This window comes from Kitasatospora sp. NPDC094015 (genome assembly GCF_040304075.1).
Lineage (GTDB): Bacteria > Actinomycetota > Actinomycetes > Streptomycetales > Streptomycetaceae > Kitasatospora.
The window spans coordinates 1-55,769 of sequence record NZ_JBEOUL010000015.1 but is presented as its reverse complement, the minus strand read 5'-3'; the positions used below and the strand labels follow the sequence as shown (position 1 = coordinate 55,769).

53 protein-coding genes and 1 pseudogene (1 of these 54 running past the window's edge) are annotated in these 55,769 nt (G+C 74.5%); 26 read left to right on the top strand and 28 right to left on the bottom strand.

Annotation, left to right across the window (positions count from 1 at the left end; translation table 11 throughout):
* The 5 genes from ABT014_RS19380 to dnaE form a co-directional block, all read left to right on the top strand.
* Positions 1–860, top strand: the 3' portion of a protein-coding gene (locus ABT014_RS19380) for an NUDIX hydrolase (protein WP_350640200.1). 226 nt of this gene lie to the left of the window's left edge; the window shows 860 of its 1,086 coding nt (coding positions 227–1,086); its start codon lies beyond the left edge, outside the window; it ends in the stop codon at positions 858–860.
* 69 nt (positions 861–929) lie between these two features.
* A complete protein-coding gene (locus ABT014_RS19375; RefSeq protein WP_350640199.1) occupies positions 930–1,313 on the top strand; it encodes a DUF6188 family protein in 384 nt (127 codons plus the stop codon).
* 139 nt (positions 1,314–1,452) lie between these two features.
* Entirely contained in the window at positions 1,453–1,749 is a 297-nt protein-coding gene (locus ABT014_RS19370) for a DUF4193 domain-containing protein (protein ID WP_350640198.1), read from the top strand.
* Between the two features lie 446 nt (positions 1,750–2,195).
* Positions 2,196–3,377 carry a DUF5685 family protein gene (locus ABT014_RS19365; RefSeq protein ID WP_350640197.1) on the top strand — a complete coding sequence of 394 codons (1,182 nt, stop codon included), beginning with the start codon at positions 2,196–2,198 and terminating at the stop codon, positions 3,375–3,377.
* Positions 3,378–3,498: 121 nt separating this feature from the next.
* Positions 3,499–7,053, top strand: coding sequence for a DNA polymerase III subunit alpha (gene dnaE, locus ABT014_RS19360; protein WP_350640196.1), 3,555 nt, complete (start codon positions 3,499–3,501; stop codon positions 7,051–7,053).
* A gap of 108 nt (positions 7,054–7,161) precedes the next feature.
* Here dnaE and ABT014_RS19355 read toward each other — a convergent pair whose 3' ends face one another.
* Complete coding sequence (locus ABT014_RS19355) at positions 7,162–7,560, bottom strand: ArsR/SmtB family transcription factor (RefSeq protein WP_350640195.1); 399 nt, start codon at positions 7,558–7,560, stop codon at positions 7,162–7,164.
* The gene (locus ABT014_RS19350; protein ID WP_350640194.1) at positions 7,560–7,931 is read right to left on the bottom strand and encodes a hypothetical protein; all 372 of its coding nucleotides are present in this window, start codon (positions 7,929–7,931) and stop codon (positions 7,560–7,562) included. The genes ABT014_RS19355 and ABT014_RS19350 overlap by 1 nt, the downstream gene beginning before the upstream one ends.
* 267 nt (positions 7,932–8,198) lie before the next feature.
* On the opposite strand from ABT014_RS19350, the gene ABT014_RS19345 reads away from it, so the two are divergent.
* Positions 8,199–9,299: a hypothetical protein gene (locus tag ABT014_RS19345; RefSeq protein ID WP_350640193.1), complete on the top strand. Its 1,101-nt coding sequence runs from the start codon at positions 8,199–8,201 to the stop codon at positions 9,297–9,299.
* A 60-nt stretch (positions 9,300–9,359) separates the two neighbouring features.
* Here the strand turns inward: ABT014_RS19345 and ABT014_RS19340 are convergent, their stop codons facing one another.
* On the bottom strand, positions 9,360–9,875 hold the full coding sequence (locus ABT014_RS19340; protein ID WP_350640192.1) for a pyridoxamine 5'-phosphate oxidase family protein: 516 nt from the start codon (positions 9,873–9,875) through the stop codon (positions 9,360–9,362).
* A gap of 275 nt (positions 9,876–10,150) precedes the next feature.
* Here ABT014_RS19340 and ABT014_RS19335 point away from each other — a divergent pair, with 275 nt between their 5' ends.
* Positions 10,151–11,341, top strand: coding sequence for a L,D-transpeptidase (locus ABT014_RS19335; protein WP_350640191.1), 1,191 nt, complete (start codon positions 10,151–10,153; stop codon positions 11,339–11,341).
* 99 nt (positions 11,342–11,440) lie between these two features.
* Entirely contained in the window at positions 11,441–11,980 is a 540-nt protein-coding gene (locus tag ABT014_RS19330) for a histidine kinase (RefSeq protein ID WP_350640190.1), read from the top strand.
* 29 nt (positions 11,981–12,009) lie between these two features.
* Here ABT014_RS19330 and ABT014_RS19325 read toward each other — a convergent pair whose 3' ends face one another.
* The 3 genes from ABT014_RS19325 to ABT014_RS19315 all read right to left on the bottom strand — a co-directional run bounded on the left by ABT014_RS19325 (position 12,010) and on the right by ABT014_RS19315 (position 14,849).
* Positions 12,010–12,915 (bottom strand): polysaccharide deacetylase family protein, encoded by a 906-nt coding sequence (locus tag ABT014_RS19325; protein WP_350640189.1) that lies wholly within the window; start codon positions 12,913–12,915, stop codon positions 12,010–12,012.
* A 107-nt stretch (positions 12,916–13,022) separates the two neighbouring features.
* Positions 13,023–13,598: a DM13 domain-containing protein gene (locus ABT014_RS19320; protein ID WP_350640188.1), complete on the bottom strand. Its 576-nt coding sequence runs from the start codon at positions 13,596–13,598 to the stop codon at positions 13,023–13,025.
* Positions 13,599–13,712: 114 nt separating this feature from the next.
* Positions 13,713–14,849 carry a PP2C family protein-serine/threonine phosphatase gene (locus tag ABT014_RS19315; protein WP_350640187.1) on the bottom strand — a complete coding sequence of 379 codons (1,137 nt, stop codon included), beginning with the start codon at positions 14,847–14,849 and terminating at the stop codon, positions 13,713–13,715.
* A gap of 218 nt (positions 14,850–15,067) precedes the next feature.
* On the opposite strand from ABT014_RS19315, the gene ABT014_RS19310 reads away from it, so the two are divergent.
* The 14 genes from ABT014_RS19310 to hypE all read left to right on the top strand — a co-directional run bounded on the left by ABT014_RS19310 (position 15,068) and on the right by hypE (position 28,215).
* On the top strand, positions 15,068–16,159 hold the full coding sequence (locus ABT014_RS19310) for an NADH-quinone oxidoreductase subunit B family protein (protein WP_350640186.1): 1,092 nt from the start codon (positions 15,068–15,070) through the stop codon (positions 16,157–16,159).
* Positions 16,160–16,303: 144 nt separating this feature from the next.
* Complete coding sequence (locus ABT014_RS19305; RefSeq protein ID WP_350640185.1) at positions 16,304–18,088, top strand: nickel-dependent hydrogenase large subunit; 1,785 nt, start codon at positions 16,304–16,306, stop codon at positions 18,086–18,088.
* Complete coding sequence (locus ABT014_RS19300; RefSeq protein ID WP_350640184.1) at positions 18,085–18,630, top strand: NifU-related iron-sulfur-binding protein; 546 nt, start codon at positions 18,085–18,087, stop codon at positions 18,628–18,630. The genes ABT014_RS19305 and ABT014_RS19300 overlap by 4 nt, the downstream gene beginning before the upstream one ends.
* Entirely contained in the window at positions 18,627–19,268 is a 642-nt protein-coding gene (locus tag ABT014_RS19295) for a DUF5947 family protein (protein ID WP_350640183.1), read from the top strand. Before ABT014_RS19300 ends, ABT014_RS19295 begins: the two co-directional genes overlap by 4 nt.
* Entirely contained in the window at positions 19,265–19,924 is a 660-nt protein-coding gene (locus tag ABT014_RS19290; RefSeq protein WP_350640182.1) for a DUF6084 family protein, read from the top strand. The genes ABT014_RS19295 and ABT014_RS19290 overlap by 4 nt, the downstream gene beginning before the upstream one ends.
* On the top strand, positions 19,921–21,318 hold the full coding sequence (locus ABT014_RS19285) for a hypothetical protein (protein WP_350640181.1): 1,398 nt from the start codon (positions 19,921–19,923) through the stop codon (positions 21,316–21,318). Before ABT014_RS19290 ends, ABT014_RS19285 begins: the two co-directional genes overlap by 4 nt.
* Positions 21,315–21,842, top strand: a complete 528-nt coding sequence (locus tag ABT014_RS19280) for a hydrogenase maturation protease (RefSeq protein WP_350640180.1) — start codon at positions 21,315–21,317, stop codon at positions 21,840–21,842. The genes ABT014_RS19285 and ABT014_RS19280 overlap by 4 nt, the downstream gene beginning before the upstream one ends.
* Positions 21,843–21,862: 20 nt before the next feature.
* Positions 21,863–21,967, top strand: a complete 105-nt coding sequence (locus ABT014_RS34590; RefSeq protein WP_502895029.1) for a DUF6893 family small protein — start codon at positions 21,863–21,865, stop codon at positions 21,965–21,967.
* Between the two features lie 168 nt (positions 21,968–22,135).
* Complete coding sequence (locus ABT014_RS19275) at positions 22,136–22,519, top strand: hydrogenase maturation nickel metallochaperone HypA/HybF (protein WP_350640179.1); 384 nt, start codon at positions 22,136–22,138, stop codon at positions 22,517–22,519.
* Between the two features lie 4 nt (positions 22,520–22,523).
* The gene (hypB, locus tag ABT014_RS19270) at positions 22,524–23,327 is read left to right on the top strand and encodes a hydrogenase nickel incorporation protein HypB (RefSeq protein WP_350640178.1); all 804 of its coding nucleotides are present in this window, start codon (positions 22,524–22,526) and stop codon (positions 23,325–23,327) included.
* Positions 23,324–25,672 (top strand): carbamoyltransferase HypF, encoded by a 2,349-nt coding sequence (gene hypF, locus ABT014_RS19265; RefSeq protein ID WP_350640177.1) that lies wholly within the window; start codon positions 23,324–23,326, stop codon positions 25,670–25,672. Before hypB ends, hypF begins: the two co-directional genes overlap by 4 nt.
* Before the next feature lie 32 nt (positions 25,673–25,704).
* A complete protein-coding gene (locus tag ABT014_RS19260) occupies positions 25,705–25,995 on the top strand; it encodes a HypC/HybG/HupF family hydrogenase formation chaperone (RefSeq protein ID WP_350640176.1) in 291 nt (96 codons plus the stop codon).
* Entirely contained in the window at positions 25,992–27,137 is a 1,146-nt protein-coding gene (gene hypD / locus ABT014_RS19255; protein ID WP_350640175.1) for a hydrogenase formation protein HypD, read from the top strand. The genes ABT014_RS19260 and hypD overlap by 4 nt, the downstream gene beginning before the upstream one ends.
* On the top strand, positions 27,130–28,215 hold the full coding sequence (hypE, locus tag ABT014_RS19250; protein ID WP_350640174.1) for a hydrogenase expression/formation protein HypE: 1,086 nt from the start codon (positions 27,130–27,132) through the stop codon (positions 28,213–28,215). The genes hypD and hypE overlap by 8 nt, the downstream gene beginning before the upstream one ends.
* A 70-nt stretch (positions 28,216–28,285) precedes the next feature.
* Here the strand turns inward: hypE and ABT014_RS19245 are convergent, their stop codons facing one another.
* The 4 genes and pseudogenes from ABT014_RS19245 to ABT014_RS19230 form a co-directional block, all read right to left on the bottom strand.
* Entirely contained in the window at positions 28,286–29,383 is a 1,098-nt protein-coding gene (locus ABT014_RS19245) for a glycerate kinase (protein WP_350640173.1), read from the bottom strand.
* A complete protein-coding gene (locus ABT014_RS19240) occupies positions 29,380–30,315 on the bottom strand; it encodes a sugar phosphate isomerase/epimerase family protein (RefSeq protein WP_350640172.1) in 936 nt (311 codons plus the stop codon). The genes ABT014_RS19245 and ABT014_RS19240 overlap by 4 nt, the downstream gene beginning before the upstream one ends.
* Positions 30,312–31,460 (bottom strand): dihydrodipicolinate synthase family protein, encoded by a 1,149-nt coding sequence (locus ABT014_RS19235; RefSeq protein ID WP_350640171.1) that lies wholly within the window; start codon positions 31,458–31,460, stop codon positions 30,312–30,314. Before ABT014_RS19235 ends, ABT014_RS19240 begins: the two co-directional genes overlap by 4 nt.
* A 95-nt stretch (positions 31,461–31,555) precedes the next feature.
* A pseudogene (locus ABT014_RS19230) lies at positions 31,556–32,671 on the bottom strand (Gfo/Idh/MocA family protein); the annotation flags it as partial.
* Between the two features lie 233 nt (positions 32,672–32,904).
* Between ABT014_RS19230 and ABT014_RS19225 the strand changes: the two are divergent.
* Both ABT014_RS19225 and ABT014_RS19220 read left to right on the top strand, forming a co-directional pair.
* A complete protein-coding gene (locus tag ABT014_RS19225; protein WP_350640170.1) occupies positions 32,905–33,939 on the top strand; it encodes a LacI family DNA-binding transcriptional regulator in 1,035 nt (344 codons plus the stop codon).
* A gap of 108 nt (positions 33,940–34,047) precedes the next feature.
* On the top strand, positions 34,048–34,809 hold the full coding sequence (locus tag ABT014_RS19220) for a hypothetical protein (RefSeq protein WP_350640169.1): 762 nt from the start codon (positions 34,048–34,050) through the stop codon (positions 34,807–34,809).
* A 355-nt stretch (positions 34,810–35,164) separates the two neighbouring features.
* Here the strand turns inward: ABT014_RS19220 and ABT014_RS19215 are convergent, their stop codons facing one another.
* Positions 35,165–35,404 carry a hypothetical protein gene (locus ABT014_RS19215; RefSeq protein WP_350640168.1) on the bottom strand — a complete coding sequence of 80 codons (240 nt, stop codon included), beginning with the start codon at positions 35,402–35,404 and terminating at the stop codon, positions 35,165–35,167.
* A gap of 65 nt (positions 35,405–35,469) precedes the next feature.
* On the opposite strand from ABT014_RS19215, the gene ABT014_RS19210 reads away from it, so the two are divergent.
* Positions 35,470–36,075 (top strand): sigma-70 family RNA polymerase sigma factor, encoded by a 606-nt coding sequence (locus ABT014_RS19210; protein WP_350640167.1) that lies wholly within the window; start codon positions 35,470–35,472, stop codon positions 36,073–36,075.
* 73 nt (positions 36,076–36,148) lie between these two features.
* Here ABT014_RS19210 and ABT014_RS19205 read toward each other — a convergent pair whose 3' ends face one another.
* The 6 genes from ABT014_RS19205 to ABT014_RS19180 all read right to left on the bottom strand — a co-directional run bounded on the left by ABT014_RS19205 (position 36,149) and on the right by ABT014_RS19180 (position 40,502).
* Positions 36,149–36,529: a hypothetical protein gene (locus ABT014_RS19205; protein WP_350640166.1), complete on the bottom strand. Its 381-nt coding sequence runs from the start codon at positions 36,527–36,529 to the stop codon at positions 36,149–36,151.
* Between the two features lie 81 nt (positions 36,530–36,610).
* The gene (locus tag ABT014_RS19200; protein WP_350640165.1) at positions 36,611–37,132 is read right to left on the bottom strand and encodes an SMI1/KNR4 family protein; all 522 of its coding nucleotides are present in this window, start codon (positions 37,130–37,132) and stop codon (positions 36,611–36,613) included.
* Positions 37,133–37,201: 69 nt separating this feature from the next.
* Entirely contained in the window at positions 37,202–37,942 is a 741-nt protein-coding gene (locus ABT014_RS19195; RefSeq protein WP_350640164.1) for a class I SAM-dependent methyltransferase, read from the bottom strand.
* Between the two features lie 174 nt (positions 37,943–38,116).
* Entirely contained in the window at positions 38,117–38,848 is a 732-nt protein-coding gene (locus tag ABT014_RS19190; protein ID WP_350640163.1) for an alpha/beta fold hydrolase, read from the bottom strand.
* Positions 38,849–38,957: 109 nt separating this feature from the next.
* Entirely contained in the window at positions 38,958–39,602 is a 645-nt protein-coding gene (locus ABT014_RS19185) for a hypothetical protein (RefSeq protein ID WP_350640162.1), read from the bottom strand.
* A 12-nt stretch (positions 39,603–39,614) separates the two neighbouring features.
* Positions 39,615–40,502, bottom strand: coding sequence for an HAD family hydrolase (locus ABT014_RS19180; protein ID WP_350640161.1), 888 nt, complete (start codon positions 40,500–40,502; stop codon positions 39,615–39,617).
* Between the two features lie 135 nt (positions 40,503–40,637).
* Here ABT014_RS19180 and ABT014_RS19175 point away from each other — a divergent pair, with 135 nt between their 5' ends.
* Positions 40,638–41,285 carry an alpha-ketoglutarate-dependent dioxygenase AlkB gene (locus tag ABT014_RS19175; RefSeq protein ID WP_350640160.1) on the top strand — a complete coding sequence of 216 codons (648 nt, stop codon included), beginning with the start codon at positions 40,638–40,640 and terminating at the stop codon, positions 41,283–41,285.
* A 13-nt stretch (positions 41,286–41,298) separates the two neighbouring features.
* Here ABT014_RS19175 and ABT014_RS19170 read toward each other — a convergent pair whose 3' ends face one another.
* From ABT014_RS19170 to ABT014_RS19120, 11 genes are all read right to left on the bottom strand, one after another.
* On the bottom strand, positions 41,299–41,760 hold the full coding sequence (locus ABT014_RS19170; RefSeq protein ID WP_350640159.1) for a DUF5990 family protein: 462 nt from the start codon (positions 41,758–41,760) through the stop codon (positions 41,299–41,301).
* A gap of 29 nt (positions 41,761–41,789) precedes the next feature.
* Positions 41,790–42,842: a 2,3-diaminopropionate biosynthesis protein SbnB gene (sbnB, locus tag ABT014_RS19165; RefSeq protein ID WP_350640158.1), complete on the bottom strand. Its 1,053-nt coding sequence runs from the start codon at positions 42,840–42,842 to the stop codon at positions 41,790–41,792.
* Positions 42,843–42,883: 41 nt separating this feature from the next.
* Complete coding sequence (gene sbnA, locus ABT014_RS19160; RefSeq protein WP_350640157.1) at positions 42,884–43,999, bottom strand: 2,3-diaminopropionate biosynthesis protein SbnA; 1,116 nt, start codon at positions 43,997–43,999, stop codon at positions 42,884–42,886.
* Positions 44,000–44,211: 212 nt separating this feature from the next.
* Positions 44,212–45,630, bottom strand: a complete 1,419-nt coding sequence (locus ABT014_RS19155) for a condensation domain-containing protein (protein ID WP_350640156.1) — start codon at positions 45,628–45,630, stop codon at positions 44,212–44,214.
* Positions 45,627–45,893, bottom strand: a complete 267-nt coding sequence (locus ABT014_RS19150; protein WP_350640155.1) for an acyl carrier protein — start codon at positions 45,891–45,893, stop codon at positions 45,627–45,629. The genes ABT014_RS19155 and ABT014_RS19150 overlap by 4 nt, the downstream gene beginning before the upstream one ends.
* Positions 45,894–45,994: 101 nt before the next feature.
* On the bottom strand, positions 45,995–47,527 hold the full coding sequence (locus ABT014_RS19145) for an acyl-CoA dehydrogenase family protein (RefSeq protein WP_350640154.1): 1,533 nt from the start codon (positions 47,525–47,527) through the stop codon (positions 45,995–45,997).
* Positions 47,524–49,254 (bottom strand): acyl-CoA dehydrogenase family protein, encoded by a 1,731-nt coding sequence (locus ABT014_RS19140; protein WP_350640153.1) that lies wholly within the window; start codon positions 49,252–49,254, stop codon positions 47,524–47,526. Before ABT014_RS19140 ends, ABT014_RS19145 begins: the two co-directional genes overlap by 4 nt.
* Complete coding sequence (locus ABT014_RS19135) at positions 49,251–51,011, bottom strand: fatty acyl-AMP ligase (protein ID WP_350640152.1); 1,761 nt, start codon at positions 51,009–51,011, stop codon at positions 49,251–49,253. The genes ABT014_RS19140 and ABT014_RS19135 overlap by 4 nt, the downstream gene beginning before the upstream one ends.
* An 8-nt stretch (positions 51,012–51,019) precedes the next feature.
* Positions 51,020–52,405: an MFS transporter gene (locus tag ABT014_RS19130; RefSeq protein ID WP_350640151.1), complete on the bottom strand. Its 1,386-nt coding sequence runs from the start codon at positions 52,403–52,405 to the stop codon at positions 51,020–51,022.
* The gene (locus ABT014_RS19125; RefSeq protein ID WP_350640150.1) at positions 52,402–53,379 is read right to left on the bottom strand and encodes an ornithine carbamoyltransferase; all 978 of its coding nucleotides are present in this window, start codon (positions 53,377–53,379) and stop codon (positions 52,402–52,404) included. Before ABT014_RS19125 ends, ABT014_RS19130 begins: the two co-directional genes overlap by 4 nt.
* Before the next feature lie 47 nt (positions 53,380–53,426).
* On the bottom strand, positions 53,427–55,769 hold a 2,343-nt coding region (locus ABT014_RS19120), incomplete at its 5' end, for an alpha/beta fold hydrolase (RefSeq protein ID WP_350640149.1).

Here is a 55,769-nt window from a genome sequence, read left to right as displayed (position 1 = left end):
TCGCCTGCCTGGACTGGTCGGTGGACGGGGACCGGCCGCCGATCGCCGCCTTCCTGTACTGGGCCGACCCGCTGACCGCGGCCGAACTGCGCGGGCTGCGGCTGGAGGAGGGCGAGCTCGGTTGGTCCGGCTTCCTGGCGCCCGGGCGGGCGGCCGCCGCGCTGCCGCCGATGCTGTCGCGCCGGGTGGCGGCCTGCCTGCGGGCGCCGCGCTCGGCCGGACCGCTGGAACTGGCGGTCGGCCACCCGGTCGGCCACAGCCTGGAGCACCTGGCGCCGGCTCCCCCGGTGCGGTACACCGGGGCGGCCGGCCTGCCGCCGCTCGCGGTGGAGCACCCACCGCCCCCGCCGCCGATGGACCGGGCGACCTACCTCGCCACCCGGGCCCGGATCCGCGCCAAGGCGCGGATGCTGTTCACCGACCCGGACGGCCGGGTGCTGCTGGTCCGCCTGCACCCGCGGCCGCACGACCGGCGCCCGTACTGGGTGCTGCCGGGCGGCGGGATCGAGGCCGACCGGGAGCTGCCCCGGCAGGCCGCCCGGCGGGAGATCCGGGAGGAACTCGGCTGGGAGTGCGAACCCGGCCGGCTGCTGGTGCTGGACTGGCTGCCGGGCCGGCCGGGCAGCCGGGCGCAGCTGGTGCACGTCTTCGACGGCGGCACCGTCACCGCGGAGCGGCTGGCCACCGCCCGGCTGCCCGAGGACGAGGTGGCCGAGGCCCGGCTGGTCACCCCGGAGCAGGCCCGCGAGCTGCTCTCCGCCCCCGCCCGGGCCCGGGTGGAGGCCGCCGTGGCGGCCCGGCGGCGGACGGGCGGGCCGGCCGAGCTGGTCCGCGGCGCACCGGCCGGCGAACCCGCCTGACGGCGGGGTGCGGGCAGGGCCCGGGGCGGGGACAATGGAGCGTCCCGACGGCTGAGGAGGTGCGTACCGATGGCAAGAGGTCCGATCGAGTCCGTGCTCTGCGGGCAGCGGGTCGAGGCCGTCGACGGCGGCTACCGGCTGCGGGTGGAACTCACCGAGGGGCTGGCGGTGACGGTGCGCAACGACTTCCGGCTGACCGGCCCGCGCGCGGTCCAGCACTTCTACCCCGGGCTCACCACGGCCCCGGTCGCCGGCCTCACCGGGCTGGTCGGCACGGTGGTCACCGCCGTCCGGGTCAGCCCCGCCGGCACGCTGGAGCTGGACTTCGACAACGGGCGTACCATCGCCGTCCCGCCCGAGCTCGCGCCCGGCGGACCGGCGGAGGCCTGGCGGGTCAGCGGCCCGGCCGGACCGTTGTTCACCTCCGTCCCGGGCGGCTACCTGAGCGTCTGAACAGGGCGGCCGACCCGGGCGGGCCACGGGCCGACCGTCATCCGAACAGGTGCGGGCCGCCTGTCGCGGTACCGCCCACGGCCCGGACAGGACAGGATGTCCGTCGACACTCACCCATCTCGACGGGAAGGCCCCCGTTTTGGCAACCGACTACGACGCCCCGCGCAACAACAACGAGGAATCCGACGACAGCATCGAGGAGCTGAAGAGCCGCCGCAACGACAAGTCCACCGGCTCGGTCGACGCTGACTTCGAGGCCGTCGAAGGCCTGGAACTCCCCGGCGCGGACCTCTCCGGTGAGGAGCTCACCGTCCAGGTGCTGCCGGAGCAGCAGGACGAATTCACCTGCGCCACCTGCTTCATGGTGCACCACCGCAGCCAGCTCGCCGGCAAGGACAGCAAGGGCCGGCCGATCTGCAAGGAGTGCGCCTCCTGACGGACGGGCCGCCCGCCCGGCGCCGCCCTGCCCGGCGGGCACCGGGCGGCACCGGACGCACCGGGCCCACCGGGCCCACCGGGCCATGGTCAGGTCTCCTGGTCATGGCCGGTGGCGGGGTGCGGCCCGGCCGCCCCGGTGGCCGCGGCACCGCCGCCGGCCGGCCCTGGTCGGCACGGTCGGTCCGACCCTAGGGCTTGTCTGACAATTCCCGCCGGGCGCGCGACGCTCCCCCAGCCTTCGGCCGGGAGGTACCCCCAGGCATCCTCCTCCGCCTGGACGCACCGGCGAAACGTCCAAGTACGTCCAGTACGGGGACGCTTCGCCGGCACGCCCAGCCGGGCGCCCACCGCCGCGCGCTCATCCGACGCGAATTGTCAGACAAGCCCTAGGATGGGTGATCGACTGCGGCCGGGGAGGCCGTGGCACGGGGGAGGCGGGGACGCGTGTTCGGAATCATCAGACCCTGCCGGCACCGGCTCCCCGAGCGGCTGCGGACCAGCTGGCTGGCCCACCTGTGCGGCCTCTGCCTGGCCCTGCGCGACGACCACGGCCAGCTCGCCCGGACGGCGACCAACTACGACGGATTGATCATCTCGGCCCTGGTCGAGGCGCAGCGGGTGCCCGTCCCGGGCTCTTCCGGGCGGGCGGCCGGGCGCCGCAAGGCCGGGCCGTGCCCGCTGCGCGGGATGCGCGGCGCCGAGGTCGCGGACGGCGAGGGCGCCCGGCTCGCGGCGGCGGTCTCACTGGCGCTCGCCTCGGTGAAGATGCGCGACCACGTGCTGGACGCGGACGGCGCCTTCGCCCGCCGGCCGGTCGCCGCCGGGGCCCGGGTGGTGGCCCGCCGCTGGGACCGGCAGAGCGCCGGCGGCGGCTCGGCGGTCGGCTTCGACACCGCGGTGCTGCTCGGCGCCGCCGACCGGCAGGGCCGGCTGGAGCGGGAGGCCCGGCCCGGTGGCTCGGTGCTGCTGGTCACCGAGCCGACCGAGAGCGCGACGGCCGCCGCCTTCGCCCACACCGCCGTGCTGGCCGGGCGGCCGGGCAACGGCCCGGCGCTGGCCGAGGCGGGCCGCCTGTTCGGGCGGCTCGCGCACCTGCTGGACGCCGCCGAGGACGAGCAGGCGGACGCCGCCGCCGGCGCCTGGAACCCGCTCACCGCGACCGGCACCGACCGGGACCGGGCGCAGCAGCTCTGCCGGGACGCCGTGCACGGCATCCGACTCGCGCTGCGGGACGTGGAGTTCACCGACCGGGCGCTGGTCCACCTGCTGCTCGCGCACGAGACCGACCGGGCGGTGGACCGGGTGTTCGGGCACGGCGCCGGCTGCGCGCTGCCGGCCCTGGCGGCGGACGGCGACCGGGCCGGGGCGACGATCACGGACCGGCCGCCGACCGAACCGCCACCGGGCAAGACCCCGCGCGGGCTGCTCGCGGGCTGCGCGGTCTGGGCCCTGATGGCCTGCACCTGCCAGCTGATGTGCTGCGACCACGACGATCCGTTCAGCCGGGAGCGCCGCGAGGGCTGGTGCCAGCGCAACGGTGACTGCGGTGACTGCTGCGACTGTGACTGCGGTTGCTGCGACTGCAGTTGCGATTGCTGCTGCGACGGGTGCGGCTGCGACTGCTGACCTGCCACGATCCGGCGCGGCACCGGCGGGCCCGGTGGTGCTGGCGTCGGAGGGCGCGGACGGCGGCTAGGGTGGGAGGCTTCCCCGCCGGGTGCCCAGATCCGCAAGGAGCCGCACAACCGTGTCCGACACCTTCACCCACCTGCACGTCCACACCGAGTACTCGATGCTGGACGGAGCGGCGAAGAACGGCAAGCTGTTCGCGGAGGCGGAGCGGCAGGGCATGCCGGCCATCGCGATGAGCGACCACGGCAACATGTTCGGCGCGTACGAGTTCTTCCACTCCGCCGCGAAGACCGGGGTGAAGCCGATCATCGGGATCGAGGCGTACGTCGCGCCGGGATCGCGGTTCGAGAAGAAGCAGGTGTTCTGGTCCCCCGGCGGGCAGCGGCCGGCCAGCTCGGACGGCGAGGGCGGCAAGGACGTCTCGGGCGGTGGCCGGTACACCCACATGACCATGTGGGCCGAGAACGCGACCGGCCTGCGCAACCTGTTCAAGCTCTCCTCGCTGGCGTCGATGGAGGGCTACTACATGAAGCCCCGGATGGACCGCGAGCTGATCGCCGCCAACTCCACCGGGATCATCGCCACCACCGGCTGCCCGTCCGGCGAGGTGCAGACCCGGCTGCGGCTGGGCCAGTACGAGGAGGCGGTCAAGGCCGCCGGCGCGTACCAGGACATCTTCGGCCGGGAGAACTACTTCCTCGAGCTGATGGACCACGGCCTCTCGATCGAGCGGGACGTGCGCGAGGACCTGCTGCGGCTGGCCGCGCAGCTGAACATCCCGCTGCTGGCCACCAACGACTCGCACTACGTGACCGCGGACCAGGCGGACGCGCACGACAGCCTGCTCTGCGTGGGTGTGGGCAAGAACAAGGACGACCCGAACCGCTTCAAGTTCCAGGGCACCGGCTACTACATCAAGACCGCGGCCGAGATGCGCGAGCTGTTCCGCGAGCTGCCGCAGGCCTGCGACAACACGCTGCTGATCGCCGAGCGGATCCAGCCGTACGACGAGGTGTTCACCTACGTCGACCGGATGCCGCAGTTCGACGTGCCGGAGGGCGAGACGCAGGCCTCGTACCTGCGCAAGAAGATCGCGGCGGGGCTGAAGGTGCGCTACGGCGACAACCCGAGCCAGGAGGTGCTGGACCGGGTCGAGCTGGAGATGGGCGTCATCTCCCCGATGGGCTTCGACGCCTACTTCCTCGTGGTCGCCGACATCTGCCAGTACGCCCGGGACAACGGCATCCCGGTCGGACCGGGCCGAGGCTCCGCGGCCGGTTCGATGGTCTCGTACCTGACCCGGATCACCGAGCTCGACCCGCTCGAGCACGACCTGCTGTTCGAGCGCTTCCTCAACCCCGAGCGGATCAACCCCCCGGACGTCGACATCGACTTCGACGACCGCCAGCGCGACCAGATGGTGCGCTACGTCACCGACAAGTACGGCGCCGCGTACACCGCCCAGGTGAACACCTTCGGCACCATCAAGGCGAAGGCCGCCGTCAAGGACGCCAACCGGATCCTCGGCTACCCGTTCGCGATGGGCGACCGGATCACCAAGGCGATGCCGCCGGACGTGATGGGCAAGGGCGTCCCGCTGGCCGACCTGTTCAACGAGAGCCACCCGCGCTACAACGAGGGCACCGAGATCCGGGCGCTCTACGCCAACGAGCCCGACGTCAAGAAGATCATCGACACCGGCCTGGGCATCGAGGGGCTGATCCGCGGCACCGGCGTGCACGCCGCCGCCGTGATCCTCTCCTCCACGCCGCTGCTGGAGCTGGTCCCGCTGCACAAGCGGGACAAGGACGGCGTGATCATCACCGGCTTCGACTACCCGTCGTGCGAAGCCATGGGCCTGATCAAGATGGACTTCCTGGGCCTGCGGAACCTGGGCATCATCGACCACGCCATCAAGATCATCAAGTCCAACCGGGGTGTCGAGGTCGACATCGAGAAGATCCCGCTGGACGACCCCACCACGTACGAACTGCTGGCCCGGGGCGACACCCTGGGCGTGTTCCAGCTCGACGGCGGCCCGATGCGGGCCCTGCTGCGGCTGATGAAGCCCACCGAGTTCGCCGACATCTCCGCGGTCAGCGCGCTGTACCGGCCCGGCCCGATGGGCATGAACTCGCACACCAACTACGCGCTGCGCAAGAACGCCCAGCAGGAGATCATCCCGATCCACCCGGAGCTGGAGGCGCCGCTCAGCGAGGTGCTCGGCCCCACCTACGGCCTGATCGTCTACCAGGAGCAGGTGCAGCGAGCGGCGCAGGTGCTGGCCGGCTACAGCCTCGGCCAGGCCGACCTGCTCCGCCGGGCCATGGGCAAGAAGAAGAAGGAGGTCCTGGAGAAGGAGTTCATCCCGTTCCAGGCCGGCTGCCGCGAGCGCGGCTACTCCGACGAGGCGATCCAGTCCGTGTGGGACGTGCTGGTGCCGTTCGCCGGCTACGCGTTCAACAAATCGCACTCCGCCGCCTACGGCCTGGTCTCGTACCAGACCGCCTTCCTCAAGGCCAACTACCCCGCCGAGTACATGGCCGCGCTGCTCACCTCGGTGGCGGACGACAAGGACAAGATGGCGGTCTACCTGGCGGAGTGCCGCCAGATGGGCATCAAGATCCTGTCCCCGGACGTGAACGAGTCGGTGGTCGACTTCACCGCCGTCGGCAGCGACGTCCGCTTCGGCCTCAAGGCCGTCCGCAACGTCGGCGTGCCGGTCATCGAGTCGCTGGTGCGCACCAGGAAGGAGAAGGGCAAGTACGCCTCCTTCGCCGACTTCCTGGACAAGGTCGAGCTGGTGGTGTGCAACAAGCGCACGGTGGACTCGCTGGTGAAGGCCGGGGCGTTCGACTCGCTCGGGCACACCCGGCTGTCGCTGAGCTCGGTGCACGAGAGCGCGATCGACGCCGTGACCGGGGTGAAGAAGCAGCAGGCGATCGGGCAGGACGACCTGTTCGGCGCGTTCGGCGGGGAGTCGGACACCCCCGCCATCGGGCTGGACTTCGAACTCACCGAGCGGGAGTGGCCGCGCAAGCAACTGCTCAGCCTGGAGCGGGAGATGCTCGGCCTGTACGTCTCCAGCCACCCGCTGGACGGCGCCGAGCACATCCTCTCCCGCAACCGCGACATCTCGATCGCCGAACTCCTCGGCTCCGGCCGCACCGAGGGCGAGGTCCGGCTGGCCGGCCTGATCACCGGCGTGGACCGCCGGATCAACAAGGCCGGCAACGCCTGGGCGATCATCACGCTGGCCGACCGGGACGGCTCGGTCGAGGTGCTGTTCTTCCCCGCCACCTACAACCTGATGGCCGACCAGATGGTCGAGGACAACGTGATCTCGGCCCGGGGCCGGCTCAACGAGCGCGACGGCTCGCTGAGCATCTTCGGCCAGGAGATCACCACCCTGGACGTCTCCTCGGCGGAACTCGGCACCAAGCCGCCGGTGCAGATCACCCTGCCGGTCGGCAAGATCACCCCGGGCACGGTGGCCGACCTCAAGGCCGCACTGCTGGCCCACCCCGGCGACGTCCCGGTCCGCCTGCTCACCACCAACTGGGACCGCAACACCCTGTACGAGCTGGGCCTGCGGGTGAACCCCGAGCACGGTCTGGCCTCGGACATCAAGACCGTGCTCGGCACCCACGCCTGGGTGGGCACGCTGTAGCACCGGGCACGCTGTAGGACCGATCCTCCCGCACGCGGGGCGCGCGCCCGGGCACGACCCGGGGTGCGCCCCGCGCCGGATCACCGGCCCCGCGCGCGGGCGGTGCGGTCAGGCCCGGATCCGGCCGCCGATCGGCTCGGGATCCGGCTCGGCCTCGGGGTCGGGGTCGGCGGTGGTCTCGGCCTCGCGCAGCTGCTCCAGCACGCCGGCGCGGTCGGAGAGCAGCACCGTGAGGATCCGGCGGGCCGAGCGCAGCAGGTCGGCGACGTCCGCGCCGGCCAGCGAGTAGAGCACCACCGGGCCTTCGCGGACCGAGACCACGATGCCCGAGCGTCTGAGCACACCGAGCTGCTGGGACAGGTTGGAGGCCTCGATACCGAGGTCGGCGAGCAGGTCGCGGACCGGCAGCGGGCCGCCCTGGAGCAGCTCCAGCACCCGGATCCGGACCGGGTGCCCGAGCATCCGGAAGAACTCGGCCTTGACCTGGTAGAGCGGGGGTTGCGGCATCAGACCTCGAGCTCGCTCTCGACCAGCTGGAGCCGGCGCCTGGCCATCGCCAGGTTGGCCCGGCTCCGGTCGAGGGCCAGGTAGAGGAAGAGACCGCTGCCGTTCCGCGAGGTGAGCGGGCGGATCAGGTGGTACTGGCCGCTGAGGGTCACCAGGATGTCCTCGATGGTGCCCTGGAGGCCGAGCATCTCCATGGTGCGCATCTTCGCCCGGACCAGATCGGTGTTGCCGGCGGCGGCCACGGACAGGTCGAACTCCCGGCCGCCACCGAGGGTGCCCAGTGCCATGCCGCTGCCGACGTCCACGAGTGCGACGCCGATGGCGCCCTCGATCATCATCGCTTCCTTCAACGCCACGTCTGTGTGTGCCATGTCGACGACTCTAAGCAATCACCTGACTGCGCATCAGGTGAATTGCAGAACTCTGCAATTCACGTTGCCGTTGCGGTACGGTGCCCCCGCCGGCCCCGGCCCTCCCCTGCGCACCGGCCGCCCCGGGCGACCCGAGCAGGCGCCCGGCCGGCGGCGCCCCCAGCTCCCCGAACGGGCCTCTCCGGTGGCGCGCGCGGCGAGGCGGTCCCGAAGCTGTGAGTGGACATATCTCAATCCCGAGATATTTCACCTACGAAGGAACCAGTTGTGGCAAGACCCATCTCCGTCTCGTTACCTCCCGCAGGCGCCGGCCCGGACGGATCGAAGCACCTCATCGGCGCCGCCCCCGCTCTCCTCTTCTCCCCCTCCCCCGCCCCCGCCCCCGCCCCCGCCCCCGGGCAGACCGCCGAGCCGCCCGGCGCCGACTGGGGGACCACCCTCCTCGACATGGCGGCCACCGCCCGTCCCGTCCCCGAAGTCGGCGTCCTGCTGGACCTGTTGGAGACCTCCGACACCGCCGTGCTGGCCCGCGCCCTCAACTCCGCGGCCCGTAACCGCCCGGTGGAGGAACTCGCCGATCTGATCGTCGCCCTCGCCGGAGCCCCGAACGCCATCGCCCACGAGGCGCTGCGGATCGCGGTGGTCACCCGCGAGGTCCCCGAAGTCGCCCGGCTGGTCGACCTGTTGGGGGCGGATCCGGACTCGGGCGTCCGCGAGGCACTCTGTGCGGCCGCGTTGGAGCGGCCGGTCGCCGAGGTCGCCCAGCTCGCCCGCTGTCTGAACCGGCCCGAGCCGCGCACCCCGGAGCCCCTCACCGGTGCGGAGACCGCCGCCGCGGACGGCACGGCCACCCCGGAGAGCCCGGCCGCGCCGGAGACCGGACCCGGGAGCACCGGTGGCGCGGAGCCGGTGGTGGCGGCCCGTCCGGTCACCGCGTCCGGCGCGCGCCGGATCGCCCGGCGGCTGCGGTCCCCGCTGCGCCGCCCGGCGGCCGTCGCGCTGCTGACCGCCGCGGCGGCGCACCTCCCGCTGGTGCTGCCGTACTGGCGCACGGCGCCCTACCTGGGCGCGGCAGCCGCCGTGCTGGTCGGGCTCTTCCTGCTGCTGGCCGTCCGGCTGGTCCGCCGGGACACGGCGTTGGTCTGGTGCTCGACCGCGGCGGTGGGCGCGGTGGCCGTCGCCGGGTACTTCCTGACCCACCGGTACCTGCTGCCGGCCGCGGCCACCGAGCTGGCCCGCTGGCAGGACCGGCTCGGCCCGCTGGCGCTGGCCGCGGAGCTGGTCACGGTGCTGCTCGCCGCGGCGCTGTGCGTGCCGCGGCTGCGGCAGCAGGGCCCGGTGCGCCCGGGCCCGCGCCGCAGCGCCTGACGACCCACGGGTGCCCGGCCGGACTCCGCTGAGTCCGGCCGGGCACCCGTGCGTACGGGCTCAGCCGCGCTCGAAGCGCCAGCGGGTCTGGCCGTACTCCCCCTTGGCGAACCCGAAGGCGGTCACCGGCTCCACCCGGAACACCAGGTCGTCGCCCTCCTTGCCGCGGAAGCCGCCCTCGCGCACCTCGAAGTGCCACTCGCTGCCGTACTTGCGCTCGTACGCCTCGGCGACCGGGCGCAGCGCCGCGACCTCGACCAGCCGGACGGCCTCGCCCTCGACCACCACGTCCAGGCCCTCCCGGAGCGCGTTGGCGCCGGCGGTGAGGACGCAGTGCGGGTTGCCCGCGAGGTTGGCGGCCTTGCGCTCGCCGGCCCCGGTGCAGAAGTGCAGGGCGCCGTCCACCCACACCGCGATCAGCGGGGTGACGTGCGGGCGCCCGTCCGGGCGGACCGTGGACAGCCAGTACAGCTCCGCCCCGGCCAGCCGGTCGCGCGCCACCTGCCAGGGGGTCGCCCGCGCTCCCCGGTCGCTGTACCGGGGATCGAGCTCGGCCACCGGTTCCCGTTCCGTCATCTGCACTCCCGCCGATCGGTCGCCGGAGGGCCGGCTGCGCGGGCGGATCGGCCCGCCGGCTCCGGATCCGGCCATTCTCGCGCCCGCGCGGCGTCGCGGGCCGGTGCCCGGCGGACGTGTCGGTGTGCGGGCGGCGCCGGGCGGGCAGACGCCCGACGGGGGCACCGGCGGGGGAGCCGGCGGGCGCTCTGTGACCGAATCGTCCCTCGCCCTCGGGAACCTGTCCGGCCGCTGCGGCGTGTACAGGACTGGAACACGGCTGGAGGGGTTACTCGGTGGAGCGCAAGAACAGGGTCCTGGCGGTAGCGGTGCTCGGCGGCGCGATGGCGCTGACGACGGCGTGCAGCGGCGGCGGAGGCGGAGGCGGTGCGTCCTCGGCGGACGCGAAGCCGAAGACGTCCGCGGCGACGGTCAGCATCGAGCCCGCGAACGGCGCGACGGACGTCAAGCCGGCCGGCCCGCTGAAGGTCGCGGTGGCGAACGGCAAGCTGACCGAGGTCACGGTGACCGGCAAGGACGGCACACCGGTGCCCGGCGCGCTCACCGCCGACGGCACGGGCTGGGCGCCCACCGCCGGCCTCGCGATCTCGACCGCGTACAAGGTCAGCGCCCGCGCCACCGACCCGGCCGGCATCGCGGCCACCGCCGAGAGCAGCTTCACCACCCTGACGCCGCAGGCGGGCGCCGGGCCGCAGGACAACATCGCCGACGGCCAGACCTACGGCACCGGCATGATCGTGTCGCTGAACTTCAAGACCGCGGTCAAGGACCGCGCGGCGGTGGAGAAGGCGATCACCTTCGAGACCTCCGACGGCAGCGTGGTCAAGGGCCACTGGTTCAACAACACCCGGGTCGACTTCCGCCCGGAGACGTTCTGGAAGCCGCAGACCAAGGTGGTCGCGCACTACCGGCTGAAGAGCGTGGAGACCGCGCCCGGCGTGTACGGCGAGGTGGACAGCGACCAGTCGTTCACCATCGGCCGCTCCCGGGTCAGCACCGCGGACGCCGCCTCGCACCAGATGGTCGTGCAGGAGGACGGCAAGCCCGGCGTGACCATCCCGATCAGCGCCGGCGCCTCCTCCCCCGCTTCCCAGAACACCTTCAACGGCACGATGGTGATCATGGCGAAGGAGGGCACCACCATCATGGACTCCTCCACCGTGGTCAACCACGAGGGCCCCGACTACAAGGTGCCGATGCCGCACGCGCTGCGGCTCACCCCGACCGGCACCTACGTGCACGGCAAGTACGCGCCGGACAACCCCTTCGGCAACCGCAACACCAGCCACGGCTGCGTCGGGCTGGAGGACGGCTCGGCCACGGACGGCGACAACGACTCGGTGGCCGGCCGCTACTACGCGGCGGCCCTGATCGGCGACGTGGTGACGGTGAAGAACTCGGTCGGCGCCCAGGTCGACCCGATGAACGGCCTGAGCGGCTGGAACATCGGCTGGGACAAGTGGTGATCCGACCCTGCCGGCGGCGCCGGCCTCCCGTGCGCACCGCGCGGGCGGGCCTACGGTGTCGTTGACGTCCGCACCCGTACTCCGAGAGGCAGCAGCACGATGACCGAGACGCACACCATGCTCTTCGTGACCTTCGACGACACTGCGAGCGCCCGTGCGGCGTACCGGGAGATCAAGGAGGTGCACGGGGTCCGGCAGGCCGCCGTGATGGAGCGGACCGCGGACGGGCTGCTCGACGTGCCGGAGAGCTGGGTGCGCGGGGCCGGGGCGGCGACCGTGCTGAGCGGCGTGGTCGGGGCGCTGGTCGGGCTGATCGGCGGCCCGATCGGCGCCTTCCTCGGCTGGGGCGCGGGCACCGCGCTGGGCGGCGGCGCGGAGTACAAGCGCTACAGCGACGCCACCGAGGGCCTGATGGTGTTCAGCCGCGGGCTGGACGACAGCTCCACGATGCTGATCGTCGAGCTGGTCGAGACCGACCCGGCGGTGGCGGACGCGATCGCGGCCCGGCACGGCGGCCGGCTGGTGCGCCGCCCGGCGGCCGAGGTGGAGGCCGAGGTGAGGGCCGCCCAGGAGGAGGCCGAGGAGTCACTGCGCGCCGAGCACGAGGCGCAGCACGACCACCACCACAGGGGCGCCTGACAGCGGGGCGACCGGGCCCCGGCGGCCGGTCACCAGCGGACGTCGGACAGCCGGACGAAGCGGATCCCGGCGTCGAGCAGTTCGGGCAGCGCCGCGGCCACCCCGGCCGCGGTGCCGCCGGCCGGGTGGTTCATGTGGGCGATCACGATCGACCCGGGGTCGGCGGCCGCGACGGTGCGGTGGACCTGCGAGGCGGAGAAGGTGGCGCCCGCGTCGCCGTTGACGGTGAAGCCGGCGATCCGCTCGCCGAGCAGGCCCACCGCCTGCGCGGCGACGTCGTCGTAGTACGCGGTGCCGGCCCGGAAGAAGGCCGGCGGGTGGCCGAGCAGCTCGGTGAGCCCGTCCCGGTTGCCGGCGATCTCGTCGTACACCTCGCCGACGTCCGCGGTGCCGGCGATGCCGTACGCCGAGCGGCCGGTGACGGAGAGCGGCCGGTGCCGGGTGCCGTGGTTGCCGATCTCGAACAGCGGATCGGCGGCGAGCTGCTGGAAGACCTCCGGGTTGGCGTCGATCCAGCGGGCGTTCAGGAACAGTGTGGCGGGTACCTGGTGGCTCCGCAGGGTGTCGATCAACGCGGCGTCGTAGCCGTCGCTGCCCGGGCCGCCGCAGGCGTCGAAGGTCAGCGCGATCGCCTGCTCCCCGTCGGGGAGGGCGGTGAGCACCCCCGGGCCGTCCAGCGCCCAGCAGCTCGGGGTCAGCTCGCCCAGGCGGGCCACCAGGTCGTCCCGGGTCGGCGCGGCCGGGACGGCGGGCGCGGCGGCGGGCGCGGGGGCCGGGGCGGGCGGTGCGGCCGGGGCCTGGGCCGCGGTGGGCGCGGCCTGGGCCGGGGCGGCCGATCCGCCGCCCGTAGCCTGCGGCGAGCGCCGCGAGACACCGCACCCGGCGACCGCGCTACCGGCCAGCGCGGCCAGGACCACCCGGCGAGCCAACGACATCCGAACCTCCGTGCCCGTGGCGGACGACAGCTTTCGACCACCGTAGGCACGGCCCCTTCGAACGCGCGTCGGGTGCACCGCCGTTCGGGTCCTGACCGGCCATCGGATCACCCCCGGGGCAGGTCGGCGGCCCCGAAGCCGACCGAGAAGCGGTGGCACCAGATCACGGCGCTGCGAAAGGCCGTCAGATCGGTGCCGGGCGGGACGGCGTAGTTCTGGTTGCCCTGGTTCCCCTTGAGCGGGCCGAGTTCCAGGGCGCCGGGGCCCAGGGTGTCCAGCCAGGACTCGGCGGCGGGGCGGGTGGACAGGTAGACCCGGACGTCCGGGCCCTCGGAGGTGCGCAGGTCCTCCAGCCGCAGCACGGCGCTGCCGTCGGCCAGCCGGATCAGGCGGGCCGTCCCGCTGGTGGGGTGCTCCCCGGCGACGAAGCCGCCGCCCGGCCGATCGGAGCCGGTCACGGGCACGCCCGGCACGGCGGACGCGGACACGGAGGGGGCCGACGCGGCGGGCGTGGCCCGGGCCGTCGGGGCGGGCGGCGCCGCGACCGGCGCCGCCTCGTCGACGGTGGTGCTGGTGAAGGCCCGCCAGGGCTCGAACAGGTACAGCCCGCCGGCGGCGACGGCGAGCAGGAGGGCGGCCAGCGGCAGGAGCAGCCGGCGCGGGAGCGGGACGCGGGCGGGCATCGGGGTACCTCCGGGAGGGTTGCGTCGGTTCGGGCGTGCACCCGTGCAACTCCGCCGGCCCCGGCCACGATGGCGACCGCGGCGGCCCGTAAGACTCCGGTGAGACTTTCCCGGCTACGCGCGGCCCGGACCCGGGTCCTGCCGCCGGTCCGGGAGGCGGACGATCGCCACCATGGCGGCGTCGTCGCCGAGCCGGCCGCCGGTGTGGTCGGAGAGGTCCTTGCAGAGCCGGCGCAGCAGCGCCTCCGGGTCGTCGGCCGGCCAGCCCTCGATGCGCTCGGCCAGCGGGTAGAAGGTGCCGGCCGCGTCCCGGGCCTCCACCACGCCGTCGGTGTACAGCAGCATGGTGTCGCCGACCTCGAACCGGAAGGTCTCCACGCCCAGCCCGCGCACGGCCAGCGCGGCCAGTCCCAGCGGCGGGGCCGGGTCGCTGGCCTCCAGCGGGATCACCCGGCCCCCGCGCAGCAGCAGGGGCGGCGGGTGGCCGCAGTCGACCAGCCGGATGGCGCTGTCCCGGTCGGGGATGTCGAGCACGACGGCGGTGGTGAAGGACTCCTGCCGGTCCGGCTGGTCGTCGGGCTGGTCGAGGTCGCCGGCGACGGTGCCGTCCAGGAAGTCGACCAGCTCGGTCAGCCCGACCCGGCGGTGCGCGGCGGCCCGGAAGGCGCCGAGCACCAGCGCGGCGTCACCGATCGCGCCGAGCCCCTTGCCGCGGACGTCACCGACGATCACCCTGGTCGCCGGTCCGGAGCGGACCACGGCGTACAGGTCACCGCCGATCTGGGCCTCGGCCTCGGCTGCGACGTAGACGGACGCGATCCGCAGCGGGCCCATCCGGGGCGGCAGCGGGCGCAGCACCACCTGCTGGGCGGCCTCGGCGACCGAGCGCAGCTGCGACATCTCCTTCTCGTGCTGCTCGCGCAGGTAGGCGAAGAGGGTGACCAGGGCGGAGATCAGGATCAGCGCGGTGGTCTGGACGGTGTGGTTGAGGTCGAGCGCGGAGGTCCGGGTGGCGGCGACCACCACCTGGGCGAGGACGGCCAGTGCGCCGATCACCGCGGTGGTGCGCGGTCCGGCGAACGAGGCGGTGATGGCGGGGGCGGCGACCAGGAACGGGCCCAGGTGGACCTGCGGCGGGGCGAGGATGTCGCCGATCGTGACCAGCACGATCAGGACGAGCGGGATGGCGATCAGCGCCCACCAGGCCGGGCCGCTCGGCCGGAGCGCCTCGGCACGTCCCCGAATGTCCATGACTCCTGAATACACCCGGCCCCGGGCGGCCGCCGTCGGGGCGGGCGGCGGCGTGGCCCGGGTGGCACCGAACGGGTGCTCACCCGGTCGGCCGAGCGCGCCGCAAGGTCCACCGGTTCGGCCGTATCGACCTCCCCGCCGCGACCGGGCCTTGGTAGGAAGATGCCAGAGGACCGATTTGTCGGTCTTGTCGTGCCTTCGCAAGGAGGAGGCGTCCCATGGCTTCGACACCGTCGACCACCGAGGCGACATCCCGATCCACCGGCCCGCCCACCGAGGGCGAGGAACCGGTGGTGCACATCCTCTGGATCAACGCGGGACTGAGCTGCGACGGTGACTCCGTCTCGCTCACCGCGGCGACCCAGCCCAGCATCGAGGAGATCGTCCTCGGTGTGCTCCCCGGCCTGCCGAAGATCGCGGTGCACTGGCCCCTGATCGACTTCGAATGCGGGCCGGTGCAGGGCGCCGACAACTTCGTCGAGTGGTTCTTCAAGGCGGACCGCGGCGAGCTGGAGCCCTTCGTCCTGGTGATCGAGGGGTCGATCCCGAACGAGTCGATCAAGGCCGAGGGCTACTGGTGCGGGTTCGGCGACGACCCCGCGACCGGGCAGCCGATCACCACCAGCGAGTGGGTCGACCGGCTCGCCCCCAAGGCCACCGCCGTGGTGGCGATCGGCACCTGCGCCACCTACGGCGGCATCCACGCGATGGCCGGGAACCCGACCGGGGCGATGGGCCTGCCCGACTACCTGGGCTGGGACTGGAAGTCCAAGGCCGGACTGCCGATCGTGTGCGTGCCCGGCTGCCCGATCCAGCCCGACAACTTCTCGGAGACCCTGGTCTACCTGCTGTACCAGCTCACCGGCGCAGCGCCGATGATCCCGCTGGACGACAAGCTCCGGCCCGCCTGGCTGTTCGGCGCGACCGTGCACGAGGGCTGCGACCGGGCGGGGTACTACGAGCAGGGCCAGTTCGCCTCCGAGTACGGCGAGCCCACCTGCCTGGTGCGGATCGGCTGCTGGGGCCCGGTGGTGAAGTGCAACGTCCCCAAGCGCGGCTGGATCAACGGGGTGGGCGGCTGCCCGAACGTGGGCGGCATCTGCATCGCCTGCACGATGCCCGGGTTCCCGGACAAGTTCATGCCGTTCATGGACGAGCCGCCCGGCGCCAAGGTCTCCAGTTCGGCCAGCGCCGCGTACGGCTCGGTGATCCGCCGGCTCCGTTCGATCACCACGCACACGGTGGACCAGGAGCCGAAGTGGCGCAGCACCGGCCGGAAGCTGACCACGGGTTACCGCCCGCCCTGGTGACCGCGCACGCCACCCGTTCCGGGGTCGCGTCCGCCCGCTGCGGCGGCCGCGGCCCCGGTCCGGTGCAGAGAACCCACGCGGAGCCACCGTCGCCAGGCGGCCGCGGCGCCGCACGCAGACCTTCAGAAGGGCACGACACACGCCATGACGACAACAGCCCCGAGGCCGGGCGGCAACGACGGCCTGGTGGAGATGAGCTGGGACCCGATCACCCGGATCGTGGGCAGCCTCGGCATCCACACCAAGATCGACTTCAAGCAGAAGAAGGTCGCCGAGTGCTACAGCACGTCGTCGGTCTTCCGCGGCTACAGCGTCTTCATGCGCGGCAAGGACCCGCGGGACGCGCACTTCATCACCAGCCGGATCTGCGGCATCTGCGGTGACAACCACGCCACCTGCTCGGTCTACGCGCAGAACATGGCGTACGGGGTGAAGCCGCCGCACCTGGGCGAGTGGATCATCAACCTCGGCGAGGCCGCCGAGTACATGTTCGACCACAACATCTTCCAGGAGAACCTGGTCGGGGTCGACTACTGCGAGAAGATGGTCCGCGAGACCAACCCGGGCGTGCTGGAGAAGGCCGAGCGCACCGAGGCGCCGCACGCCGCCGAGCACGGCTACAAGACGATCGCCGACATCATGCGCTCGCTCAACCCGATCGAGGGCGAGTTCTACCGCGAGGCGCTCCAGGTCAGCCGGTACACCCGAGAGATGTTCTGCCTGATGGAGGGCCGCCACGTGCACCCCTCCACGCTCTACCCGGGCGGCGTCGGCACGGTGGCGACGGTGCAGCTGTTCACCGACTACCTGAGCCGGCTGATGCGCTACGTCGAGTTCATGAAGCGGGTGGTGCCGCTCCACGACGACCTGTTCGACTTCTTCTACGAGGCGCTGCCCGGCTACGAGGAGGTCGGCCGGCGGCGGATCCTGCTCGGCTGCTGGGGCGCGCTCAACGACCCCGACCACTGCGACTTCACCTACCGCAACATGACCGACTGGGGCCGGCGGATGTTCGTCACCCCGGGCGTGGTGGTGGACGGCAAGCTGGTGACCAACGACCTCACCGAGATCAACCTGGGCATCCGGATCCTGCTCGGCTCCTCGTACTACCAGGACTGGGAGGGCAAGGAGCAGTTCGTCACGCACGACCCGCTCGGCAACCCGGTCGACCCGCGGCACCCGTGGAACCAGCACACCATCCCGCAGCCGCAGAAGCGCAACTTCGACGACAAGTACAGCTGGGTGATGTCGCCGCGCTGGTTCGACGGCAAGGACTACCTGGCGCTGGACACCGGCGGCGGCCCGATCGCCCGGCTGTGGTCCACCGCGCTGTCCGGGCTGGTCGACATCGGGTACGTGAAGGCGACCGGGCACAGCGTGGTGATCAACCTGCCGCGCACCCTGACCAAGCCGGAGACCAGCTTCGAGTGGAAGATCCCGAAGTGGTCCAACGCGCTGGAGCGCAACCGGGCCCGGACCTACTTCCAGGCCTACAGCGCCGCCGTCGCCCTGCACTTCGCCGAGAAGGCGCTGGCCGAGGTGCGGGCCGGGCGCAGCCAGACCTGGGAGCGGTTCGAGGTGCCGGACGAGGGCCTGGGCGTCGGCTTCACCGAGGCGGTGCGCGGCGTGCTGTCGCACCACATGGTGATCCGGGACGGCAAGATCGCCAACTACCACCCGTACCCGCCGACCCCGTGGAACGCGAGCGTCCGGGACAGCTACGGCACCCCCGGGCCGTACGAGGACGCGGTGCAGAACACGCCGATCTTCGAGGAGAACTCCCCGGAGAACTTCAAGGGCATCGACATCATGCGGGCCGTGCGCAGCTTCGACCCCTGCCTGCCCTGCGGCGTGCACATGTACCTCGGGGACGGCAAGTCGCTGCAGAAGATGCACGTGCCGAGCGGCCTGAGCGGGATGTCCGGGTGAGCGCCGCGACCGGGGAGGCCGCGGGCCGGCGGGTCGAGGAGATCCTCGACGGGCTGGCCGCGTCCGGCGACCAGCGGGCCGTGCAGACGGCCGAGGAACTGGTGCGGGTGCTGATGGACTTCTACGGCGCGGGGCTGGCCCGGGCCGTGGAGCTGCTCTCCGCCCAGGCGCACGACCCCGACCGGCCGGCCGTCGGGCCGCTCGCCGAGCTGCTGGACGACCAGCTGGTGACCGGCCTGCTGGTGCTGCACGAGCTGCACCCGGAGGACGTGACCGCGCGGGTCGAACGGGCCGTGCGGCAGGTGCCCGGCGCCTCGGTGGCCGCCTTCGAGGCCGCCTCCGGCCGGCTGACGGTGCGGCTGGAGAGCACCGGGTGCGGGTGCTCGGGCAGCTCGGACGGCACCCGGGAGGCGATCGCCGAGACGGTCGCGGTGTTCGCGCCCGAGGTGCTGTCGGTGGAGCTCGCCCCGTCCGGGCCCAAGGAGCCGGCGCTGCTCCAGATCGGGCTGCGGCCCGGGGCGGTCCCGGCGGAGACCCGGTGAGCGCGCCCGCCACCGGGCTGCGCCGGTTCCGGGCACCCGCACCGCCGCAGCCCGAGCGCTGCGAGCTGTGCGGCACCGCACTGAGCGGCCACCACCGGCACCTGGTCCGGTCGGAGAACCGCAGCCTGACCTGCGCCTGCACGCCCTGCGCCCTGCTGTTCGAGCAGCGGGGCGCGGGGCAGGGCCAGTACCGCTCGGTGCCCGACCGGTACCTGGCCGACCCGGCGCACACCCTCGACGAGGGCGCCTGGGAGCGGCTGCAGATCCCGGTCGGCACCGCGTTCTTCTTCCGCAACGCGGAGCTGGACCGGCTGGTGGCGCTCTACCCCAGCCCGGCCGGCGCCACCGAGAGCGAGCTCGACCCGGCCTCCTGGCAGGCCGTGCTGGGCGGCACCCCGCTGGCGGCGCTGCTGCAACCCGATGTGGAGGCGCTGCTGCTGCGCCGCGAGCAGGGCGCCGCCGGGAGTTCCGTGGAGTGCTTCCTGGTGCCGATCGACGTCTGCTACGAGCTGGTCGGCCGGATGCGGCTGACCTGGCAGGGCTTCGACGGCGGGGCCGAGGCGCGGGCCGAGCTCGCCGCCTTCTTCGACAACGTCCGGGCCCGCGCCCGGGCCGTACGGACCGAGGAGCCGGCGTGACCGAACTGGGTTTCAGCTGCACCGGGGTGCGGGCCGACCCGTACGCGGCCGGGCCGACCCTGGTGTTCCGGCTGCGGATCACCGCGGCCGACAACGCGCGGGTGCACGCGCTCGCGCTGCGCTGCCAGCTGCGGATCGAGCCGGCCAAACGCCGGTACGAGCCCGCCGAGGCGGCCGCGCTGACCGGGCTGTTCGGTGAGCCGGCCCGGTGGGGCAGCACCCTCAACCCGGTGCAGTTCGCGCAGGTCCCGCTGACCGTGCCGGGCTTCACCGGGGAGACCGAGGCGGAGCTGGTGGTGCCGTGCAGCTACGACCTGGACCTGGCCGCCACCCGCTACTTCGACGGGCTGGCCGGCGGTGACGCGCCGCTGCTGATGCTCTTCTCGGGCACCGCGTTCACCGGCGAAGGGGGCTTCCGGGTCGAGCCGGTGCCCTGGGACCGGGAGGCGACCTGCGCGCTGCCGGCCGCCGTCTGGCGGGAGATGATCGACCAGCACTTCCCCGGCTGCGGCTGGGTGCGGCTGCCCAGGGAGGACCTGGCGGCCCTGCTGGAGTACCGCTCCCGGCACGCGCTGCCGTCGTGGGAGGCGACCGTCCGCGCGCTGCTGGCCGCCGCGGACGGGCCGGTGCCGGTGGCCGAGGGGAGTGTGCTGTGAACGCGACCACCGACGTGGACGCCGCCCCGTTCGAGGTCGCCCGGCGGATCGCCGACGCGGTGCTCTTCGAGGGGTACGTGCTCTACCCGTACCGAGCCTCGGCCGCCAAGAACCGGCTGCGCTGGCAGTTCGGCGTGCTGGTGCCGCCGGCCTACGAGGAGCTCGGCGGCGAGCACTCCTGGCAGCGCACCGAACTGGTGATGGAGCCCGCGGCGGGCGCCCGGCTCACCGTCGAGCTGCGGTTCCTGCACGCCGTGCGGCGGACCGTCCAGGAGCTGCGGCCGGACGGCTCGACGCCGACGGTGGCCTCGCTGGAGCTCCCGGACCGGGTCCTGGTGCCGTGGGACGAGGGCGCCGAGGAGCGGGTCCGGATGTCCCTGCCGGTGGCCGAACTGCTCGGCGAGGGCGTCACGTTGCCGTTCAACCGGCCGGCCGCCACCGAGACCGAGCTGGTGTCGGCCGACGGCCGCCCGGTGGGCCGGCTGAACCGGCGCCGCGAGCGGGTGGAGGGCGCCGTACGCCTGACGGCCACCGAACTCCCCGGCCCGTGGGCGGCGTTGCGGCTGACCGCGGAGGTGCTCAACACCAGCGCGTGGGAGCCGACCGCCGGCGCGGCCGACCGGGAGGCCGCACTCCCCCGGTCGCTGGTCGCCGCGCACCTGCTGCTCGGCCTGGACGCGGGGACGTTCCTGTCGATGACCGACCCGCCGCAGTGGGCCGCGGGCGCCGTCGCCGAGTGCCGCAACCTGCGCACCTGGCCGGTGCTGGCGGGTGCCGACGGGCGGGCCGACGTGGTGCTCTCCTCGCCGATCATCCTGGAGGACCACCCGGCGATCGCACCGGAGAGCCCCGGCGGGTTCTACGACGCGACCGAGATCGACGAGATCCTGGCGCTGCGCACCTCGGCCCTCACCGACCAGGAGAAGCGGGAGGCGCGCGGCACCGACGAGCGTGCCGGAGCGGTGATCGACCTGGCCGACTCGCTGCCCGCCGAGGTGATGGAGCGCCTGCACGGCGCCGTCCGCGCGCTGCGCGAGGTCACCGACCCGGCCGCGCCCCCGGGGCCGGACGAGGACCTGACCCCCTGGTGGGACCCGGGCGCCGACCGGTCGGTGGACCCGGCCCGGGACCGGGTGCAGATCGACGGCCTCAGCATCGGCGCCGGCAGCCGGGTGGTGCTGCGGCCCGGACGCCGCCGCACCGACGCCCAGGACCTCTTCCTCCAGGGCCGCACGGCGCTGGTCGAGGCGGTGCTGCACGACGTCGACGGCTCGGTCCACCTCGCCGTCACGGTCGAGGGCGACCCCGGCGCCGACCTCTGGCGCGAGCAGGGCCGGTTCCTGTACTTCCAGCCGGACGAGGTCGCCCCGGCGCCCGCGGAGGAGGCCCGATGAACGCCCAACTGCCGCCCGGGAAGGTGCTGGTGGCCGGGGTCGGGAACATCTTCCTCGGCGACGACGGCTTCGGCGTGGAAGTGGTCCGCCGGCTCTCCGCCCTGCCCATGCCCGCGCACGTGGAACTGGTGGACACCGGCGTGCGCGGCGTCCACCTCGCGTACCAACTGCTCGACGGATACCGGTCGGTGGTCCTGGTGGACGCCACCGCGCGCGGCTGCGAACCGGGCACGGTCTACCTGATCGAGGCCCGGCTGCCGGAGCCGGAGGAGCAGCCCACCGCGCTGGTCGACGGCCACCGGATGACCCCGGACGCCGTGCTCGCCGTGCTCGGCACGCTCACCGCCGGGCTCGGCGGCAGCGGCCCCGAACGGGTGCTGGTGGTGGGCTGCGAGCCGCTGTCGCTGGACGAGGGCGTGGGGCTCAGCCCCGCGGTCGAGGCGGCGGTCGACGAGGCCGTGGCCGTCGTGCTGGGGCTGGTCGAGGAGGCCGGCCGCACCGCCGCCGCGATGGGATCGCGATGACTAGGAAGGAATGCCCGCACATGAGCAAGTTCCTGATCCGCGGGGCGGCCGTCGCGGCCGTGCTCGCCGTGGTGAAGCTGACCCTGCCCGACATCAAGCGCTATCTGAAGATCCGCCAGATGTGACCGCCCGCCGTCACCGGCGCGGCTGGGACAAACGGAGTACCCCGGGCCCGGTGCCCGGCGCGGCGCAAGGGCCGTGCCGGACGCCGGGCCTGTAATGGTCCACGTCGCCGGGCGCCCCGCCCGGGGCGGTGCGGGCAGCGGGCCCGGCCCGACGGGCGGAGTGAACCGATGCACGAGATGTCGATCGCGCAGGCGATCGTCGACCAGGTCACGGCCAGCGCCGAGGCCAAGGCCGGCGGCACCGCCGAGCGCGTCCGGCTCCAGGTCGGCGAACTGGCCGGGGTGGTGCCCGACGCGCTGCGGTTCGGCTTCGACCTGGTCTGCGAGGACACCCCGCTGGCCGGTGCCGAACTGCTGATCGACCCGGTCGCCGCGCTCGCCGAGTGCGGCCCCTGCGGGACCGGCTGGGCCCCCGGGATGCCGCCCGACCTGGTCTGCCCGACCTGCGGCAGCGGGGCCGGCACCGAACTGGTGGCCGGCCGCGAGCTGCAGATCACCGCCGTGCACTGGGCCGGTGGGCCGGCCCAGGCATCCGAAGCCGAGGAGCTGTGAGCCCGTGTGCCGAGTGGTCGAGCTGAAGCAGTCGGTGCTGGCCAGGAACGACGAGTGCGCGCTCGCGCTGCGCACCGAACTGGCCGCCCGCGGCACCGTGGTGGTCAACCTGCTGTCCAGCCCCGGCAGCGGGAAGACCGAACTGCTGGAACGTGAACTCACCCTCGCCCGGGAGCGCGGGGTGCCGGTCGCCGCGCTCACCGCCGACCTGGCGACCGAGCACGACGCGGCCCGGCTGGCCCGCTCCGGCGTCCCCGTGAAGCAGGTGCTCACCGACGGCCTGTGCCACCTGGAGGCGCACATGCTGCGCGGCCACCTGGACGGCTGGCTCCCGGCCGAGACCCGGCTGCTGTTCGTGGAGAACGTCGGCAACCTGGTCTGCCCGGCCTCCTACGACCTGGGCGAGACGCTCCGGGTGGTCCTGGGTTCGGTCACCGAGGGCGAGGACAAGCCGCTCAAGTACCCGACGGCGTACGGGCTGGCCAACCTGGTGGTGGTCACCAAGACCGACCTCGCGGCGCCGGCCGCCTTCGACGAGGCCGCGTTCCGCGCCAACGTGGTGCGGGTGAACCCCGGCGTGGAGGTGGTGCTCACCTCGGCCCGGGACGGATCCGGCGTCGGCACCGTACTGGACCGGGCGCTGGCCGCCCTGGAGGGCGGACCGGTGCACCGCCCGGTGATGGCGCGGCCCGCCCCGCACCGCCACGAGGACGGGCCCGGGCACTCGCACGACCACGGGGACGGAGACGGCGGCGGGCACGAGCACGGGGGCGGGCCGCACCTGCACCCCGCCGTGTCCGTCCGATGACCGATCTGCGGGAGCCCGTGCCGGAGGTGGAGCGGCGGGCGGTGACCGTCCGCGGCGTGGTCCAGGGGGTCGGGTTCCGGCCCTTCGTGCACGGGCTGGCCGTCCGGCTCGGCCTGGCCGGGCACGTCACCAACACCGGGGAGGGCGTGCACGCCGAGGTGGAGGGCGCCGCCGCCGCGGTCGGCGAGTTCTGCGAGCGGATCGGCCGGGACGCCCCGCCGCTGGCCGAGGTGGAGTCGGTGGTGCACCGGCCCGCCGCGGCGACCGGACAGCTCGGCTTCCGGATCCTCGCCTCGGTCACCGACGGCCCCGGCCGCACCCTGGTCCCGCCCGACGTGGCCACCTGCGACGCCTGCCTGGCCGAACTCGCCGACCCGGCGGACCGCCGCCACCGGCACCCGTTCATCAGCTGCACCCACTGCGGGCCGCGGTTCACCATCGTCACCTCGCTGCCGTACGACCGGGCCGGCACCACCATGGGCCGGTTCCCGATGTGCGAGCGCTGCCGGGCCGAGTACGCCGACCCGGGCGACCGGCGCTTCCACGCCCAGCCGATCGCCTGCCACGACTGCGGCCCGGTGCTGCGGCTGACCGGCGCCCGCGACGGGCTCGGCGGCCAGGCGGTTTCCGCCGCACGGGAGTTGCTCGCCCAGGGCGCCATCGTCGCGGTCAAGGGGATCGGCGGCTACCACCTCGCCTGCGACGCCGGGAACCCGGACGTCGTGGCGCTGCTGCGGCGGCGCAAGGGCCGCGGCGACAAGCCGTTCGCGCTGATGGCCCGCTCCACCGCCGAGGTGGAGCCGCTGGTGCACGCCGATCCGGCCGAACTCGCCCTGCTCACCGGGCGCGAGCGCCCGATCGTGCTGCTGCGCCGGCGCCCCGGCGCATCCGGCCTCGCCGAGGAGGTCGCCCCGGGCAGCCCCGACCTCGGCATGATGCTGCCCTACACCCCGCTGCACCACCTGCTGCTGGGACTGCCCGGCGACCCGCCCGGCCCCGGCCTGCTCGTGCTCACCAGCGGCAACCGCTCCGGCGAGTCGATCGTGACCGAGGACGCCGACGCGCTGGAGCGACTGGCGCCGCTGGCGGACGCCTGGCTGATCCACGACCGGCCGATCCAGGTGCCCTGCGACGACTCGGTGGTGCGGATCTGCGACGGCCGGCCGCAGGTGCTGCGCCGCTCACGCGGGTACGTGCCGCGGCCGGTCACGCTGCCGCTCGCCGTCCCGCCCACGCTGGCCGTCGGCGGCGACCTCAAGAACACCTGCTGCCTCGGCGAAGGCACCCGGGCCTGGCTGTCGGCGCACATCGGCGACATGGACGACCTGTCCACCCTGCACGCCTTCGACCGGGCCGAACGGCACCTGGAGGCGGTCACCGGGGTCCGCCCCGAACTGCTGGCGGCCGACCGCCACCCCGGCTACCGGTCGGGCGCCTGGGCCCGGCGGGCAGCCGCGGACGGGCGGGCGCTGACCCTGGTGCAGCACCACCACGCCCACATCGCCTCGGCGATGGCCGAACACGGGCTGGAGCAGCCCGCCCGGGTGATCGGGGTCGCCTTCGACGGCACCGGCTACGGCGAGGACGGCGCGGTCTGGGGCGGCGAGGTGCTGCTCGCCGGGTACGGCGACTTCGACCGGTTCGGCCGGCTCGGGTACGTGCCGCTGCCGGGCGGGGACGCCGCGGTGCGCCGCCCGTACCGGACCGCGCTGGCGCAGCTGTGGGCCGCCGGGATCGACTGGCACCCCGAGCTGCCCTGCGTGGCGGCCTGCCCGCCGGACGAACTCGCTGCGCTGCGGGTGCAGTTGGAGCGTGGACTGAACTGCCTGCCGAGCTCCGGGATGGGCCGGCTGTTCGACGCGGTCTCGGCCCTGGCCGGGATCTGCCAGGTCGCCGGCTACGAGGCGCAGGCCGCGCTGGAGCTGGAGGCCGCGGCGCTCACCCGGCCGGACTGCGGCAGCTACCGCTTCACTCCGCGCCCCGGGGCGGGCGGCGTGGACGGCGAACTGATCGCCGATCCGGGCCCGGTGATCGCGGCGGTGGTGGACGACCTGCGCGCCGGCGCATCGGCCGCCGTGGTCGCCTCGCGCTTCCACGCGGCCGTGGCCGACCTGGTGCTGCAGCTGTGCCACGCGGCCCGCGAGCGGTACGGGCTGGAGACGGTGGCGCTGACCGGCGGGGTGTTCGCCAACACCCTGCTGTCCGCCGCCTGCGCGCACGGCCTGCGGGCGGCCGGGTTCGGCGTACTGCGCCACCGGCTGGTCCCGCCCAACGACGGCGGGCTGGCGCTCGGCCAGCTGATGGTGGCGGCAGCCCGCGCACGGCGAGCGTCCGCGCAGCCGTGACCCTGCCCGGACGAAGAGGCGAGGAGTGACCCATGTGCCTGGCGGTGCCCGGCAAGGTGTTGGAGATCGAGGAACGCGACGGTACCCGGATGGCGGTGGTCGACTTCGGCGGCGTGGTGAAGGACGTCTGCCTGGAGTACCTGCCGGACCTGGCGGTCGGCGAGTACGCCATCGTGCACGTCGGTTTCGCCCTGCAGCGGCTGGACGAGGAGTCGGCGCTGCGGACCCTGGAGCTGTTCGCCGAGATCGGCGCGCTCCAGGAGGAGTTCGGTGACCCGTGGGCGCTGGCCGCCGAGACGGCCGGTGGGGAGGAGGAGCGGTGAAGTACCTCGAGGAGTTCCAGGACCCGGAGCTGGCAAAGCGGTTGCTGGCCGACATCCGGGCGACGGTGACCCGGCCGTGGGCGCTGATGGAGGTCTGCGGCGGCCAGACGCACAGCATCATCCGGCACGGGCTGGACCAACTGCTGCCGGAAGAGATCGAGTTGATCCACGGGCCGGGCTGCCCGGTGTGCGTCACGCCGCTGGAGGTGATCGACAAGGCGCTGGAGATCGCGGCCCGGCCCGGGGTGATCTTCTGCTCGTTCGGGGACATGCTCCGGGTGCCGGGCAGCGACCGGGACCTGTTCCAGGTCAAGAGCGCCGGCGGCGACGTCCGGGTGGTCTACTCCCCGCTCGACGCGCTGCGGATCGCCCAGCAGAACCCGGACCGGCAGGTGGTGTTCTTCGGGATCGGCTTCGAGACCACCGCACCGCCCAACGCCATGACGGTGTACCAGGCCGACCGGCTCGGGATCCGCAACTTCAGCCTGCTGGTCTCGCACGTGCGGGTCCCCCCGGCGATCACCGCGCTGATGGAGTCGCCGACCTGCCGGGTGCAGGCCTTCCTGGCGGCGGGCCACGTCTGCTCCGTGATGGGCACCGGGGAGTACCCGGAGCTGGCGCAGCGCTACCGGGTGCCGATCGTGGTGACCGGCTTCGAACCGCTGGACATCCTGGAGGGCGTCCGGCGGGCGGTGCGGCAGCTGGAGGCCGGCGAGGCCGCGGTGGAGAACGCCTACCGGCGGGCCGTGCGGGACGAGGGCAACCCGGCCGCCCGGGCGATGATCGAGGACGTCTTCGAGGTCACCGACCGGGCCTGGCGCGGGATCGGGGTGATCCCGGGCAGCGGCTGGCGACTGGCCGAGAAGTACCGGGCGTTCGACGCCGAGGAGCGCTTCTCGGTGGCCGGGATCACCACCGTCGAGCCCGCCGAGTGCCGCAGCGGCGAGGTGCTGCAGGGCCTGCTGAAGCCGCACGAGTGCGAAGCCTTCGGCACCCTCTGCACGCCGCGCACCCCACTCGGCGCGACCATGGTCTCCAGCGAGGGCGCCTGCGCCGCGTACTACCTGTACCGCCGGCTCGGCAGCGGCGCCGGCGCCGCGTCCACCACCTCAACGACCTGGGAGGCGAGCCCCGTTGGCTGATCTGCTCGACTTCGGCACCAGCGGCCCGGCGCCCGACTTCGACGGCTGGAGCTGCCCGCTCCCGCTGCGCGACCAGCCGCGGATCGTGCTCGGGCACGGCGGCGGCGGGGTGCTCTCCGCCGAACTGGTCAAGCACATCTTCGCCCCCGCCTACGGGAACCCGGTGCTGGACCAGCTGGGCGACGCCGCGACGGTGACGCTCGGCGGCGCGCGGCTGGCGTTCTCCACCGACTCGTACGTGGTGCGGCCGCTGTTCTTCCCCGGCGGGAGCATCGGTGACCTGGCGGTGAACGGGACGGTCAACGACCTCGCCATGGCCGGGGCCAGGGCGGCCTACCTGTCCTGCGGGTTCATCCTGGAGGAAGGGGTGGAGACGGCGGTGGTGGCGAAGGTCGCCCAGGCGGTCGGGGACGCCGCGCGGCTGGCCGGTGTGCAGATCGCGACCGGGGACACCAAGGTGGTGGAGTCCGGCCACGGCGACGGGATCTACCTGAACACCGCCGGGATCGGCCTGATCCCGGCCGGCGTCGACCTGCGGCCGCAGCGGGCCCGGCCCGGCGACGTGGTGATCGTCAGCGGCGACCTCGGGGTGCACGGGGTCGCCGTGATGAGCGTCCGCGAGGGCCTGGAGTTCGGGGTGGACATCCGCAGCGACTGCGCCGCGCTCGGCGGCCTGGTGCAGGCGATGCTGGACGTCACGCCGGACCTGCACGTGCTGCGCGACCCCACCCGTGGCGGGCTGGCGGCCGCGCTGAACGAGATCGCCGCCGCGGCGGGCGTCGGCGTGGTGCTCCAGGAACGCAGCATCCCGGTGCCCGCCCAGGTGGCCAACGCCTGCGCGATCCTGGGCCTGGACCCGCTGTACGTGGCCAACGAGGGCAAGCTGGTCGCCTTCGTGCCGCGGGAGAGCGCCGAGGAGGTGCTGGCGGCCATGCGGGCGCACCCGCTCGGCGCGGGGGCGGTGGTGGTCGGCGAGTGCGTGGACGAGCACCACGGGATGGTGGTGTGCCGCACCGGCCTGGGCGGCACCCGGGTGGTGGACCTGCCGATCGGCGAGCAGTTGCCGCGGATCTGCTGAGCGGGTGGTCGGACCGGCCCGCCGGGTGCCCAGGGGCGCCGGGCGGGCCGGCCCGTCGCGGTTCCGGCGCTCAGCGGAAGGTGCGGGCGGTACGGGCGGCGGCGGCGCTCAGCCAGTGGGCCGGCCGGCGGCGGGCGGCGGCCGGGGTGCCCGCGAGGGCGACCAGGCTGCGCAGCGCGTGCAGACCGGAGCGGGGCGTCCCGAGCCGGACCGAGCCGGCGATCACCACCACCGGGACCCGGGCGGTGGCGGCCCGGCGGGCGACCTCGCCGACCGCCTTGCCGCGCAGGCTGGTCGGGTCGTAGCGGCCCTCACCGGTGATCACCAGGTCGGCACCGGCCAGCGCCCGGTCCAGGCCGAGCAGGTCGGCGACGGCGGCGGCGCCCGGGGTGACGGTGGCGCCCCAGACCGCGTGCAGCCCGTACGCGGTGCCGCCGGCCGCCCCGGCGCCGGGCAACTCCGGGTCACCGCCCAGCACTTCGGCGAGCCGGGCGAGTCCGGCCGCCAAGCGGTCGATGTCCGCCGGACCGGCTCCCTTCTGCCGGCCGTACACGGGGGCGGCCCCGCCCGGGCCGAGCAGCGGATCGGTGACATCGGTCAGCAGCACCGCACCGTCGGGCGGCGGTGGTCGCAGCGCGGTCCGGTCGGCGTGCCGGAGATCCATCAAACCGCCTCCCCCGCACGGGAGTTGCCGGCCCACCGCGTCGGTGAGCCGCAGGCCGAGGGCGCTCAGCAGGCCCGTGCCGCCGTCGGTGCCCGCCGAGCCGCCGAGGGCCAGCAGCAGGCGGCGGGGCCGGTGCCGGTCGAGTGCGGCGGCGATGGTCTCGCCGGTCCCCCGGGTGCCGGCGGTGAGCGGGGCCGGGTGCGCCAGCAGCGGGAGACCGTCGGCCACCGCGAGTTCCACCACGGCGGTGCCGTCCGGGAGCAGCGCGTACCGGCCGTCGACCGGGCGGCCGTCCGGGCCGGTGCAGCCGGGGACCACGTGGACGGTGCTGCCGGGGTGGGCGGCGGTCACCGCGGCGAGGGTGCCCTCGCCGCCGTCGGCCATCGGGCGGAGCAGCAGCTCGTCCTGCGGGCGGACGGAGCGCCAGCCGGCGGCCAGCGCACGGGCGGCCCCGGCCGCGTCCAGGGTGCCCTTGAAGGAGTCGGGGGCCAGCACCACCCTCATCCGGGCCCCACCACGTGCTCGGCGTGGCGCCGGACGAGGGTGCGGAGGGTCTCGTCCCCGGGAGTGTCCCAGACCTGCTGGTTGAAGATCTCCACCTCGATCCAGCCGCTGTACCCGGCGGCCGTGACCTGGCCGGTGAGGGTGCGGAAGTCGATGCAGCCGTCGCCGACGTGACCCCGGCCGAGCAGGGCGTCGGCGGGCAGCGGCAGCGTCCAGTCGCACACCTGGTAGGCGGCGATCCGGCCGCCCGCGCCGGCCCGGGCCAGCTGGCGGCCCAACTCCGGGTCCCACCAGACGTGGTAGCTGTCGACCACCACGCCGACCTGGGCGGGCGGGAAGAGCTCGGCGAGGTCGAGCGCCTGGCCGAGGGTGGAGACCACGGCGCGATCGGCGCAGAACATCGGGTGCAGCGGCTCGATGGCCAGGCGCACCCCCAGGTCACCGGCGTGCGGGGCCAGTTCGGCCAGCAGCTCGGCGACCCGGGACCGGGCGCCGGGCAGGTCGCGGCTGCCGGCGGGCAGACCGCCCACCACCAGGACCAGGGTGTCGGTGCCGAGTTCGGCCGCCTCCTCGACGGCCTGGAGGTTGTCCGCGAGGGCGGTACGGCGGCCCGCCGCGTCGTCCGCCGTGAGGAAGCCGCCCCGGCACAGGCTGCTGACGCGCAGCCCGGCCTCCCGCACCAGCTTCGCGGCCCGGGCGGTGCCGACCTCGGCGACCTTGTCCCGCCACAGGCCGATCGCCGGGATGCCGGCCTCGACGCAGCCCCGGACGGCCTGCGGGAGGGTCCAGTGCTTGGTGGTGATCTGGTTGAGGGAGAGACGGGCGGTGGGCGGTTCGGGGTCGACGGCGGGCGGCGTGACGGCGGCCGGTCCTGCGGAGGCCGGTCCTGCGGGCGGGCGGGGCGGCCCGGCGGTCGGGGTCCGGCGGGTCATCGGGTGGCTCCCGCGGCGGTGAGGAGGGAGCCCATCCGGTGGGCGGCGAGGTCGGGGTCCGGGAACAGGCCCGCCCGGTCGGCGAGGCGGAACAGCTCGACCAGGTGCGGCAGCGAACGCCCGCTCTGGGCGCCGGCCACCATGGTGAAGTGCTCCTGGTGGCCGGCCAGCCAGGCCAGGAACACGATCCCGGTCTTGTAGTGGTAGGTCGGCGCCGCGAACAGGTGCCGGGCCAGCGGGACGGTCGGTGCGAGCAGCTCGTCGTAGCGGGCCCGGTCGCCCGCGTCGAGGGCGTGCAGGGCCGCCGCGGCCGTGGCGGCAATCGGGTCGAAGACGCCGAGCAGGGCGTCGCTGTGGCCGGACCGGTCGCCGCCGATCAGCTCCGGGTAGTGGAAGTCGTCACCGGTGTAGAGCCGAACGCCGGGTGGCAGGGCGCGGCGCAGCGCGATCTCGCGGTCGGCGTCCAGCAACGAGACCTTGATACCGTCGATCCGGCCGGCGTGCTCCGTGATCAGCGCCAGCACGGTGGTGGTGGCCCGGTCCAGGTCGCGGGAGCCCCAGTAGCCGGCCAGCGCCGGGTCGAACATCTCGCCCAGCCAGTGCAGCACGACCGGGCGGTCGGCCTGGGCGATCAGCTCGCCGTAGACCCGGAGGTAGTCCTCGGGCCCGGTGGCGACGGCGGCCAGCGCCCGGCTCGCCATCAGGACCGGGAGCGCCCCGGCCTCCTGCACGACCTCGAGCTGCTCGCGGTAGGCGGCCGTGACCTCGGCCGGGGTGCGGGCCGGTCCGGTCAGCTGGTCGGTGCCGACACCGCAGGCGAGCCGTCCGCCCACCGACCGGGCCTCGGCGCCCGAGCGGACGATCAGCTCCCGGGTGGCCGGCCAGTCCAGGCCCATGCCGCGCTGTGCGGTGTCCATCGCGTCGGCGACGCCGAGACCGAGCGACCAGAGGTGGTGCCGGAAGGCGAGGGTCGCCTCCCAGTCGAGGGCGGCGGGGGCGCCCGGCGCGTTCCCGCCGAGCGGGTCGGCGACCACGTGGGCGGCCGCGTAGGCGATCCGGCTCCGCGGGGCGCCGGCGGGCCGGGGGTGCGCCACGGGGGTGCGCAGCCGGTGGCGGCCGTGGCCGGGGAGGTCGAGCTCGGCCATCACCGCTCCTTCGCGTGGTCGGTGGCCGGGTCGGCGGCGCGGCCGAGGCCGAGTTCGCCGAGGCCGAGCTCGTCGGGGCCGGGTTCGTCGGGACCGAGTTCGGGGACGGCGAGGCGGCGGCCCTCGCGGGCGGAGCGCAGACCGAGTTCGGCCAGCTGGACGCCCTTGGCGCCGGCCAGCAGGTCCCAGCGGTACGGCGAGCCGGTGACCACGTGCCGCAGGAACAGCTCCCACTGGACCTTGAAGCCGTTGTCGAACTCCTCGTTGTCGGGCACCTGTTGCCACTGCGCGCGGAACGGCTCGGTGGCCGGCAGGTCCGGGTTCCAGACCGGCTTGGGGGTGGTCGCGCGGTGCTGGATCCGGCAGTTGCGCAGCCCCGCGACGGCGCTGCCCTCGGTGCCGTCGACCTGGAACTCGACCAGCTCGTCGCGGTCGACCCGGACCGCCCAGGAGGAGTTGAGCTGCGCGGTGATGCCGCCCTCCAGGCCGAACACCGCGTACGCGGCGTCGTCGGCGGTGGCCCGGTAGCGCCGCCCCTGCTCGTCCACCCGCTCGGGGATGTGGGTGGCGGTGTGCGCGTACACCGAGCGGACCGGGGCGATGATCTCGTCCAGCACGTAGCGCCAGTGCGGGAACATGTCGAGCACCATGCCGCCGCCGTCCTCGGCGCGGTAGTTCCAGGACGGCCGCTGGGCGCTCTGCTGGTCGCCCTCGAAGACCCAGTAGCCGAACTCGCCACGCACGGAGAGGATCCGGCCGAAGAAGCCGGCGTCCACCAGCCGCTTGAGCTTGCGCAGGCCCGGCAGGAACAGCTTGTCCTGGACCACGCCGTTGCGGACCCCGGCGGCGGCCGCCAACCGGGCCAGCTGCAGGGCGGAGTCGAGGGATTCGGCGGTCGGCTTCTCGGTGTAGACGTGCTTGCCGGCGGCGATGGCGGCGCGCAGGGCGGCCTCCCGGGCCGGGGTGACCTGGGCATCGAAGTAGATCTCGGCGAGCGGGTGCGCGAGCGCCTCGTCCAGCGAGGTGGTCCGGTGGGTGAGGCCGTGGCGTTCGGCGAGGGCGTCGAGCCGGGCGGCGCTGCGGCCGACCAGGATCGGTTCGGGCCAGAGCAGTTCGCCGTCGGGCAGGGCGAGGCCGCCCTGCTCCCGGATGGCGAGGATCGAGCGGACCAGGTGCTGGCGGTGGCCCATCCGGCCGGTGACGCCGTTCATCACGATGCCGATCACCCTGCGGGTCACGGGGTCTCCTCGTGTGCGGTGGGGTGGGTGGGGGTGGAGCTGGGTGGGGTGGTGCTGCGGGGGTGCGGGGGTGCGGCCCGCGGGATAAGCTGGAAAGCGCTTTCCATCGGCGAGGCTAGAGGCCGTTCGATTGTTCGGTCAAGGGGCCGGGGGCGGCGCGGTACCCTGGCCCGGACGATCACAGGAGACGGCGGCAGGAGCGTGCGGTGGCGGTCACCCTCGGCGATGTGGCCCGGCACGCCGGGGTGTCCCTGGCCACGGCCTCCCGGGTGCTGAACGGCTCCGCCCGGACGGTCACCGACGAGCTGTCGGCGCGGGTGCGGAGCAGCGCGCAGGAGCTCGGCTACCTGCCGAACGCGCCCGCCCAGGCGCTGGCCCGGGCCTCCACCGCCACCATCGGGGTGCTGCTGCACGACGTGGCGGACCCGTACTTCGGCGCCATCGCCCGCGCGGTCGGGGACGCCAGCTCGAAGGCCGGCCTGCTCAGCCTGGTGGCCAGCACCGATGCCGACCCCGAGCAGGAACTGCACGCGGTGCGGATGCTCCACGCGCAGCGGGTGCGGGCGATCGTGCTGGCCGGTTCGGCGTACACCGATCCGGCGGCGGCCGGGCCGATCGACGAGGCGCTGGCCGGGTACCGGGCGCAGGGCGGGGTGGTGACCGCGATCACCGAGCACGGGCCCGGGTACGACACGGTGAGCCCCGCCAACCGGGCCGGCGCCGCCGAGCTGGTCCGGGCGCTGATCGGGATGGGCCACCGCCGGTTCGCGGTGATCGGCGGCCCGGAGCGGCTACGGGTGTCGCAGGAGCGGCTCGCCGGGGTGCGCGAGGCGCTCACCGAGGCCGAACTGACGCTTCCTCAGGACTGCGTGCTGGAGGCCGACTTCAGCCGGGAGGGTGGCCGGCGGGCCGCAGCGCGGCTGGTGGACGGCCACCCCGGGGAGCTGCTGCCGACGGCGATCCTCGCGCTCTCGGACATCTGCGCCGTCGGGGTGCTGGCCGAGCTGCGGGCCCGCGGGATCGACGTACCGGGGCGGGTGTCGGTGGCCGGTTTCGACGACGTGCCGCTGGCCGCCGACCTGGCGCCGCCGCTCACCAGCGTGCGGATGCCGCTGGAGCTGATGGGGCGGGAGGCCGTACGGCTGGCGCTGGCCGCGACGCCCGGCGCCGAGCCGCAGGTGGTCGCGCTGCCGCTGGAGGTCGTGCTGCGGGCGAGCACGGCGCCGCCGGCGCGGGCCTGAGCGCGGCGGGCCGTCCGCGCAGGAGAGTTGACTGTTCAACAGCGATGGTCCGGGTACCCCCCGGGGGTTTCGGGCGCTCCGGGTCGGGGTGGCACGATGGCGGGCACTGTGACTGTCCGACTGCCCCGCGTCATCCGCTCGGGGGTCTTCGCCGCCCTGTGCGTGGCGCTGGCCGCCTGCGCGCACGCCGGTATGACGACGGCCGAGCTGCCGTCGCGCTGGCTCGCCGTGGCGTTCGCGGGCGTCCTGGGGTGCGCTTGGCTGCTCGGCGGCCGGCCGCGCTCCCCGCTCGTGGTCACCGGGGGGATGCTCGCGCTGCAGGGTGGCCTGCACCAGCTGTTCGAGCGGGTCCAGCAGGTACCCCGGGCGCCGGGCGGATCGCCGGACTGGCTCGCGCTGCTGCTCTGCGAGGCCGGGCCGGTGAAGGGCCGGATCGATCCCGAGCAGCTGGCCCGGGCGGCGGGGCTCGACCCGGACGCGGTGCGGGCGGGCCTGACGGCGGCTCATGGGATGCCGGCGACGGGCGGGATGCCCGGAATGGCAGGGCTTCCCGGGCAGGCGGCGCACCCGGCCGCCGCGGTGCTGCCGCACGCCCTGCACCCCGGGGCGGCGGGCATGACGGCCGCGCACGCGCTGGCCGCGCTGGCCTGCGCGCTGCTGTTCTGCCGGGGGGACGCGGCCGTGACCGGGCTCGGCCGGCTGCTGCTGGCGCTGGCGCACGCGGTCGTCCCGGCCCTGCTGCTGCTCCCGCCGACGATCCGGCCGGCCGCCCCCGGTGCCCGGCCGCGCCGGCGGGCGCGGCCCGCGGCGGAACCGGCGTTGCTGCACGTGGTGGTCCGGCGCGGGCCGCCCCGGCCCGCCCTGCCGTGACACGCCCAGCACCCCTGCCACCGACCGGAGTTGCCGTCGGGGCCGCGGTGGTGGGCCGGTAGCCCCTGCGCTCGCGCGCCCGGGCCTGCCCGCACCGCCCGCCGAACCGCTCACCACCCGGCCCCCGCCGGCCGCCGGTCCCGTACCGGCCGCCGGAGCACACGCCGCCCCGCCGATCGCGGCGCGGGCGCGGGGCCGACCCGGTGTCAGCGGCGGCGGCCGGGTGCGGATCCGACCGTTCCCCTGCCTTCAGGACCCCATCATGTCTGTCGGTCTTCCGACCGCCGAGCCCCCGATCCGAGCGGCCCACCCGCCGTTCGGCGGGCGGCCTCCCCGCCCCCGCGATCGGCGCGGGTCAGTCCCGCCCGAGCTCCTCGTCGAGGCGGCTCAGCAACCCCTGCGTCCAGCGCTCGGACGGCTCCGCGGCCCGGCCGGTCAGCTCCGCGAGCCGGCGCTCGGCCCGCTGCCACGCGGCGCACTCCGGGCAGCCGGCGGGCGACTCCCCGTCCGACAGCGGCTCGGTCGCCGCGGCGTCGGCCCCGGCGGTATCGGACTCGGCGTCGGGTGCGGGGGAACGGTGGTCCGGGCATCTCATCGGCCCATCGTCCCGTACCCCCGGCGCGGCCGATCACCGCGCCCCCTGGGCCCGGGCGGGCGCCGGTGAACGACGACCTGCTCACCGAACTCGCGCTGGCGGGCGGCGGCGGCGACCGGCACGCCGTCGAGGCCTTCGTCCGGGCCACGCAGCGTGACGTCTGGCGCTTCGTGGCCCACCTGGCCGATCCCGAGGCCGCGGACGACCTGGCCCAGGAGACCTTCCTGCGCGCGCTGCGCGGCCTGCCCGGCTTCACCGGACGGGCCTCCGCCCGGACCTGGCTGCTGTCGATCGCCCGCCGGACCGTGGTGGACCGCTACCGCCGCTCCGCCGTCCGCCCCCGGAACGCCGGCCTCCCCGACTGGGAGGAGGCCGTGGACCGGCGGCCCGCGCCGCCCGGCGGCTTCGAGGAGGGGGTCGCGCTGGCCGACCTGCTGGCCCGGATACCGGCCGACCGCCGGGAGGTGTTCGTGCTCACCCAGGTGCTGGGCTACAGCTACCAGGAGGCCGCGGCGGTCTGCGGCTGCCCGGTCGGCACCGTACGGTCGCGGCTGGCCCGGGCCCGGGACGAGCTGGTGCGGATGGTGCACGCCGCGGAGGACCGGGGGCCCGGACTGGCGCCGGCCGGCGGGCGGGTGGCGGAGCGCGGGCGGGCGGCCGTGGGCGGCTGAGCCGCGCGGGCCGGGGGCGTCGCGGCGCTCCCGGCCCGCGCCGGGCTGCCCGGTGGGTGCCCCGGGCCGGGGGTCAGCGGGCGAGCAGCAACAGCACCGCGAACGGCAGCGGGATCAGCACCGTCGCGGCCAGCCACGGACCGGCCGCCCGGCCGCGCGCCCGCGGCCGGACCACGTCCACCAGCAGGACCACCGCCAGCAGCAGGCCACCGGTGACCAGCAGCAGGAAGGCAACCACGCCCGCGTGGTCGAGGGTGGTGTAGTTGCAGGTGCCGGCGAAGCCCGGCGCGGACGCGTCCGCCACGCTGCGGCAGTCCATCGGCGCGTACTCGGTGAGCAGCCACCACGCCAGGTACAGCGGCACCACGGCGGGCAGGCCGATCGCGAGGTTCGCCCACACCTGGGGGCTGGTCAGCAGCCGCCGGGCCCGGCCCACCCCCGACTCTTGCGCCATGCCCCGACTCCCCCCGTCGCCACCGTCCTCACCTGCGGGGATTCTGGCACGCGGCCGTCCGGCCACGGCCGGTGGGTCGGATCAGCGGCACAGGTCGGCGATGATGTCCTCGAAGTCCAGGAACTCCTGACCGACTTCCTCGATGATCTCCGTGGCGGGGCGGCGCAGGCCGGGGGCGTACCGCTCGGCGATCGCGGCCAGCTCCGGGCTCGGGTACGGGAGGCGTCCGGCCGGGCGGATCGCCTCGCACGGCCCGAAGCCGTCGGCGAACAGCCACAGCAGGGCGTCGAGGTCCCGGGCGACCACCCCGGCCTCGCCCTCGGAGCCGAGGAAGACCACCGGCTGGGCGGCCGTCGGCAGCCCCGGGCGGACCAGCCAGAACGCGGCGTAGCCGCCGGTGCCGTCCTGGCCGAACACCCGGAACCGACCGCCGTCGACCTCCCCGTTGCCGGTCCAGGCGCGCAGCCAGGCCGTGGTCTCCTCGCGGCCGAGGAAGTCGGCGAATGGCTCGTAGTCGACGCCGTCGCCGTCGCGGTGGTCGAACTCGGCCTCGGACAGCGCGGTGAGGGCGGGCGGGAAGCTGCGGTCGTCGATCGCGGTCATCCGGGCAGGGTAGCGCGGGCGGCGCGGGGCGGTACGGGTCTGCGCGGGTCTGCACCGGGCCCGCCGGGATCAGCTGCGGCAGCGCAGCATCGTGAGCGGCGGGTTGGCGGCGACGTCGTCCCAGAACCCGGGGCCGTACGCCTGCCGGCCGGCGTCGGAGATCTCCAGCGGGACCCAGCGGACCTCGGTGAACCCGGCCGCCCGCAGGCAGCTCTCGTAGACCTCGCGGCTCGGCGGGTTGGCGGCGAAGGAGATCGGCGGATCGAGGAGCGCGGTGATCCGCACCCGCGGCCCGATCGCGGTCCGCTCGCCGAGCGACTCGCACCGGAAGCCGTACTTGGCCAGGGACGGCCCGTCGAAGCGGAAGTCCGGGTGCTGGGCGAACACGAAGAGTTCTGCCCCGGGCGCGAGGCTGCGGTGGATGGTGCGGCACATCCGCTCGACGGTGGCCACGTCCTGGGCGTAGTTGAACAGCTGGACCGCGACCGCGAGGTCGAAGGGCCGCTCGAAGGCCCGCAGTTCGGCGACGTCGCCGACCTCGTACCGGACGCCCAGCGGGTCGAGCTCCTCCCGTGCCCGGGCCGCGTCGACCGTCGCCGTGGAGATGTCCACGCCGAGCACCTCCGACGCACCGCGGCGCTTGAACTCCCGGCTGTAGAAGCCGGTGCCGGAGGCCAGGTCGAGCACCGACCTGCCGCTCACGTCGCCGACCAGGCCGAGGAAACCGGGCACCTCGCCGTAGCGGGCGAGCGGGAGGGTCTTGAAGCCCTCGAACGCCTCGCCGATCCCGTCGTAGAGCTGACCACCCATCGTGCTGTCCCCCCGTGTCTGCGTGTCTGCGGGCCTGCCGCCCCAGCAGTCTCGCGCCCGCCGGCCACGGGGTGTACTGGCCGATGCGCCGAACCGGGGGCGGGGGCGGCCGGCGGGGTCTGCGTCTTCGTCTCCTTTCCGGGCGGCGACCGGTGCGGACTTCCGCTGCGGGGCTCAGCCGTGCAGGGTGGCGCCCTCGCCGGCGGCGGCGCGGACGAGGACGTCGGTGAGCTCGTCCGGCGCCGTGAGCATCGGGAAGTGGCCGGTGGCCAGTTCGAAGAAGGTGACGTCCGGTTCGGCGAGCTTGGCGAACCGGGGGTGGCCGGTGGCGTGCAGGGTGCGGGCCAGCTCCAGGCTGAGGCCGTTCTCCAGGCAGAACACGCCGGTGGTGGGCAGCGCGCGCCAGGTGCCGGTCAGGGCGACCGGGTCGGTCAGCGTGGCCGCGGGGTGCGGGGTGGCCAGGCGGTGGAAGCGGGCCAGCTCCGCACCGGTGAGGCCGGAGAGTTCGCCCGGCACCGGGAGGACGCCGTCCGCGGTCGCGGCGGGGAGGCTGCTGCCGACCAGGCTGCCGCGCACCGATTCGCCGTCCTCCGGGATGCCGGTGTCCACGAACACCACCCGGCGGATCTGGCCGGGCCGGCGGTCGGCGGCGGCGAGCGCGGGGAAGGCCGCGTAGCTGTGGGCGACCAGGACCACGTCCGACCCCTCCTCGTCGAGCAGCTCGACCAGCGCGGCCGTGTGCGCGGCAAGCCCGATCTCCGCGGCCGGCCCGTCGGCCCGGTCGGCGAGCCCCGGCAGGGTCACCGGCACCGCCCGGTGCCCCCGGGCGGTCAGCCCGGCGGCCACCTCCTCCCATGCCCAACCGCCCATGAACAGACCGGGGACCAGCAGGAACGTCGTCATCATCGATCTTCTCTCCGCTCGGGTGCTCCGCTTGCGCAACGGACGGTAGAACCTCCCGCAGGGGGAGATTCCAGCGCGGCCGGCCTGCGGCGGGTCGGAGCGGGAGCGGCCGTCAGTGCGGGAGCGGCCAGGACCTCAGGAGCCTGCGGGCCGCTCCGCTGTTGCCGAGCTGGTGGACGGCGACGGTGACCGGGCGGACGTCGAAGGCCTCGAACGGCTCCGCCTCGATGGCCACCAGGTCGTCGAGCACGGCGAAGCCGACGGTGATGTGGGCCGTGTACCGGTCCGGCCCGATCTGGGCCGGGACGTAGCCCTCGACCCAGTCCAGGGTGCTCCGGCTGATCTCCTCCCCCGGGTCGGTGACGAAGGCCGCGGCCGTGCCGCCGGACCCGGTGAAGGGGGCGACGGCGGTCAGCAGGGCAGCCTGCAGGTCGAGCACCTGGGAGCTGGGCCGCAGCAGGATGACCGCGAGCCCCTGGCCGGGCACCCCCCAGTCGGCGTGTTTGATCGCCACCGCCCGGTAGGAGAGCCCGCCCGTGTCGGCGGCTGCGAGGGTGTCACGGACGGCGTCGTGGACGGCGTCCAGCCGCGCCGTGCGCACGTACCGCTGGAGGGTGGTGATGTGCGGACGGTGGGAGGCGTCGAGGGCGAAGCCGCCCGGGACGCTGGCACGCATCCGGGCGTTCCAGGCGCGGGCGCGCCTCAGGGTGTCCTCGTCCGGGTCCACCAGGATGTCGACGGCGGTCAGCTCGCTCATGGATCCTCCTGGTCAGAACACCGCAGCCCAGTCGTTCTTCATGCTCACGACCGTCCACCCCAGGTCGGCCGCTTCGGTGAGCGCGGTCTCGGCGCCCTTGGTGTAGGCGAATTCGCGCTCGGCGTCGTCGTGGTCGAGGAGCAGGGCGAAACCGGCGCTGCGCAGCATCTCGACGTCCACGTCGGCGTTGCCGCCGGCGAGCGCGGGGAGCCGCCCGGTGTGGGCGAAGATGTGCTCGGGCTTGCCCGGGCCGAGGTCGAGGTCGCCGAGCAGACGCTCGGAGCGGACCAGCCGCCCGTCGGTCCAGGTGTACGCGGCGGCGGAGCCGATCACGTTCTCCTTGGGAATCCCCCAGATGTCCTCGGCGAACACCCGCATGAAGTCGCGGCCGCCGCCGGAGCACACGAACACCCGGAACCGATGGGCGTGCAGGAGGTCGAAGAGTTCCAGCATCGGGCGGTAGACCAGCTCGACGTACGGCACCCCGAACCTGGGCTGCTTCACCGTCCGCGTCCACTCGCGCACCTGCGCGTCGAACTCCTGCGGCGTCGTCCCGGCCCATGAGCGGGCGAACGCCTCCAGGAGGCTGGACACCACCTTCGGCTCCTGGGTGGCGACGCCCTCGAAGAAGGCCTGGTCCCGCTCGGCGAGCGCCCGGTAGGGCTGCCGCTGCGCCAGCGCGGGGTCGGCCCGCACCTCGGCCTCCCAGACGCGGAACACGAAGTCGAACTGCGGGGGCAACGGCTGCTCCACCCAGAGCGTGCCGTCGTTGTCGAAGGTGGCGATCCGGTCGGCGGGCGCCACGAACGCGGACCCGGGGGTGGTGGCCGCCCGGACGAAGTCCAGGATCGCCCTCCTGGCCGGACCGTCCCGCCAGCTCGCCAGCACCTGCTCGGCCATGGGTACTCCTCGGAGGTCGGACCCTCGGCGCACATCGGGTCCGTACAGGGCAAACATAGCGATGCTCGGTGGGCCGCGCCCGACCGGCGCGATTCATTCGCTCGCCTGTTCGAATACAGGGGTAGGCTTGGCCGCATGAGTGTCCAGGTGCAGGCGTCGCTGTTCGATTCCGGGGAGCAGCTCGGGCTGCGCGGGCTGGGCGGCGTGCGGCGGCGGGAGCTCGGGCGGGGGGCCTGGATCGACGTGCTGCCCGGGTGGCTGACCGGCGCGGACGCGCTGTTCGAGGAGCTGGCACAGCGGGTGCCGTGGCAGGCGGAGCGGCGGCTGATGTACGAGCGGGTGGTCGCGGTGCCGCGGCTGCTGGCGCACTACCGGGAAGGGGCGGAGCTGCCGCATCCGGTGCTGGCGCAGGCCCGGGAGGCGCTCGGGGCGCACTACGCGCGGGAGTTGCGGGAGCCGTTCGTGAGCGCGGGGCTGTGCTACTACCGGGACGGGCGGGACAGCGTCGCCTGGCACGGCGACCGGATCGGGCGGGGCGAACTGGAGGACACCATGGTGGCGATCGTCTCGGTCGGCGAGCCGCGGCCGCTGCTGCTGCGGCCGCGGCCCGACGCCGGTGGCGGTGGCGGTGGCGGGCAGACCGTGCGCCAGGCGCTCGGGCACGGGGACCTGCTGGTGATGGGCGGCTCCTGCCAGCGCACCTGGGAGCACGCCGTACCGAAGACGGCGCGCCCGGTGGGGCCGCGGATCAGCATCCAGTTCCGGCCACGCGGGGTCGCCTGAGCGGGCGGCCCGGTCACTCGCCCCGTTCGGCGCTCCATTCGATCCGCGGCGGGCGGACCGCCGCGCAGACCGGCCGGCCGGTCGCATCGGTCAGTGCCAGCCGGCCGGTGAGCCGGCCCAGCCGGACCGCCTCGGCCAGGGTCGGTGCCGGGACGGCATCGAGCATCAGCTTGGCCCGGCGGAACATCGCGTGCCGCCCGGTGTCGTCGGCCGCCACCCAGGACAGGTAGACGAACCGGCCGCCGAGCCGGTTCTGCAGGTACGGGCCGCGCAGCTGGATGCCGTCCGGACCCTCGACCGCGGTGCAGTCCAGGGTCCAGACGGCGGCCGGCGCGTCGGCGGGCACCAGCTCGAACAGCTCGTCCGGCCGGTCCTTGCGCTGGACCCCGACGTGGATGTCCTGCCCGCCGGCGAACCCGGGGACGGCCGGCAGCGCCCGGCCGGGCAGGGCGGTGGCCTCGATACGGATCTGCATCCGACCAGTCTCCCCCGCCCGCCCGCCGGTCAGCGCACGGCCTCGCCGTAGAAGTCCGGCACCGGCTGACCGCCGCCCGCCGCGACCACGGCGTCGTGCACCCACTTGCCGACGGCCAGGTCCAGGATCCCCAGGCCGAACGGCGAGAAGACGGCGGCCCGCGCCGGATCCCGGCTGACGGTGCCGGCCAGCAGGTCGGCGATCGTCCCGTGCACGAACTCGCGGTGGCCGACCTGCTGCTCGGCCAGGTGCAGGGAGGTCCGCTCGCGCACCGCGTGGTCGATGTCGTCGGTGAAGTTCTGTGCGGCCAGGACCAGTTCGGGCGCCAGGTCGCGCAGCGACAGGTGCAGCACCACCGGGGCGTGGGCGAGCAGGGCCGGGTCGGTGAGGTGCGGCTCGCCCGCCACGGTGGTGAGGACGACCAGGTCGCAGTCGGCGAACGCGCCGGCCGCCTCCTCGACCACCTCGACGTCCTGCACGCCGTCCGCCTTGAGGGTGCGGGCGAAGCGCTCGGCGTGCTCGGTGCTCAGGTCGAAGATCCGGAAACCGCCGATCTCCCAGTTCAGGTCACGCAGGAACTTCCACACGTGGCCGCCGATCAGGCCGGCGCCGACCAGGCCGATCCGCTGCGCGCGGCGGGCGCCGACCAGCGTCTCGGCGCCGAGCACCGCGGAGGCGGCGGTCCGGCTGGCGGAGACCACCGAGGACTCCAGGGCGGCGACCGGGTAGCCGCTCTCGGTGTCGTTGAGCAGCAGGACGGCGGAGGCGCGCGGGATACCGCGGGCCGGGTTGTCCGGGAAGCTGGCGATCCACTTGATGCCCGCCACCTCGAACTCGCCGCCCAGGTAGGCCGGGAGCGAGATGATCCGGGAGTTCGGCCGGTGCGGGAAGCGCAGGAACGCACTCTCCGGGTTGACGCTGTCGCCCGCCGCGTGGGTCAGGTAGGCGCGGCGCACCACGTCGACGCAGCCGGCCCGGTCGGCGTCGATGTGGCGCAGCACGTCCTGGCCGGTGAGCACGCGCAGCTGCGGCAGGGTGAGCGGGGCAGGGGCCGCGCTGAGCGGGCTCCGGGTGTCGGTCATCGTTCGGTGCTCCTCGTGGTGTACGGGTGGTGCGGGGGTGGTCAGCGGGCGGAGGGCAGTGCGGCGCCGGGCCACGCGGCGCCGCCCGGCCACTCGGCGGGGTCGGGCCGGTCGGCGAAGGACCGGGCCACCCAGGCGGCGTCGTAGACGGTCTCCGCGTACGCGGTGCCGCGGTCCGCGCAGAGGAAGGCCACCGTGGGGCGTGGGCCGCCGGCCGGGCGGCGGGCGAAGTAGTGGCCGATGGCGGCGTAGACGCTGCCGGTGGAGCCGCCCGCGTACAGGCCGTGCCGGCGGACCAGCTCCAGGCAGCCCTGGACGGCGGCGGCTTCGGGCACGATGACCACGTCGTCGATCAGCGCCCGGTCGCACAGCGGCGGCACCAGGCTGGAGCCGAGGCCGGGCAGCAGCCGGGTCTGCGGCGGCTGGCCGAAGATCGCCGAGCCGGCCGCGTCCACCGCGACCACGGTGACGCCCGGGTTCTCCTGCTTCACCCGGCGGGAGACCCCGGCGATGGTGCCGCCGGTGCTCACCCCGAGGAAGACGTAGTCCAGCTTGGGCAGCGCGGCGCACAGCTCCCCGCCGGTCATCGAGTAGTGCGCGAGCAGCGCGTCCTCGTTGGCGTACTGGTTGGGCCAGTACACGTGCGGGTACTCGGCCTGCAGTTGCTTGACCCTGGTCAGCCGGGTCGTCAGGTAGCCGCCGCTGGCGTCGCGTTCGGTGACCTTCTCCACCCGGTCGCACATGATGCCGAGGTAGGCCTCGGTGAGCTGGTTGCAGTTCGGGTCGATCACCGGGACGAAGCGGATCCCGAGGGACCGGCAGAACGCCGCCATCGAGATCGCGAAGTTGCCGGAGGAGGACTCCACCACCGTGGTCTCGCGGGTGATCTCGCCGCGCTCGATCGCCCCCTTGAGGATCCAGAACGCCGACCGGTCCTTGGAGCTGCCGTTCGGGTTGCAGTACTCCAGCTTGGCGTAGAGGTCGATGCCCTCCTCCTCGATCCGCACCAGCGGCGTCTCGGCGAAGGTCGCGGCCAGCATCGCCAGCCGGCCGCCCAGCGGGCCGCCCGCCGCGCCGGCGCCGGCCGGGGCCGGGCCCTCGACGGGCCCGGCCAGCGGGTCGAGGACCGCGGGCACACACTCGGCAGGCCGTGGCATCGTCGACACGGTGCAGTCCTGTTGACCGTTCTGTGCTGGCATAACGCCGTTTCTCCAGTCGTGTGTGACGGTGTGGGAGGACGCTCCGGGCAGCGGGCGGCCCCGGCGCGGCCCCGGGCCGCCGGATCGGCGGGTCCTCGTCGACCCGTGCCGGCCCGGCCGGATGCCGGGCGGTCCGGCCGGGTGCCGCGCCGGACCGGGCCCAGGTGCCGCTACCAGGCGGCGGTGGCGAGGCCGAGCAGGGTCTCCCGCTCGGCCGGTCCGACCAGGGGCACCCGGCGGACCACCAGGTCGGGGTCGGCCACCGCGGCGGCCAGCAGCAGCCGGTAGTGGCCGGCCATCCGGCCCACGGTGGCGGCGTCGAAGAGGTCGGTGTCGTACTTGAACGCCACCTTCACCGCACCGTCGGCCTGCAGCACCTCGGCGCTGAGGTCGAACTGGCCCTCCTGCTGCGGCAGGTCGAAGCCGGTCAGGCGCAGTCCGTGGTGGACCACCTCGGGCTTGGCGCCGTCCGCCGGGGCCAGCAGCTCCAGCAGCGGTTGGAACCTGGTCGCGGTGATCAGGCTGAACATGCTCTGGAAGACCGGGGTCCGGCTCGGGTCGTGCGGCAGGCCGAGCTCGGCGGGCAGCAGCGGCAGCGGAAGGTCCCGGTGGGCCAGCCCGTGCCGCAGCTGCTCCGCCACCGCGGCCAGGAGTTGACGGAACGTCAGATCGCGGTCGGCGAAGTCGGCGCGGGCGGGCAGGGTGTTGACGAAGTAGCCGACCGTGTGCCGCATGGTGCGCTCCGGGCGGGTGCTGACAGCGTAGCCGACCAGGAAGTCGGGCTGCGCCGTCCAGCGGTGCAGCAGCGCCTGGAAGGTGCCGAACAGCAGGACGAACGGGGTCACCCCGGCGGCCGCGGCGGCCGGGCGCAGCGACCGGGCGAGCTCCTCGGGCAGCCGGAAGTCCCAGCTGGCGCCGGTGAACCGCTTGCGGGCCGGGCGCGGCCGGTCGGTCGGCAGCTCCAGTGCGGGCGGCGCGCCGGCGCACAGCGTCCGCCAGTGGTCGGCCAGTTCGGCCCGGCGCGGCGAGTCCAGCAGCTCCCGCTGCGCGGTGACGTACTCCTGGTACGGGCGGGCGGGCGCCGGGGCGGGCGGCTCACCGGGGCCGGCCGTCTCGGCCCGGTAGGCGGCCAGCAGGTCCTCCAGCACCAGGACCTGGGAGGCGCCGTCGGTGACCGCGTGGTGGGTGGCCAGCAGCAGGACGGCGTCCTGCTCGGCGCGCCGCAGCAGCAGGAGCCGGACCGGCCCCGGCTCGGCCAGGTCGAACGGGCGGGCCACCGCCTCCCGGGCCAGGGCGTGCAGCTCCGCCTCGGTCGCGCCGGGCAGTTCGCGGATCTCCAGGAGACCGGGCAGCGCCTCGACGGTGCGGCGCAGCGGCCGGCCGTCCTGCTCGACGAAGTGGGAGCGCAGCAGCTCGTGCCGCTCGACGACGGCCGCGGTGGCCCGGCGCAGTGCGGCGTCGTCCACGGCCTGGCGGATCCGGACGGCCATCGCCACGTTGTAGGCCGGGCTGGCGGGGGCTAGGCGCTGGAGGAACCAGAGCGCCTCCTGCCCGAGCGAGACCTGCTGCCCGGCGGGTTCGGCGGTCAACGCCCGCCGACCAGGGTGTGCAGGTAGCCGGTGATGGCGGCGATGGTGGGGTGGTCCCAGGCCAGGGTGGATTCGAGTTCGAGGTCGAAGCGGTCCTCGATCTCGGTGATCAGGCTCATCCCGTACACCGAGTCGAGGCCGTACTCGACCAGCTTGACGTCGGGCCGCAGCTCGGCGGCGGGGCGGTCGAGGTAGTAGGCGACCCGGCCGGTGAGCCAGTCGGCGATGGCCTCGGCGGAGGTGTCGAGGGCGGTTTCGGACATGTCGGGTTACCTGCCGTTCGGGTTCGGGGTGGTGCTCGGGTGCTGCGGGACGCTGGGTCGGTGCTGCGGGGTCGGCCGGCCGGGGGGTCGGTGCTGCGTGGTCAGCCGGCCGGGGGCCGGGCGGCCAGGTCGAAGGTGCGGCCCTCGGCGAGCCGGGTGCGCATCTCCTCGAGCAGGGCGGCGTCGTGGTCCGGACGGGTGCCGGCGCCCCGCCGGCCGGCCCGGACGGCCAGCCGGTGCAGTGCGGCGTGGATCCAGACCGGTCCGTCGTGGGCCGCCGCGGGCTCCGCGGTGGCGTGCCACCAGAGCTGGAGGCAGGCCGCGGCGGCGAGGCCGGTGGCATCCGGGCGCTCGATCAACGACTTGGCGAGCTCGGCCAGTTCGGGGTGGGCCGCGGTGAGCCCGGCCGGGATCGCGGTGGCCGGTCCGGCGGGGTCGACGCGCGGGTCGGCGAGCCGGGCCAGGTCCAGGTCGGGCAGCCGCGGGTCGGCGCCGAACAGCGCCGGGTCGAGCCCGTCGGTGGCCGGGCTTCCCGGCGCCGGGAACGCGGCGGTGAGCGGCTCGGCGTGCAGGGCGGCCAGCGCCGTGCGGTCCCGCAGGTGCTTCTGGAACAGCGCGTGCGGGCCCTCGCGCAGGTAGGAACGCGCCCCGAGGAGCAGCGAGAGCTGGTGCACGGCGTCCCGGACCAGGCCGGTCACCAGCCGCCGGACGGTGTGCTGGAGCCCGGGGTGGCCGGGCCGCAGGTGCAGGGCGCGGGCGGCCACCGTGCTGCAGCAGTCCGCGATCAGCAGGTCGAGGAAGGCGTCCACCAGCAGGGCCCGGGCGCTGGGCAGCCCGGTGACCGGGCGCCCGTACAGGATCCGCTCGTCGGCGAAGGACAGGGCGGTGCGCAGCTGGGTGTCCAGGACGCCGATCAGCGCCGAGGCGACCACCGTGCCGGTGACCCGGCCGACGGCGGCGGCCCTGGCCGGCCCGTCGCCGTCCGGGTCGAGCAGCCGGTCGGGGCCGATCCGCAGGCCGTCGGCGGTCACCGCGGCGAACCGGCAGCCGCGCAGCCCGGTGCTGCTGTGCGGCGGGGAGAGGACCAGCCGGGTGGTGGCGGGCAGCAGCAGGTGGCCGCTGCCCCGGTCGAGGGTGACCGGCAGCAGCAGCGCGGCGGCGCCGGCCGGGTCGCCGACCAGGTGTTCGGTGCCGCTCAGCTGCAGCCGCCCGCCGTCCGGGGTGGCCCGCAGGCCGGGGCCGGGGGCGGTGAAGGCGGTGGCCACCCGTCCGCCGCCGAGCAGCAGTTCGGCCAGTTCGGCGGCCCGGTCGCGGTCGCCGCAGAGCTGCGCGTGCAGCGCGGCGGTGAGGCTGCCGAGCCCGTAGCCGGTGGCGAGGGCGAGGTCCCGGCGGGCGACCGCGCGGAAGGTCCCGGCCAGCTCGTCGACCCGGGTGAAGCGGCCGCCGAGGGCGGGCGGCAGCAGGTCGGCGTTGAAGCCGTACTCCGCCAGCGCCCGCACGCCGGTGGCCGGCAGTTCGCCGCGTTCGTCGGCTGCCACCACCGCGTCCGGACCGAGCGGGCCGTCGGCGGTGCGGGGGTCGCCGAGCAGGGCGTCCAGCAGGGCCGGGCGGTCGGCGGGCATCAGCGCGCTCATACCGTCTCCTCCATCCGGCAGTGCAGCAGCGAGAACAACTCGCCGTCCCGGTACTGGTCGAGGAGGCGGTCGGAGAGTCGGTCGAAGACCTCGCCGTCGCGGACGGCACCGGGGCGCAGCCGGGCCAGCAGCCGGGCGAGGCCGGCCTCCAGCCACAGCCCGTCGGCCCACAGCGCCGCGGTGGGCGAGCCGGCGGCCGCCTCGCGGTTGCGCAGCCACAGCTGGACGCAGGCCGCCGCGGCGAACACCTGGGTCCAGCGCCGGGCCAGTTCGAAGGCCTCGGGTGGCACGTCCCGGGCCGAGGGCCGGTGGTCGGCCATCGCCGCGTGCAACTCCTCGGTGGTGTCCAGCAGTTCCTCGGCGTACCGGCCGAGGGCCGGCGGCACCACGCCGAGCGTGACGAGTTCGGCCAGTTCGGCGAGCGCGGACGGCAGGCTCTGCACCAGGCTGCTGCCGGTGCGCGAGAGCAGTTCGAGGCTCTCGCCGCGGGCGGGCGGCAGCTCGGCGGCGAGGTCGACGACGGCGGCCAGGCCGTCCTCGTCGACCGTGCGCCGGCGGTGGCCGCGGGCCAGCGGGGCGAACTGGTTGATCAGGCCGTTGAGGTTCACGAAGGTGTTGCCGTCGAAGATGCTCATGATGTGGTGGTCGCGCTCCAGCTTCTGGAACGCGCCGTGCAGGTACGAGCGGCTGAGGAAGACGCCGGCGCCCAGGGCGGCGCCCAGCGAGGCGATCAGCTCCTCCACCGCGTGCGGCACGAAGCACTTCACGGCGGCGGAGACCACGCTGAGCTCGCCGGTCAGGGCGTGGATCGAGCGGGCCCCGGCCAGCGTGACGGCCTCCGCCACCAGCAGGTCGGTGTAGGCCTCGGTGAGCGGGCGGGGCGCGGTGGCGCCGCCGTCGGCCGGGCCGAGGTGGTCCAGGCTGTAGCGCACCGCGAGCCGCAGCGCGTGGTCGCCGGTGCCGAGCGAGAGCGGCCCGCACAGGCTCCGGGTGAGCTGGAGGATCTTCAGCACCGTCTCCAGGCCGCGGCCGGGCTCGCCGACCACGGCGGTGGCAGGGACCTCCGCGTCGGTGAAGGCGATCCCGCTGATGTCGGCGCCGCGGATGCCGACCGTGCGCACCGCCGGCAGGCAGCGGAAGCTGCCGGGCGCCAGCCGGCGCTTGTCCACCAGCAGCAGGCTGAAGCCGCGCGGCCCGCCGGCCGGGTCGGTGCGGGCGAGCACGCAGACGAACTGGCCGCGCGAGGCGTTGCCGATCAGCCACTTCTCGCCGTTGACCCGGTACCAGGTCTCGCCCTCGACGGTGGCCAGCTCGTTGGCCAGCAAGTCGCTGCCGTGCTGCTGCTCGGTCAGGGCGAGCGAGACCACGCTGCCGTCGCGGATCTCGGCGGCCAGCGCGGCGGCCTGCTCGGGGGCGCCGGCCAGCCAGACCGAGGCGGCGCCGAGGAACGTGCTGACGTGCGCGATGGCCACCGTCAGGTCGCGGCGGGCGACGGTGCGCAGCAGGGCCGCCAGGTCCTCGTAGCTCTCCAGCGCGCCGCCGTGCGCGGTCGGGACGTAGTAGCGGGCGAGCCCGAGCTCGTCCAGCGCGCGGCAGATCTCGGTGGGGAACTCCTCGCGCTCGTCCAGGTCGGCGCAGCGGGCGTAGGAGAACGCCTGGAGCGGGTCGTGCGGGTCGCCGAGCTTGCGGTCGAACAGCGCGGCGAGCTCGTGCGGGAGGTACTTCACGCGCCCGCCCCGTCCTCGGTCACGGCGGCCGGCCGGTACTGCGCGCGGGTCCGCGGGGCGAGGTCCTCGTGCAGCGGCTCCAGCTCGGCGGCCAGGAACAGTCCGCGCATCGCGGAGCGCTGGATCTTGCCGCTGGTGGTGCGCCGGACCTTGCCGGGCTTGAGCAGCACGACGTTGCCGACCGGCACGCCGAGGCTGCGGCTGAGGGCGAGCTTGACCTCGCCGGCGAGGGCCGTGAGGTCGCCGCCGGCCACCTTGGCCTGGCGGACCTCCTGGACCACCACCAGGTCCTCCCCGCCGCCGTCGCCGGGCACCGAGAAGACGCTCGCGGACAGGCCCGCGAAGGCCGGGTGCAGCTCGCCGCACTCGCGTTCGATGTCGTGCGGGTAGAGGTTGCGGCCGTTGACGATCAGCACGTCCTTGATCCGGCCGGTGACGTAGAGCTGGCCCTCGTGGAGCACCCCGAGGTCGCCGGTGCGCAGGTGCCCGCGGCCGCCGTCGGCGTCGGCCGCGTCGAAGACCTGCGCGTTGATCTCGGGCCGGGCCCAGTAGCCCGGGGCGATCGAGCCGCCGCGCAGCCAGATCTCGCCGATCTCACCGTCGGGCAGCACCCGCCGGGTGGCCGGGTCGACGATCCGGACCTCCAGGCCGACCGGCGAGCCGCAGCTGACCAGCGGCGAGCCGTCCGGGCGGGGCCGGAACAGGTTGCGCTCCAGGTCCGCCCGGTCGACCAGGGCGACCGGGGGCTCCTGGTCGAGCGCGGTGGCGGTCACCCCGAGGGTCGCCTCCGCCAGGCCGTACGCGGGCCGCAGCGCGGTGGCCCGGAAGCCGGTCGGGGCGAGCCGCTTGGCGAACAGCTCCATGGTCTGCGCGTGCACCGGCTCGGCGCCGTTGGCCGCGCAGCGCCAGGAGGACAGGTCGAGCCGCGCGAGGTGGTCCTCGGTGACGGTGCGGGCGGCCAGGTTGTAGCCGAAGTTCGGCGCGAAGCTGTGGGTGGCCCGGTGGGCGTGGATCAGCTCCAGCCAGGCGTACGGGCGGCGGACGAAGTCGGTCGGCGACATCAGGACGGTGCGCAGGCCCAGGTGGAGCGGGAGCAGCAGGGCGGCGATCAGTCCCATGTCGTGGAAGAGCGGCAGCCAGCTGCAGACGGTGGAGTCGGCGCGCATGCCGAGCAGGGCGCGCAGCTCGCCGAAGTTGTGCGCGAGGTTGCCGTGACCGACCATCACGCCCTTGGGCTCGCTGGTCGAACCGGAGGTGTACTGGAGGAAGCAGAGCTGCTCGGGCTCGGGTCGCGGCCAGACGTACCGCTCCGGCGCGATCTGCGGGACGGACTCCGTGACCACGCAGCGGACCTGCGACTGCTCCTCCTGCTCCAGCCAGTCGGCGACCTCGGGCAGGGTGTCGCGGTCCGTCAGGACGGCGGTGGCCTCGCAGTCCAGGAGGACGCCGGTGGTGCGGCGGCGCTGGCTGGAGCCACGGCCCGGCAGCGGGACGGGGACGGGCACCAGGCCGGCGTACAGACAGCCCAGGAAGCCCTTGATGAACTCCAGGCCGCTGGGGAAGAGCAGCAGCACCCTGTCCCCCGGCTCGCAGTGGGTGCGCAGCTCGGCGGCCACGGACTGGGCGTCCTGGACCATCCGGCCGTAGCCGAGCGTGCGGGTGACGGCGTCCTTGCCGTGGCCGGTGACGAACACGACGGCGTCGTTGCCGGGGATCTCGCGGGCGTGCCGCGCCGTCGACTGGATCAGGTCGGTCATGGTCGCTGTCACTTCCCTGCGGGGGTCGGGGTGGGGACCGGCTCGGCGGCGGCCTCGGCCTGGACGGTCTCCTGGGCGTCGGTCGGCTCGGCGCCGGCCTCGGTCTGCGCGGCGGTGGCGCGGTCGCGCAGTTCGGAGCCGATCCGGCGCAGCGAGGGGCTCGCCACCGCGGCCAGGGTGAGCAGCAGCATCACCACGCTGCAGGCCAGCACGGAGGTCCGGAAGCCGAACGCCTGGAGGGTGTAGCCGCCGATCAGGGCGCCGAGCGGCAGGGTGCCGAAGGCCACGATGCCGATCACGCTGGCGATCCGGCCCTGCATCTCGTCCGGGGTGATCTCGACCTGGAAGGAGACCACGGCGATGGTCCACATCGCGCCGATGAACGACATCGGGGTGATCACCAGGCCGAAGAGCAGCGGGTTCTTCAGGAACACCGCGAGCGGGAAGAGCACCGTCCAGACCGCGTTGGCGCCGATCACGATCACCGGCAGCCGCAGCCGCTCCATCCACCAGTTGGTGCTGAGCGCACCGGCCACGCCGCCGACGCCGGCCGCTCCCATCACCAGGCCGACCACGGCCTGCTGCGCGCCGTTGTCGCGGAGCGTGGTGAGCATCCCGAGCACCAGCACCTCGAACAGCATGTTGCTGACCGCCACCAGGGCGGCCGCGGCCCGCAGCTGGCGGTGGTTCCAGAGCCAGCTGACGCCGGCCGAGATGTCCGCGAGCACCTTGGGGCGCTCGGCCTCCGGCGCGCGCTCGGCCTGGAACTTGCGCTTGATGCCGGAGAGCGTGACCAGCGAGACCAGGTGCGAGACCACCGTGAACAGCAGCGGCAGCCAGGCGAAGACCGAGGAGAGCGCACCGGCCAGCGGCTGGCCGAGCAGCCCGGCGCCCTGGACCCGCGCCTCGTTCTGCGAGATCGCCTGCGACAGGTGCTCCGGCTCGACCACGTTGCGGACCGCGGAGTGCTCGGCCAGCTTGTACAGCACCGTCAGGCTCGCCTCGACGAAGGCGACCGCCAGCAGCAGCGGCAGGATCACCCGGCCGGACAGCATGGTGGCGACCAGCACGGCGAGCGCGGCGGCCCGGCCCAGGTTGCAGCCGATCATCAGCCGGCGCCGGTCGAAGCGGTCGACCATCACCCCGGCGAACAGTGACAGCAGCAGCTGGGGCAGGCTCGCGGCGGCGCCGGTCAGACCGGCCTCGGACACCGAGCCGCCGGACCAGAGCACGATCAGCGGGTAGGCGAAGGTGCTGACCTGGGAGCCGAGCGAGGAGAAGGCGGTGCCGGCCCACAGCAGCCGGAAGTCCCGGTTGCTGCGCAGCGGGGCGGGCTCGGCGGCGGGCAGCTGCGCCGTCGGGCTGTCGGTGGTGCTCGTGCCGGTGGTGCTCATGCCTGGGTCTCCGGGGTTTCGTCGGGTGCCGCGGTCTCGGTGATGCGGCCGCGGGCGCACCACTCCAGGACGGCCATGGCGCTGTACAGCTTGTGTTCGGCCTGCCAGAAGGCGATGCTGGTCGGCCCGTCCAGGACCTCGGCGGTGACCTCCTCGCCGCGGTGAGCCGGCAGGTCGTGCATGAAGACCGCGCCGGGGCTGGTCTCCCAGAGCTCGGCCCGGGCCTGGAACGGGGCGAACACGTCCCGCCAGTCGGGGTCGGGCTTGGTGGTGCCGGTGGTCTGCCAGCGGGTGGTGTAGATGACGTCCACGTCGGCGGGCAGCTCGTCCATGTCGTGGCGCTCGGTGACCGTCGAGCCGTACGCCTCGGCCTGCTTGGCGGCCTGCGCCAGGTAGTCCGCCTCCAGCCCGTAGCCGCGCGGGGTGCGCAGGTGCAGCTCGGTGCCGGGGAAGCGGGTGAGGGCCAGCGCCAGCGCGGAGGCGGTGTTGTTGCCCTCGCCGAGGTAGAGCACCCGCAGGCCCTCGATCCGGCCGAAGTGCCGCTGGAGCGCGGTCAGGTCGGTGAGCGCCTGGGTGGGGTGCTCCTCGGCGCTCATCGCGTTGACCACGGCCATCCGGCTGCGGGCGGCCAGCGCCCGCAGGTCGGCGGTGGGCTCGGCGGTCCGGGCGACCAGCACGTCGAGCATCCGGCCGAGGATGTCGCCGGTGTCCTCCAGGCTCTCGCCGGTGGCCAGTTGGAGGTCACCGTTCTGGTACGTGACGATCCGGGCGCCGAGCCGCAGCGAGCCGCTGGAGAAGGACGTCCTGGTCCGGGTGGAGGACCGCTTGAAGTAGATGCCGACGACGTCGCCGTCGAGGGTCTGCGGGTACGGCCGGCCGCTGTCCGCGAACCGGGCGCCGCGGGCCACGATGTGGCGCAGGTCGTCGTCGTCCAGGTCCGAGATCGAGATCAGGTGTCGTACGGGAGCCGTCATCGTCTTTCCGTTCCGTGGTTGGTGGGGGCGGGGGCCGAGGGTCGGGATCAGCCGCCGAGCCGGCCGGTCAGGGCCTGCCCGATCACTGCGGATGCCTGGCGGGTCGTCATGTCAGCGTGCGAGCAGTCGACCTGGTGGACCTCGACCGCGCCGGCGGTCCGCCGCTGCCAGGCGTCGGGCTTCGGGTCGGCCTGGTCCTCGGTGCGGCCCGCGACGAACAGCAGCACGTCCTGGTCGAACGCCGGGGCACGGTAACTCTCGGCGATCCGCTCGCTGTTGAGCAGGACCTCGATCAGCGCGGCGGTGGACGCGGCGTCCAGGTCCGCCAGTTCGGGGTAGGCCGCGTGGAGGATGGCGAGGAAGCGGGTCCGGTCGTCGGCCGTCGCGGCGGACTCCGGTTCGGCCTCGGTCCCGGTCCCGGTCTGGGTCTCGGTCTCGGCTTCGGTCTCCGGCAGGATGCCGAGGCCGGCCAGCACCTCGATCAGCCGGTCGCGCTCGCTCCGCTCCGCGGGGGCCGCCGGGCCGCCGCTCCAGTCGGGCACGGCGTCGAGCACGGCCAGCAGCTCGACCTCCGCGCCCTGCGCCCGGAGCCCGGCGGCGACCGCCGCCGCGACCGTGCCGCCGAACGACCAGCCGAGCAGCCGGTACGGGCCCTCGGGCTGGACGCCGCGGATTCTCGCCAGGTAGTCGGCGGCCATCTCCTCGACGCTGTCGGGGAGTTGACCGGAGCCGTCCAGGCCGGCGGCCTGCAGCGCGTACACCGGGACCTCGGCGGGCAGGTGCGGCAGCAGGTTCGCGTAGCTCCAGCCGACCGCGAGGCCGGGGTGGACGCAGAACAGCGGACGCGCGGTGCCGTTCGCCCGCAGGGCCAGCAGCGGCGCCAGCGCGTCGCGGTCGCCACCGCTGCCGGCATCGGCGTCGCCGTTGTCGCCACCCAGCCGGGCAGCCAGGGCGGCGACCGTCGGGGCGTCGAACAGGGCGCGGAGCGGGAGTTCGACGGCGAGTTCGGTGCGGATGCGGCTGACCAGGCGGGTCACCAGGAGGGAGTGACCGCCCAGGGTGAAGAAGTTGTCGTCGATGGAGACCCGCTCCACGCCCAGGAGTTCGGCGAACAGACCGCACAGCACCCGCTCGCGGTCGGAGCGCGGGGCCCGGCCCTGCGGATCCGTCCCCACCTCCGGGGCGGGCAGCGCCCGGCGGTCGAGCTTGCCGTGCACCGTCAGCGGGAACTCCGCCAGCACCACGAACGCCGACGGCACCATGTACCCCGGCAGCGCCGCCGCCACGTGCGCCCGCACCCCGTCGACGTCGAGGTCGACTCCGGTGTACGGGACCAGGTAGCCGACCAGCCGATCCTGCTCGCGCACCAGAACCGCCGCCCGCGCAACCGCCGGATGCGCGGCCAACACCGCCTCGATCTCACCCAGTTCGATCCGGAAGCCACGGATCTTCACCTGGTCGTCCGCCCGACCGAGGTACTCCAGCACCCCAGCCGCCGTCCACCGCACCAGATCCCCGGTCCGATACATCCGCGTACCCGCCACGCCGAACGGATCGGGCAGGAACCGCTCGCCCGTCAGATCCGGGCGGTTCAGATACCCACGCGCCAGACCGGCCCCCGCGAGGAACAACTCCCCCGGCACACCCGGCGGCACCAGGCCCAGACCCTCGTCCAGCACATACGCAAGGGTGTTGTCGATCGGCCGGCCGATCACCGGCACCTCGGACGCCGCCAGCGGCCACGCCACCGCGTCCACCGTGCACTCCGTCGGACCGTAGTAGTTGTGCACCACCGTCCGCTCCGCACCACGCAACCGCGACCACAACTCCGCACCCAACGCCTCACCACCCACCATCAGCACCGCCGGCACGTGCTCCCGGTCGGCGTCGAGCAGGCCCTCGGCCGCCAGGACCGAGAGGTAGGAGGGGGTGAGGTCGAGGAAGTCGAGGCGGTTCGCCTCGATGTAGCGCGCCAGGGCGGCGCCGTCGAGCCTGATCCCGTCGGGGACCAGGTGCAGTTCGTGACCGGCCGCCATGAAGCACAGGGCATCGAGCGAGGTGTCGAAGGTGGCGCCCGCGACCAGCCCCACCGGGACGCCGCTGCGGTCGGCGAAGTGCTCCGCCATCAGCGTGCGGCGGTGGGTGGCGAGCAGGTCGGCGAGGCTGTGGTGTTCGACCACGACGCCCTTGGGCCGGCCGGTCGAACCCGAGGTGTAGATCACGTACGCCGGATCCCGCGGCGACACCACCAGACCCAGATCACCCGCCTCCCGACCGGCGATCGAGGCCGCCGTCCCCGGCTCGTCCAGCACCAGAACCGGCACCGACGAACCCTCCAGCACCCCCACCGTCGAACCGACCGCCAGCGCCAGCACCGGCTGCGCGTCCGC

Bases quoted from the DNA above. Each gene is read 5' to 3' on its own strand.
- ABT014_RS19375 (WP_350640199.1), top strand. From the start codon at position 930: ATGGCAAGAGGTCCGATCGAGTCCGTGCTCTGCGGGCAGCGGGTCGAG.
- ABT014_RS19355 (WP_350640195.1), bottom strand. From the start codon at position 7,560: ATGCCGCAACCCCCGCTCTACCAGGTCAAGGCCGAGTTCTTCCGGATG.
- ABT014_RS19350 (WP_350640194.1), bottom strand. From the start codon at position 7,931: ATGGCACACACAGACGTGGCGTTGAAGGAAGCGATGATGATCGAGGGC.
- ABT014_RS19340 (WP_350640192.1), bottom strand. From the start codon at position 9,875: ATGACGGAACGGGAACCGGTGGCCGAGCTCGATCCCCGGTACAGCGAC.
- ABT014_RS19330 (WP_350640190.1), top strand. From the start codon at position 11,441: ATGACCGAGACGCACACCATGCTCTTCGTGACCTTCGACGACACTGCG.
- ABT014_RS19325 (WP_350640189.1), bottom strand. From the start codon at position 12,915: ATGTCGTTGGCTCGCCGGGTGGTCCTGGCCGCGCTGGCCGGTAGCGCG.
- ABT014_RS19320 (WP_350640188.1), bottom strand. From the start codon at position 13,598: ATGCCCGCCCGCGTCCCGCTCCCGCGCCGGCTGCTCCTGCCGCTGGCC.
- ABT014_RS19315 (WP_350640187.1), bottom strand. From the start codon at position 14,849: ATGGACATTCGGGGACGTGCCGAGGCGCTCCGGCCGAGCGGCCCGGCC.
- ABT014_RS19310 (WP_350640186.1), top strand. From the start codon at position 15,068: ATGGCTTCGACACCGTCGACCACCGAGGCGACATCCCGATCCACCGGC.
- ABT014_RS19305 (WP_350640185.1), top strand. From the start codon at position 16,304: ATGACGACAACAGCCCCGAGGCCGGGCGGCAACGACGGCCTGGTGGAG.
- ABT014_RS19280 (WP_350640180.1), top strand. From the start codon at position 21,315: ATGAACGCCCAACTGCCGCCCGGGAAGGTGCTGGTGGCCGGGGTCGGG.
- ABT014_RS34590 (WP_502895029.1), top strand. From the start codon at position 21,863: ATGAGCAAGTTCCTGATCCGCGGGGCGGCCGTCGCGGCCGTGCTCGCC.
- ABT014_RS19275 (WP_350640179.1), top strand. From the start codon at position 22,136: ATGCACGAGATGTCGATCGCGCAGGCGATCGTCGACCAGGTCACGGCC.
- hypF (WP_350640177.1), top strand. From the start codon at position 23,324: ATGACCGATCTGCGGGAGCCCGTGCCGGAGGTGGAGCGGCGGGCGGTG.
- ABT014_RS19260 (WP_350640176.1), top strand. From the start codon at position 25,705: ATGTGCCTGGCGGTGCCCGGCAAGGTGTTGGAGATCGAGGAACGCGAC.
- ABT014_RS19245 (WP_350640173.1), bottom strand. From the start codon at position 29,383: ATGAGGGTGGTGCTGGCCCCCGACTCCTTCAAGGGCACCCTGGACGCG.
- ABT014_RS19240 (WP_350640172.1), bottom strand. From the start codon at position 30,315: ATGACCCGCCGGACCCCGACCGCCGGGCCGCCCCGCCCGCCCGCAGGA.
- ABT014_RS19235 (WP_350640171.1), bottom strand. From the start codon at position 31,460: ATGGCCGAGCTCGACCTCCCCGGCCACGGCCGCCACCGGCTGCGCACC.
- ABT014_RS19215 (WP_350640168.1), bottom strand. From the start codon at position 35,404: ATGAGATGCCCGGACCACCGTTCCCCCGCACCCGACGCCGAGTCCGAT.
- ABT014_RS19205 (WP_350640166.1), bottom strand. From the start codon at position 36,529: ATGGCGCAAGAGTCGGGGGTGGGCCGGGCCCGGCGGCTGCTGACCAGC.
- ABT014_RS19200 (WP_350640165.1), bottom strand. From the start codon at position 37,132: ATGACCGCGATCGACGACCGCAGCTTCCCGCCCGCCCTCACCGCGCTG.
- ABT014_RS19195 (WP_350640164.1), bottom strand. From the start codon at position 37,942: ATGGGTGGTCAGCTCTACGACGGGATCGGCGAGGCGTTCGAGGGCTTC.
- ABT014_RS19190 (WP_350640163.1), bottom strand. From the start codon at position 38,848: ATGATGACGACGTTCCTGCTGGTCCCCGGTCTGTTCATGGGCGGTTGG.
- ABT014_RS19185 (WP_350640162.1), bottom strand. From the start codon at position 39,602: ATGAGCGAGCTGACCGCCGTCGACATCCTGGTGGACCCGGACGAGGAC.
- ABT014_RS19180 (WP_350640161.1), bottom strand. From the start codon at position 40,502: ATGGCCGAGCAGGTGCTGGCGAGCTGGCGGGACGGTCCGGCCAGGAGG.
- ABT014_RS19175 (WP_350640160.1), top strand. From the start codon at position 40,638: ATGAGTGTCCAGGTGCAGGCGTCGCTGTTCGATTCCGGGGAGCAGCTC.
- ABT014_RS19170 (WP_350640159.1), bottom strand. From the start codon at position 41,760: ATGCAGATCCGTATCGAGGCCACCGCCCTGCCCGGCCGGGCGCTGCCG.
- sbnB (WP_350640158.1), bottom strand. From the start codon at position 42,842: ATGACCGACACCCGGAGCCCGCTCAGCGCGGCCCCTGCCCCGCTCACC.
- sbnA (WP_350640157.1), bottom strand. From the start codon at position 43,999: ATGCCACGGCCTGCCGAGTGTGTGCCCGCGGTCCTCGACCCGCTGGCC.
- ABT014_RS19150 (WP_350640155.1), bottom strand. From the start codon at position 45,893: ATGTCCGAAACCGCCCTCGACACCTCCGCCGAGGCCATCGCCGACTGG.
- ABT014_RS19145 (WP_350640154.1), bottom strand. From the start codon at position 47,527: ATGAGCGCGCTGATGCCCGCCGACCGCCCGGCCCTGCTGGACGCCCTG.
- ABT014_RS19135 (WP_350640152.1), bottom strand. From the start codon at position 51,011: ATGACCGACCTGATCCAGTCGACGGCGCGGCACGCCCGCGAGATCCCC.
- ABT014_RS19130 (WP_350640151.1), bottom strand. From the start codon at position 52,405: ATGAGCACCACCGGCACGAGCACCACCGACAGCCCGACGGCGCAGCTG.
- ABT014_RS19125 (WP_350640150.1), bottom strand. From the start codon at position 53,379: ATGACGGCTCCCGTACGACACCTGATCTCGATCTCGGACCTGGACGAC.